49 protein-coding genes and 7 pseudogenes (2 of these 56 cut by a window edge) are annotated in these 56,920 nt (G+C 70.8%); 38 read left to right on the top strand and 18 right to left on the bottom strand.

What is annotated here, in order from left to right:
- The 3 genes in view from HUT19_RS33705 to HUT19_RS33695 are tightly spaced (at most 11 nt apart) and all read left to right on the top strand, a layout consistent with a single transcriptional unit that may run on beyond the window.
- A protein-coding gene (locus HUT19_RS33705; RefSeq protein ID WP_176184057.1) for a metal ABC transporter solute-binding protein, Zn/Mn family crosses the window boundary here: on the top strand, window positions 1–778 show its 3' portion. 158 nt of this gene lie to the left of the window's left edge; 778 of the gene's 936 nt are visible here — the last part of the coding sequence; the start codon falls outside the window, past its left edge; its stop codon occupies window positions 776–778.
- An 11-nt stretch (window positions 779–789) separates the two neighbouring features.
- Window positions 790–1,683, top strand: coding sequence for a metal ABC transporter ATP-binding protein (locus tag HUT19_RS33700; protein ID WP_176184056.1), 894 nt, complete (start codon window positions 790–792; stop codon window positions 1,681–1,683).
- A complete protein-coding gene (locus tag HUT19_RS33695) occupies window positions 1,680–2,558 on the top strand; it encodes a metal ABC transporter permease (protein ID WP_176184055.1) in 879 nt (292 codons plus the stop codon). Before HUT19_RS33700 ends, HUT19_RS33695 begins: the two co-directional genes overlap by 4 nt.
- 208 nt (window positions 2,559–2,766) lie before the next feature.
- Here the strand turns inward: HUT19_RS33695 and HUT19_RS43465 are convergent.
- From HUT19_RS43465 to HUT19_RS33685, 3 genes and pseudogenes are all read right to left on the bottom strand, one after another.
- Window positions 2,767–3,056: pseudogene (locus HUT19_RS43465) on the bottom strand (Y4yA family PLP-dependent enzyme); the annotation flags it as partial.
- A 163-nt stretch (window positions 3,057–3,219) separates the two neighbouring features.
- Window positions 3,220–3,689, bottom strand: a pseudogene (locus tag HUT19_RS33690) (GNAT family N-acetyltransferase).
- Between the two features lie 203 nt (window positions 3,690–3,892).
- Window positions 3,893–5,404, bottom strand: coding sequence for an alpha/beta hydrolase (locus HUT19_RS33685; RefSeq protein ID WP_217712308.1), 1,512 nt, complete (start codon window positions 5,402–5,404; stop codon window positions 3,893–3,895).
- Window positions 5,405–5,504: 100 nt separating this feature from the next.
- Here HUT19_RS33685 and HUT19_RS33680 point away from each other — a divergent pair, with 100 nt between their 5' ends.
- From HUT19_RS33680 to HUT19_RS33630, 11 genes and pseudogenes are all read left to right on the top strand, one after another.
- Window positions 5,505–6,761 carry an ATP-grasp domain-containing protein gene (locus tag HUT19_RS33680; protein ID WP_176184054.1) on the top strand — a complete coding sequence of 419 codons (1,257 nt, stop codon included), beginning with the start codon at window positions 5,505–5,507 and terminating at the stop codon, window positions 6,759–6,761.
- Window positions 6,758–7,648 carry a DUF364 domain-containing protein gene (locus HUT19_RS33675; protein ID WP_176184053.1) on the top strand — a complete coding sequence of 297 codons (891 nt, stop codon included), beginning with the start codon at window positions 6,758–6,760 and terminating at the stop codon, window positions 7,646–7,648. The genes HUT19_RS33680 and HUT19_RS33675 overlap by 4 nt, the downstream gene beginning before the upstream one ends.
- A complete protein-coding gene (locus tag HUT19_RS33670; RefSeq protein ID WP_176184052.1) occupies window positions 7,645–8,772 on the top strand; it encodes a PLP-dependent cysteine synthase family protein in 1,128 nt (375 codons plus the stop codon). Before HUT19_RS33675 ends, HUT19_RS33670 begins: the two co-directional genes overlap by 4 nt.
- Window positions 8,769–9,830: an enolase C-terminal domain-like protein gene (locus HUT19_RS33665; protein ID WP_176184051.1), complete on the top strand. Its 1,062-nt coding sequence runs from the start codon at window positions 8,769–8,771 to the stop codon at window positions 9,828–9,830. The genes HUT19_RS33670 and HUT19_RS33665 overlap by 4 nt, the downstream gene beginning before the upstream one ends.
- Window positions 9,814–11,133, top strand: a complete 1,320-nt coding sequence (locus HUT19_RS33660) for an MFS transporter (RefSeq protein WP_176184050.1) — start codon at window positions 9,814–9,816, stop codon at window positions 11,131–11,133. The genes HUT19_RS33665 and HUT19_RS33660 overlap by 17 nt, the downstream gene beginning before the upstream one ends.
- Window positions 11,130–11,954: a class I SAM-dependent methyltransferase gene (locus HUT19_RS33655; protein WP_176184049.1), complete on the top strand. Its 825-nt coding sequence runs from the start codon at window positions 11,130–11,132 to the stop codon at window positions 11,952–11,954. Before HUT19_RS33660 ends, HUT19_RS33655 begins: the two co-directional genes overlap by 4 nt.
- Before the next feature lie 61 nt (window positions 11,955–12,015).
- Window positions 12,016–13,632, top strand: coding sequence for an ABC transporter substrate-binding protein (locus HUT19_RS33650; RefSeq protein ID WP_176184048.1), 1,617 nt, complete (start codon window positions 12,016–12,018; stop codon window positions 13,630–13,632).
- Window positions 13,629–14,582, top strand: coding sequence for an ABC transporter permease (locus tag HUT19_RS33645; protein WP_176184047.1), 954 nt, complete (start codon window positions 13,629–13,631; stop codon window positions 14,580–14,582). The genes HUT19_RS33650 and HUT19_RS33645 overlap by 4 nt, the downstream gene beginning before the upstream one ends.
- 65 nt (window positions 14,583–14,647) lie before the next feature.
- Complete coding sequence (locus HUT19_RS33640) at window positions 14,648–15,523, top strand: ABC transporter permease (protein WP_254885919.1); 876 nt, start codon at window positions 14,648–14,650, stop codon at window positions 15,521–15,523.
- A 56-nt stretch (window positions 15,524–15,579) separates the two neighbouring features.
- Window positions 15,580–17,151, top strand: a complete 1,572-nt coding sequence (locus HUT19_RS33635; RefSeq protein WP_254886264.1) for an ABC transporter ATP-binding protein — start codon at window positions 15,580–15,582, stop codon at window positions 17,149–17,151.
- Between the two features lie 56 nt (window positions 17,152–17,207).
- Window positions 17,208–17,617, top strand: a pseudogene (locus tag HUT19_RS33630) (GTP-binding protein); the annotation flags it as partial.
- Between the two features lie 65 nt (window positions 17,618–17,682).
- Here the strand turns inward: HUT19_RS33630 and HUT19_RS43460 are convergent.
- The 5 genes and pseudogenes from HUT19_RS43460 to HUT19_RS33615 all read right to left on the bottom strand — a co-directional run.
- A pseudogene (locus HUT19_RS43460) lies at window positions 17,683–17,925 on the bottom strand (hypothetical protein); the annotation flags it as partial.
- Window positions 17,921–18,262, bottom strand: a pseudogene (locus HUT19_RS33625) (aminoglycoside phosphotransferase family protein); the annotation flags it as partial. The pseudogenes HUT19_RS33625 and HUT19_RS43460, both read right to left, overlap by 5 nt.
- A gap of 243 nt (window positions 18,263–18,505) precedes the next feature.
- Window positions 18,506–18,793, bottom strand: coding sequence for a transposase (locus HUT19_RS43455; RefSeq protein WP_254886263.1), 288 nt, complete (start codon window positions 18,791–18,793; stop codon window positions 18,506–18,508).
- A complete protein-coding gene (locus HUT19_RS43450) occupies window positions 18,744–19,091 on the bottom strand; it encodes a hypothetical protein (protein ID WP_254886303.1) in 348 nt (115 codons plus the stop codon). The genes HUT19_RS43455 and HUT19_RS43450 overlap by 50 nt, the downstream gene beginning before the upstream one ends.
- A 318-nt stretch (window positions 19,092–19,409) precedes the next feature.
- A complete protein-coding gene (locus HUT19_RS33615) occupies window positions 19,410–20,324 on the bottom strand; it encodes a LysR family transcriptional regulator (protein ID WP_176184045.1) in 915 nt (304 codons plus the stop codon).
- A gap of 172 nt (window positions 20,325–20,496) precedes the next feature.
- Between HUT19_RS33615 and HUT19_RS33610 the strand changes: the two genes are divergently transcribed.
- The 5 genes and pseudogenes from HUT19_RS33610 to HUT19_RS33590 all read left to right on the top strand — a co-directional run.
- Window positions 20,497–21,927 (top strand): M20 family metallopeptidase, encoded by a 1,431-nt coding sequence (locus HUT19_RS33610; RefSeq protein WP_217712307.1) that lies wholly within the window; start codon window positions 20,497–20,499, stop codon window positions 21,925–21,927.
- A 71-nt stretch (window positions 21,928–21,998) separates the two neighbouring features.
- On the top strand, window positions 21,999–23,321 hold the full coding sequence (locus HUT19_RS33605) for an MFS transporter (RefSeq protein WP_176184043.1): 1,323 nt from the start codon (window positions 21,999–22,001) through the stop codon (window positions 23,319–23,321).
- Between the two features lie 197 nt (window positions 23,322–23,518).
- A complete protein-coding gene (locus HUT19_RS33600; protein ID WP_176184042.1) occupies window positions 23,519–24,748 on the top strand; it encodes a CaiB/BaiF CoA-transferase family protein in 1,230 nt (409 codons plus the stop codon).
- Complete coding sequence (locus HUT19_RS33595) at window positions 24,745–25,521, top strand: enoyl-CoA hydratase/isomerase family protein (RefSeq protein WP_176184041.1); 777 nt, start codon at window positions 24,745–24,747, stop codon at window positions 25,519–25,521. The genes HUT19_RS33600 and HUT19_RS33595 overlap by 4 nt, the downstream gene beginning before the upstream one ends.
- Window positions 25,522–25,530: 9 nt before the next feature.
- Window positions 25,531–26,183: pseudogene (locus HUT19_RS33590) on the top strand (integrase core domain-containing protein); the annotation flags it as partial.
- A 110-nt stretch (window positions 26,184–26,293) separates the two neighbouring features.
- Here HUT19_RS33590 and HUT19_RS33585 read toward each other — a convergent pair.
- Window positions 26,294–26,545 (bottom strand): hypothetical protein, encoded by a 252-nt coding sequence (locus tag HUT19_RS33585; protein ID WP_176184040.1) that lies wholly within the window; start codon window positions 26,543–26,545, stop codon window positions 26,294–26,296.
- On the bottom strand, window positions 26,545–26,946 hold the full coding sequence (locus HUT19_RS33580) for a nuclear transport factor 2 family protein (protein ID WP_176184039.1): 402 nt from the start codon (window positions 26,944–26,946) through the stop codon (window positions 26,545–26,547). The genes HUT19_RS33585 and HUT19_RS33580 overlap by 1 nt, the downstream gene beginning before the upstream one ends.
- Window positions 26,947–27,740: 794 nt before the next feature.
- On the opposite strand from HUT19_RS33580, the gene HUT19_RS33575 reads away from it, so the two are divergent.
- Complete coding sequence (locus tag HUT19_RS33575) at window positions 27,741–28,703, top strand: helix-turn-helix transcriptional regulator (RefSeq protein ID WP_176187610.1); 963 nt, start codon at window positions 27,741–27,743, stop codon at window positions 28,701–28,703.
- 238 nt (window positions 28,704–28,941) lie between these two features.
- On the top strand, window positions 28,942–30,396 hold the full coding sequence (locus HUT19_RS33570) for a hypothetical protein (RefSeq protein ID WP_176184038.1): 1,455 nt from the start codon (window positions 28,942–28,944) through the stop codon (window positions 30,394–30,396).
- A 319-nt stretch (window positions 30,397–30,715) separates the two neighbouring features.
- On the opposite strand, the gene HUT19_RS33565 is transcribed toward HUT19_RS33570, so the two are convergent.
- Complete coding sequence (locus tag HUT19_RS33565) at window positions 30,716–31,588, bottom strand: helix-turn-helix transcriptional regulator (protein ID WP_176184037.1); 873 nt, start codon at window positions 31,586–31,588, stop codon at window positions 30,716–30,718.
- A 178-nt stretch (window positions 31,589–31,766) separates the two neighbouring features.
- Here HUT19_RS33565 and HUT19_RS33560 point away from each other — a divergent pair, with 178 nt between their 5' ends.
- The 3 genes from HUT19_RS33560 to HUT19_RS33550 all read left to right on the top strand — a co-directional run bounded on the left by HUT19_RS33560 (window position 31,767) and on the right by HUT19_RS33550 (window position 33,807).
- Window positions 31,767–32,549: an SDR family oxidoreductase gene (locus HUT19_RS33560; RefSeq protein WP_176184036.1), complete on the top strand. Its 783-nt coding sequence runs from the start codon at window positions 31,767–31,769 to the stop codon at window positions 32,547–32,549.
- A 98-nt stretch (window positions 32,550–32,647) separates the two neighbouring features.
- The gene (locus HUT19_RS33555) at window positions 32,648–33,553 is read left to right on the top strand and encodes an SDR family NAD(P)-dependent oxidoreductase (protein ID WP_176184035.1); all 906 of its coding nucleotides are present in this window, start codon (window positions 32,648–32,650) and stop codon (window positions 33,551–33,553) included.
- 38 nt (window positions 33,554–33,591) lie between these two features.
- Window positions 33,592–33,807: a 4-oxalocrotonate tautomerase family protein gene (locus tag HUT19_RS33550; protein ID WP_176184034.1), complete on the top strand. Its 216-nt coding sequence runs from the start codon at window positions 33,592–33,594 to the stop codon at window positions 33,805–33,807.
- Between the two features lie 590 nt (window positions 33,808–34,397).
- On the opposite strand, the gene HUT19_RS33545 is transcribed toward HUT19_RS33550, so the two are convergent.
- Together HUT19_RS33545 and HUT19_RS33540 are read right to left on the bottom strand one after the other, a co-directional pair.
- A complete protein-coding gene (locus HUT19_RS33545; protein WP_176184033.1) occupies window positions 34,398–35,468 on the bottom strand; it encodes a kelch repeat-containing protein in 1,071 nt (356 codons plus the stop codon).
- A 289-nt stretch (window positions 35,469–35,757) separates the two neighbouring features.
- On the bottom strand, window positions 35,758–36,693 hold the full coding sequence (locus tag HUT19_RS33540; protein WP_176184032.1) for an NADP-dependent oxidoreductase: 936 nt from the start codon (window positions 36,691–36,693) through the stop codon (window positions 35,758–35,760).
- Window positions 36,694–37,337: 644 nt separating this feature from the next.
- On the opposite strand from HUT19_RS33540, the gene HUT19_RS33535 reads away from it, so the two are divergent.
- From HUT19_RS33535 to ilvC, 10 genes and pseudogenes are all read left to right on the top strand, one after another.
- Window positions 37,338–38,174, top strand: a complete 837-nt coding sequence (locus HUT19_RS33535; RefSeq protein WP_176184031.1) for a hypothetical protein — start codon at window positions 37,338–37,340, stop codon at window positions 38,172–38,174.
- A gap of 118 nt (window positions 38,175–38,292) precedes the next feature.
- Complete coding sequence (locus tag HUT19_RS33530; RefSeq protein ID WP_176184030.1) at window positions 38,293–39,840, top strand: FG-GAP and VCBS repeat-containing protein; 1,548 nt, start codon at window positions 38,293–38,295, stop codon at window positions 39,838–39,840.
- A 192-nt stretch (window positions 39,841–40,032) separates the two neighbouring features.
- Window positions 40,033–40,227 (top strand): hypothetical protein, encoded by a 195-nt coding sequence (locus HUT19_RS33525; RefSeq protein ID WP_176184029.1) that lies wholly within the window; start codon window positions 40,033–40,035, stop codon window positions 40,225–40,227.
- Between the two features lie 55 nt (window positions 40,228–40,282).
- Window positions 40,283–41,140, top strand: a complete 858-nt coding sequence (locus HUT19_RS33520; RefSeq protein ID WP_176184028.1) for an oxidoreductase — start codon at window positions 40,283–40,285, stop codon at window positions 41,138–41,140.
- 154 nt (window positions 41,141–41,294) lie between these two features.
- Entirely contained in the window at window positions 41,295–41,891 is a 597-nt protein-coding gene (locus HUT19_RS33515) for a TetR/AcrR family transcriptional regulator (RefSeq protein WP_176184027.1), read from the top strand.
- Window positions 41,892–41,940: 49 nt separating this feature from the next.
- Window positions 41,941–42,160: pseudogene (locus tag HUT19_RS33510) on the top strand (transposase); the annotation flags it as partial.
- Between the two features lie 815 nt (window positions 42,161–42,975).
- Window positions 42,976–43,752: a hypothetical protein gene (locus tag HUT19_RS33505; RefSeq protein ID WP_176184026.1), complete on the top strand. Its 777-nt coding sequence runs from the start codon at window positions 42,976–42,978 to the stop codon at window positions 43,750–43,752.
- Between the two features lie 347 nt (window positions 43,753–44,099).
- Window positions 44,100–44,402, top strand: a complete 303-nt coding sequence (locus tag HUT19_RS33500; protein ID WP_176184025.1) for a hypothetical protein — start codon at window positions 44,100–44,102, stop codon at window positions 44,400–44,402.
- Between the two features lie 294 nt (window positions 44,403–44,696).
- The gene (locus HUT19_RS33495) at window positions 44,697–45,191 is read left to right on the top strand and encodes a thioesterase family protein (protein WP_176184024.1); all 495 of its coding nucleotides are present in this window, start codon (window positions 44,697–44,699) and stop codon (window positions 45,189–45,191) included.
- A 270-nt stretch (window positions 45,192–45,461) separates the two neighbouring features.
- Window positions 45,462–46,460 (top strand): ketol-acid reductoisomerase, encoded by a 999-nt coding sequence (gene ilvC, locus HUT19_RS33490; RefSeq protein WP_176184023.1) that lies wholly within the window; start codon window positions 45,462–45,464, stop codon window positions 46,458–46,460.
- A gap of 101 nt (window positions 46,461–46,561) precedes the next feature.
- Here the strand turns inward: ilvC and HUT19_RS33485 are convergent, their stop codons facing one another.
- Window positions 46,562–47,449 (bottom strand): SDR family NAD(P)-dependent oxidoreductase, encoded by an 888-nt coding sequence (locus HUT19_RS33485; RefSeq protein WP_176184022.1) that lies wholly within the window; start codon window positions 47,447–47,449, stop codon window positions 46,562–46,564.
- 4 nt (window positions 47,450–47,453) lie between these two features.
- Window positions 47,454–47,924, bottom strand: a complete 471-nt coding sequence (locus HUT19_RS33480) for a MarR family winged helix-turn-helix transcriptional regulator (protein ID WP_176184021.1) — start codon at window positions 47,922–47,924, stop codon at window positions 47,454–47,456.
- Between the two features lie 557 nt (window positions 47,925–48,481).
- Here HUT19_RS33480 and HUT19_RS33475 point away from each other — a divergent pair.
- Window positions 48,482–49,495 (top strand): sugar-binding transcriptional regulator, encoded by a 1,014-nt coding sequence (locus HUT19_RS33475; protein WP_176184020.1) that lies wholly within the window; start codon window positions 48,482–48,484, stop codon window positions 49,493–49,495.
- 158 nt (window positions 49,496–49,653) lie between these two features.
- On the opposite strand, the gene HUT19_RS33470 is transcribed toward HUT19_RS33475, so the two are convergent.
- Window positions 49,654–50,226, bottom strand: coding sequence for a TetR/AcrR family transcriptional regulator (locus tag HUT19_RS33470; RefSeq protein ID WP_176184019.1), 573 nt, complete (start codon window positions 50,224–50,226; stop codon window positions 49,654–49,656).
- A gap of 244 nt (window positions 50,227–50,470) precedes the next feature.
- Between HUT19_RS33470 and HUT19_RS33465 the strand changes: the two genes are divergently transcribed.
- The 3 genes from HUT19_RS33465 to HUT19_RS33455 all read left to right on the top strand — a co-directional run bounded on the left by HUT19_RS33465 (window position 50,471) and on the right by HUT19_RS33455 (window position 53,438).
- Window positions 50,471–51,355 (top strand): SDR family oxidoreductase, encoded by an 885-nt coding sequence (locus HUT19_RS33465; protein WP_176184018.1) that lies wholly within the window; start codon window positions 50,471–50,473, stop codon window positions 51,353–51,355.
- A 561-nt stretch (window positions 51,356–51,916) separates the two neighbouring features.
- Window positions 51,917–52,132, top strand: coding sequence for a tautomerase family protein (locus HUT19_RS33460; RefSeq protein WP_176184017.1), 216 nt, complete (start codon window positions 51,917–51,919; stop codon window positions 52,130–52,132).
- A 313-nt stretch (window positions 52,133–52,445) separates the two neighbouring features.
- On the top strand, window positions 52,446–53,438 hold the full coding sequence (locus HUT19_RS33455; protein ID WP_176184016.1) for a sugar-binding transcriptional regulator: 993 nt from the start codon (window positions 52,446–52,448) through the stop codon (window positions 53,436–53,438).
- Between the two features lie 223 nt (window positions 53,439–53,661).
- On the opposite strand, the gene HUT19_RS33450 is transcribed toward HUT19_RS33455, so the two are convergent.
- Entirely contained in the window at window positions 53,662–54,918 is a 1,257-nt protein-coding gene (locus HUT19_RS33450) for a hypothetical protein (protein ID WP_176184015.1), read from the bottom strand.
- Between the two features lie 231 nt (window positions 54,919–55,149).
- Window positions 55,150–56,920, bottom strand: partial view of a hypothetical protein gene (locus tag HUT19_RS33445; RefSeq protein WP_176184014.1) — the 3' portion only. The gene runs 1,178 nt beyond the window's last position; 1,771 of the gene's 2,949 nt are visible here — the last part of the coding sequence; the start codon falls outside the window, past its right edge; the stop codon is at window positions 55,150–55,152.

Genomic DNA, 56,920 nt, shown 5'->3' with positions numbered 1-56,920 from the left:
CGGCGACATCGCCGGCCGAATAGGCGGCGGAAAGGTCGACGTCACCTCGCTCATCAACGACCCCGACCAGGATCCGCACTCCTACGAGGCCGACACCCGGAACCAACTGGCCCTGTCCAAGGCGAAGGTCGTCATCGAGAACGGCGGTGGCTACGACGACTTCATCGACCGGATGCTCAAGGGCGGCGACAACTCCTCCGCCCAGGTGATCAACGCGGTCAAGGTCTCCGGCAAGACCGCCCCGAAGGGCGGCGAGCTCAACGAGCACGTCTGGTACGACTTCCCCAGCGTCGCCAAGGTCGCCGATCGCATAGCCGCCGCCCTCAGCAAGGCCGACCCCGACAGCGCCGCCACCTTCACGAAGAACGCCGAGGCGTTCAAGGAGAAGCTCAAGCCGCTTCAGACGAAGGAAACCGAGATCAAGAAGAAGCACGGCGGCGAGGGCATCGCCGTCACCGAGCCGGTGCCGCTGTACCTGACCGAGGCGAGCGGCCTGGTGAACAAGACGCCCGAAGAGTTCAGCGAGGCCATCGAGGAGGGCGACGACGTCTCCCCGAAGATCCTGCGGGACACCCTGGCGCTGTTCACGGACAAGCAGGTCAAGGTGCTCGCCTACAACGAGCAGACCTCCGGCGCGCAGACGAAGAAGGTCGAGGGCGCCGCCAAGGATGCCGGCATTCCGGTCGTGCCCGTGACCGAGACCCTGCCGAAGGGCAAGGACTACCTCGCCTGGATGACCGCCAACCTCGACGCGCTCGCGGGCGCGCTGGACAAGTGAGACGACCGGCCATGGCATTGCTGCCCCGGGCCCGCCAGGACCAGGCCGAACCCAGCGGCAGCGGCGGCGCCCCGCTGATCAGCCTGCGCGGCGCCACTCTGTCCTACGGCGAGCGCACGCTGTGGCGTGACCTCGAACTCGACGTACGGCCAGGCGAGTTCCTGGCCGTTCTGGGGCCGAACGGGTCGGGCAAGTCCAGCCTCGTACGGGCCCTGCTGGGCCTGCAGCCGCTGTCCGCCGGAACGCTGACCGTCCTCGGCCGGCCTCCGCGCTACGCCGGCCGTCACATCGGCTACGTCCCCCAGCAGGCGGCGCTGTCCACACACGCGATGCTGCGCGCCCGCGATCTGGTGCGCTTCGGCATCGACGGACACCGGTTCGGACCGCGGCTGCGCCCGACCGCCGCCCGCCGCCGCGTGGATGAGATCCTCGAGTCGGTCGGGGCATCGGCCTACGCGAATGTCCCCGTCGGTCTGCTGTCCGGAGGCGAGCGGCAGCGTATCCGCATCGGACAGGCCCTGGCCACTGACCCCCGGATACTGCTCTGCGACGAGCCGCTGCTCTCTCTCGACCTCCACCACCAGCGGGCCGTCACCGAACTGGTGGACGCCCGGCGCCGCTCCCACGGCACGGCGGTGGTCTTCGTCACCCACGAGATCAATCCCGTGCTCGGACTGGTGGACCGGGTGCTGTACCTGGCGCGGGGCGGCTACCGCATCGGAACCCCGGAGAAGGTCCTGACCTCCGCGTCCCTGTCCCAGCTGTACGGCACGCGGGTCGACGTCGTCCGCGTCCACGGTCGCGTCGTGGTCGTCGGAGCACCCGACGAACCCATCGCACCCGCACCGCCCCACCACCCTCGCGAAATCTCCGCAGCACACGGAACCGACGGAGTCCGCCCATGACGCTCGCCGACGGGATCTGGCACCAGATCTTCAACTTCGACAACTACGGCGAACTCCTGACCCTGGTCCGCAACTCCCTCGTCGCCGGCGCCGCACTCGGTCTGATCGGCGGCCTGGCCGGGGTCTTCGTCATCATGCGCGACCTGCCCTTCGCGGTACACGGCATCAGCGAGCTGTCCTTCGCGGGCGCGTCGGCAGCACTGCTGCTGGAGACGAACATCGTGGCGGGCTCGATCGCCGGCTCGCTCATCGCGGCCGGCACGATCGGGGTCCTGGGCGCACGCGCCCGGGACCGCAACTCGGTGATCGGCATCATCATGCCGTTCGGCCTGGGCCTGGGCGTGCTCTTCCTCGCCCTCTACAAAGGCCGAGCGGCCAACAAATTCGGCCTGCTCACCGGGCAGATCGTCGCCGTCGACACCCCTCAGATGTCCTGGCTGCTCGGCACCTCGGCCGTGGTTCTCGTCGCCCTGGCGGTCATGTGGCGGCCACTGACCTTCGCCAGCGCCGATCCGGACGTCGCACAGGCCCGCGGGGTACCGGTGCGCGCACTCTCCCTCGCCTTCATGACCGCGCTCGGACTCGCCGTCGCCTTGTCGGTGCAGATCGTCGGCGCGCTGCTGGTCCTCACCCTCGTCGTCACCCCCGCCGCGGCGGCCGCCCGCATCACCGCGTCGCCCGTGCTGCTCCCGCTGCTCAGTGTGGTCTTCGCCGTCGCCTCGATCGAGGGCGGCATCCTGCTCGCCCTCGGCAGCTCCATCCCCATCAGCCCCTACGTCACGACCATCTCGTTCGCCATCTACATCGTCTGCCGACTGGCGGGCACCTACCGCACCCGACGGTGGGGAGCCCGGAAGACCCCCCAACCCACCTGAACGACGGCGCCGCGTCCCTGGCATCGCGCGCGATGAGATGGGCCTGAACGGCTGGGGCTCGCCGCGAGGCGGGTGTCTGGGGCCGGGCGAGTTCCACTACCGTCTCACCGCGCCGGCCCGCGGACTCCAGACGCGGCCGGGCCATGTTCCGGGCGGGCCGGTCCTTGGGCGAAGGCCAGCAGGTCGCCGGGGCGCGGCAGCCGGGGGTGGCCCGCCCCGGTTCGGCGTACAGGTCGTAAGGGTGCTCCAGGAGCGGGGTGGCCGACGGGCGGCCCAGCGAGGTGCGGGCAGCGGGAGCAGCTCGTCGGGGTAGCCGGGCCCGGCGGCGGGACCGTGCGCCGGGTGGAGCGCCGCGGCCCCGCGCACCGTGCCGCCCTCGTTGCGCAGCCCGTAGCCGTGTCCCCGCCGGGCCAGGGCCGCGAGACCAGTGGTGTCCAGGTGGTATGCGACACCGGTCAGCTCCACAGCGGCACGGTGGCGTTCGACAGCGGACAGCAGTTCGCCCACCTGCACCCGCCGGCCAGGTGGTGCCGGCGGTAGACGGGGCGAAACGTTCGGCGTTCGCGGCGATCCGCCCCGGGAGCAGCACGTTGAGCGGAGAACCGAGCGTGTCGACAAGTGAGTGCGGCGTGGCCTCGGATCGCCGCCGCTACCCGGGTCGTTACATCGGGATCTCGAAGTGCACCGTGGCGACCCCCGGGCCGTGTTCGCCGGTGGTGCGGGCGTCGAAGACCTCCTTGGCCAGGCTTCGCCAGAAAGCTTCCGCGCCGTCGACGTTGACTTCGTGTGGAGGTAGACGCGGTCGTAGCCAGGGGTGTCCGCGATGAAGTCACAGGCCGCGTCGACCAGGGTGCGGGCGAGTCCGCGACGTCGGTGTTCGGGGCGGACATAGACACGGACCAGTTGTGCGGTGGTGTCCGGCGAGTAGCGTTCCGCGAGCCAGAGGGGGTGCGGCGGGTGGGCGGGGCCGCCGGACCGTACGCCCGTCGTGGCGACCACCTCGCCCTGGTGTACGGCCACGAGCAGCAGATGCCGGGGGGCGTCGAGGTAGGTGCCCTTGATGTCCACGGTGTCGCGATGCCACTGGGGTACGTATCCGTAGCCGAACTCCTGGTAGAAGGTGTCGAGCATGACGCGGCGCGCGCCGTCGACGTCGTCGGATGTCGCGGGGCGCACGGTGTACTCATGGTGCGCGGTCTGTGTCACTGAGGGTTCCTCCCTGTCCTGCGTGGGCCGGGCGCGCGGCAGCGCCGGACGGCGGACCCGGTGCCGCGCCGCCCGGATCCCGCCACACCAGTCGATTGAAAACGCTTTCAAAAACGTCCGGACGTGTCTCACGGCACCGCGGGCAGGCCAGGCCCCGCACAGCGCACATCCGCCGTTGGCGCGGCCCCGTCGACGAGGTAGGCGGCCGTGGTGTCGTCCACACAGGCGTTGCCCCGGCTGGCGAACACCCCGTGCGAGTAGTCGTCGTCGAGCGTCACCAGACGCGAGCCGGGAAGCAGACGGCGCATCCGGCGCGCGCCCTCGATGGGTGTGACGGGGTCGTGGGCGGAGGCGACCAGGAGAGCGGGCGGCGCGTCGGGGCTGCCGAGCGGGGTGCGGCGCGGGGGGTGGTGGTGCCAGTAGGCGCAGGTGGACGCCTCCATGCCGGTGAGGACCGGCTGGGGGTCGAGACGTCGGGTGCGGCGGATGTCGGCCACGATCCGCCGGGGCGTGGGGCCGGGGCCGTCGGCGCACTTGACGATGCGATTGGCGGCTTCGTAGTTGCGTGAGTCCGGGCCGGTGAAGTCCTCGTCGGGACGGAGTCCGTCGGGAGTGCCGTCGCGCAGATAGGCGCGCAGGCCGTCCGCGAGGTCCGCCCAGCGTTCGGTGCGGCCCAGGGCGCGGTACACGGCCCGGTCGAACTCCGCGGGGCCGAAGCCGTCCACGGGGCCTGCGGTGAGTCCGTCGCGTACGCGCAGGTAGGCCCTGCGCACGGCCGCCGCGCCGCCGCCCAGGCGGAAGCGGTCCGCGTGGGCGGCGGTCCAGGCGAAGAAGGTGTCACGCTGCCGCAGCAGCGCCCGGCTCTGGATCACATCGAAGTCGTACCAGCTCCAGGGACCTACGACGCTGTCCAGGACCATGCGGCCCGTGCGGTGCGGGAAGGCGGCGGCGTAGGCCGCGCCGAGGTAGGTGCCGTAGGAGACGCCGAGGAAGTTCGTCCGCCGTTCGCCGAGCGCGGCGCGTATCGCGTCCATGTCCCGTGCGGTCTGCTCCGTCGACAGGTACCGCAGTGCGTCGCCGGCGCCCGCCGCGCAGTCGTCGGCCAGGTTGCGCAGTGACGCCAGGTGGGCCCGCTCCGCCGTCGGACCGACGGGCACGGGGTCCGCGCCGGGGGTGGCGAAGAGACCGCCCATCGGGCCGCAGTCGACGGGCGCGCTCCGTCCGACGCCGCGCGGGTCGAAGCCGATGACGTCGTACGAACGGCGCACGCTCACAGGGAGTTTGGCCCGCTTGGTGACCGCGTAGGGGAGCCCGGAGCCGCCCGGCCCACCGGGGTTGACCAGCAGAATGCCGCGCCGCTCGGCAGGGGTGCCAGAGGCCCGGACGCGCGAGACAGCGATCTCGGTACGCGGCCCGCGGGGGCGGTTCCCGTCAAGCGGCACGCTCAGCCGGCCGCATTCGACGCGCTCCGGTGCGGGCGGATCGGGCACGGATTCGGGGCAGGCGCCGAAGCGGAGTGCGGATGCCGAACCGGCGGAGGGGACACGGGCGGCGGACTGGGCGGGGGCGGCGGGGGCGGCGGTCGCGGCGACGGCCGCCAGGACGCACAGCAGGGCCGTGCGGTGCGTGGGTGAGGTCACAACGATTTCTTCCTCGGTGTGCACGGAGTCAGATGACAATGAAAACGATTATCGATAGCGTGGCCGCCACGTTATCCCACACGACTGGAAAAGGGGAGCTGTGGCTCATCTGTTGGTGGTAGAGAGCTGGGTCGGATCAATGAGCAGACTGCTGCCACGGGCGATACGCGAGAGTGGGCACGAGTTCACCTTCCTCACCCGCGACCTGCACCACTACCTGCGCTCCGCCCCCGAGGGCACGGCGCACCCGCTGCTCGGGGCGCGCAACGTGCTCACTGCCGACACCAATGACACCGAGGCGCTGCTGCCGGAGGTCGAGCGGCTGCACGCGGTGCTCGGCTTCGACGGGGTGCTCACGTCCTGCGACTACTACCTGCCGACGGTCGCGCGGATCGCCTGGCACCTCGGCCTGCCCGGCCCGGCCCCCGAGGCTGTGCGGAACGCCTGTCGCAAGGACGCCACGCGGCACGTCCTCGCCGAGGCCGGGGTGCCCGGGCCCCGCTTCGCCGTGCACGAGGAAGGGGCCGACATCGCCAGGGCCGCACGGGAGATCGGCTACCCACTGGTCGTCAAGCCCGTCGACCTGTGTGCGGGCATGTACGTGCGGCGTGTGGACGACGAGGCGCAACTCGCCGCCGCATGCCGCGCGTTGGCCGACTTCCCGGTCAACGCGCGCGGCCAGCGACGCACGCCCGCGGTCCTGCTCGAAGAGCTGCTGGACGGTCCCGAGGTGAGCGTCGAGACGGTCTCGCACGGGGGCACGGTCCATGTGGTGGGCGTGACCGACAAGAGCCTCGGCGGGGCGCCCGCGTTCATCGAGACCGGGCATATGTTCCCCGCCGCGCTGACGGTCGGCGACACGGAGTCCGCCGAGCACACCGCGCTGGGTGCGCTCAAGGCGCTCGGGCTGACCGACGGCGTGGTGGCGCACACCGAGATCAAGCTGACCTCCGCCGGGCCGCGCGTGGTCGAGGTCAACCCGCGGCCGGCCGGGAACCGCATCACCGAACTCGTCCGCCACGTCACCGGCATCGACCTCGCCGCCGCCTGCGTGGACGTGGCCCTGGGGCGTGCCCCCGATCTGCGGCGCACGGACACCGGGCTGCGCAGCGCCGCCATCGGCTTCCTCGTGCCGGAGCGCACGGGCACGCTCGGCTCGCTGGACGGCGCGGGGCTCCGGGACGCTCCCGGCGTACTGGAGGTCCAGCTCGCGGAGCCCGGCAGGCAGGTGAAGGCGGCGGGCAGCAACAACGAGTACCTCGGGCATGTGATGGCCGGGGACTCGGAGGGGGCCGGAGCCCGGGGCCGGGTCGAGGCGCTGCTCGCCGAGGTGCGGTCCGGACTGGTGATCCGATGACCGCCGCCGCCTCCGACACCTCCGGCATATCCGCCGTCGACTCCGCCCCGGCCCTTTCCGCTCCCCGTGTGAGGACGTACGACGATCTCGTGACGCGTGTGCGGGCCGGCGAACTCGGGCCCGACCCGCGCACCCGGCGGATCGCCGTGGCATTCACCACCCGGCAGGCCGTACGGCACGACGGACGCGGCACCGGCTACCGCAACGAGGTGCTCAGCCTGCGGCTCGCCGGAGCCGTCGGCTCGTGCGCGGTCGAGCCCGGCTCCCTGTCCGACAGCGCCGTGGAGCAGTGTGTCGGCGCCGATGTGGCCACGCTGCTGGACCATCCGCTGCTCCCGGTGCGCGTGGCCGCACTCGACGCCTACCTGATGCATGTCACTCCGCACGTCCCGGAGCACGGGGCCCGTCCGGTCGCCCTCCCCGCCGGGACGTCGCTGGAGAAGTCCCGGGCGCGGGCGGAGGCCGTCGTCGGGCTGCTCGACTCGCCGCCGGGGGCGACGGTGCTCGTGGTCGGCGTCGTCAACTCCCTTCTCGAGGCGCTCCGTTCGCGCGGAAACGGCTATGTGCCGTGCGACCTCAAGGGCGGGGTGACGGAGTGGGACGAGCCCGTCGTCACCGACGCGCTCGCCGCGGCCGCCCGCTGCGACGCGCTGCTCGTCTCCGGAATGACCCTGGGCAACGGGACCTTCGAGCCGCTGCGGGAGCACGTGCTGCGGCACGGCAAGCGGCTGGTGCTCTTCGCGCAAACCGGCAGCGCCGTACTGCCCCGGCTCCTGGGGCACGGGGTGAGCGCGGTGTGCGCCGAACCGTATCCCTTCTTCTGGCTGGACGGCGGCCCCGGCACTGTCCACCACTACCGCGCCGACCGCCCCGGAGGTGCCCGATGACCACGACAGCCGTCCGGCCCACCGCCCGCCGGGAGTTGCTCGCCCTGCTCGGCCGTACCCCCGTGGTCCGCATCACCTGCGATCTGCCGGGGCCGCACCCCGGCTTCTGGGCCAAGCTCGAAGGACTCTCGGCGGGCGGCATGAAGGCGCGGGCCGCCGTTGCGATGTTGCTGGGCGCCCGCGAGCGCGGGGAACTGCGCCCCGGGGCACCGGTGGTGGAGTCCACCTCCGGCACCCTCGGCATCGGACTCGCCTTCGCCGGGCAGACCCTCGGCCATCCCGTCGTGCTGGTCGGCGACAGCGAACTGGAGCCGTCCATGCGGCAGTTGCTGCGCACCCACGGAGTGCGGCTGGAGCTGGTGGACCGTCCGGCGGAGAGGGGCGGCTGGCAGGCCGCCCGCCTCGCCCGGCTGCGGGAACTGCTCGCCGAACTGCCCGGCGCGTACTGGCCCGACCAGTACAACAACCCCGACAACACCGCCGGTTACGCCTCGCTCGCCGCCGAACTCGCCGCCCAGCTCGACCACCTGGACATCCTGGTGTGCAGCGTGGGCACGGGCGGCCACAGCGCGGGAATCATCGGTCCGCTGCGGCGGCACTGGCCCGCGCTACGGCTGTTCGGCGTCGACGCCGTCGGCTCCACGATCTTCGGCCAGCCCGCGCGGCCCCGGGTGATGCGCGGCCTGGGCAGCAGCATCCACCCGCGCAACGTCGCCTACGACGCCTTCGACGAGGTCCACTGGGTCGGTCCGGCGGAGGCCGTGGACAGCTGCCGTCGGCTCGCCCGGGGGAGTTTCGTCAGCGGCGGCTGGAGCACCGGTGCGGTCGCGCTGGTCGCCGCCTGGGCCGCCCGTGTCCACCCCGGAGCGGCCGTGGCCACCGTCTTCCCCGACGGCCCGCACCGCTATCTCGGCACCGTCTACGACGACGACTTCACCAACGCCCACGGCCTCGACCCGGCCACGGCAGCCACCCGTCCCGTGGAGATCCCGCACCCCGGCGCGGCCGAGGCCACCGGCTGGACGCGATGTACGAGGGTCACCGACCCCTTGCGGCCCGATCTGCTGGGGCCCGCCCCACTGGAGGCCGTCCCCGCCCACCACCACCTGGAAGACACCCTGTGAAGGCCAGTCAGCGCACCGTCCATCTGCAACTCGCCGAGCCTCTGCGTATCTCCCGCTCGACGATGGCCGCCCGCGACGCGCTATGGCTGAGCGTCGAACACGACGGGGTCAGCGGCCACGGCGAGGCGGTCACCAGCGTCTACTACGGTCTCGACGCCGCCACCCTGCGACGCCTCCTCGCGGCCGTCGGCACGGATCTCGTCCGCCATCGCGACCCCGAGAGCGCCCTGGAAGCCCTGCGGGCGGGCGAGTTGGCCGGTGCCACCACTCCCCCGGCCGTGACCGCCGCCCTGGAGGCGGCGCTCCTCGACCTCGTCGGCAAGCGCGCGGGCACTCCCGTGCACCGCCTCCTCGGCGCGCCGGAGCCTCCCGTCGCCGCCACCGCCCGCACCATCGGCATCACCTCGCCGCGCCGTGCCGCGGCCGAGGCCCGCCGCCTGGCCGCACGCGGCTTCGAGGTCCTCAAGGTCAAGGCGGGAACTCCCGATCCCGAGGACGACGTGGAACGCGTCCGTGTCATCCGCGACGCGGCACCCGGCGTCCGGCTGCTCCTCGACCCCAACGGCGCCTGGACCGTGGCGCAGGCCATGGCCCTGCTGCCACGGTTCGCCGAACTCGGCGTCGAGGCCGTCGAACAGCCCCTCGCACCCGGCTGTCCGGACGCGCTGGGGGCCCTGGCCGAGCGCTCCCCCGTACCGGTCATCGCCGACGAGGACGCCGTGGACCTGGAGGACGTACGCCATCTGGCCGGACGCGTCCAGGGCGTCAATGTCAAGCTCGCCAAGTGCGGCGGGGTGCACGCCGCCCTGCGCATCGCCGAGGCGATCGAGGGCAGCGGCACCGCGCTGATGCTCGGCTGTCTGACCGCCAGCAGCCTGGGCCTGGCGCCCGCCGTCCACCTCGCCGACCGCGCCCACTGGGCCGACCTCGACGGGCACCTGCTGCTGGCCCGCGACCCGTGGTCGGGCATCGGCGGCGCCGACGGCTTCGTCCGCGCGAACACCCTTCCCGGCCTCGGAGTCCAGCCCCGGGAGGTGAGCCGTGAAGACGTGGCATGAAACGCGTCGCTTCCCGCTCGCGATCCAGCTGCTGCTGGTCAACCAGCTCGGCGTCAATACCGGCTTCTACCTGCTCATCCCCTATCTCGCCACCCACCTCGACGAGAACCTCGGCATGTCGGCCGCCGTCGTCGGCATCGTCCTCGGCGTGCGCAACCTGAGTCAGCAGGGTCTGTTCATCATCGGCGGCTCGGCCGCCGACCGGCTCGGCGCCCGTGGCGTCATCATCGCCGGATGCGCCCTGCGCACGGTCGGATTCGGGCTGTTCGCGCTCGGCGACAGCCTCTGGGTCCTGATCGCCGCCTCCGTGCTCAGCGGGTTCGCCGGAGCGCTGTTCAACCCGGCCGTACGCGCCTACCTCGCCCAGGAGGCGGGAGAGCGCAAGGCCGAGGCGTTCGCCCTGTTCAACGTTTTCGCCACGACGGGGGCGTTGATCGGTCCACTGCTCGGCAGCGCGCTGCTCCTGGTGGACTTCCGCACCTCGGCCCTCACCGCCGCCGGAATCTTCGCGGTCCTCACCGTGGCGCAAGCCCTGGTGCTGCCCGCGCGCGAGGTGGAGCCGAGCAAGGGCACGGTGCTCGCGGACTGGCGCGAGGTGCTCGGCCACCGCGCCTTCCTGGCATTCGCCCTCGCCATGGTCGGCATGTTCACCCTGGAGAACCAGCTCTATCTGCTGCTGCCCGACGGAGCGCGCCGGGCCACCGGCTGGGACGGCGCAGCCGGGCTCGTCTTCCTCGTCGGCACCCTCGCCAATCTCGCGCTCCAGCTGCGCATCACCAGCACCCTGAAGTTGAGCGGCGCGCGGGCGCGCTGGATCGCCGCGGGGCTCGGTCTGATGGCGCTGGCGTTCCTGCCGCCCGCGCTGGTCGCGGGCGGCTCCGGCGGCCCCGACGGCACCGCCGACGCGGCACTGCGCGCCCTGCCCGTGCTGCTCGGCGCCCTGCTGCTCTACCTCGGGGTGATGGTCGCCCAGCCGTTTGTGATGGAACTCGTCCCCAGCTTCGGCCGGCCCGAACTGACGGGCACCTACTTCGGCATCTTCTACGTGGTCTCGGGCATCGCCGCCGCCCTCGGCAACACCGTCGTCGGCTGGGCCATGGACGCCGGCGAGCGGAGCGACGCCAACTGGCTGCCCTGGGTGTGCTGCGCGCTGTTCGGGCTCGCCTCCGCGGTCGGCGTGGCCTGGCTGCACCGGCTGGGCTCGCTGCCGACGACGCAGGGGCCCGCCACACCGGCCACGGCATCCGGCCACACCGGAGGCGGCGTGGCGAGGGAGACGAGGGAGACGAGGGAGACGACATGACGACCACCACGGCGGGCGCGGACGTGCACAATCTGCTCACCGACAACCCCGAGCTGTACGAGGCCAGGTTTCCCGACCCGGAGCGGCTCGCCGGCCGATGGACGGAGGACTGCCTGCGCCGGTACGATGCCGGAAGGCGTGTCCTGGATCTGGGCTGCGGCACCGGCCGCGACGCCGCACACCTCCACGGCGCGGGCCGCGAGGTGACCGGGGCCGACCTCTCCGAGGCGATGCTCGCGCACGCCCGCGGACACCACCCCGGCCCCGAGTACGTCCGCGCCGACCTGCACGCGTTCGACCTGGGCCGGGGCGTGTCCGACGCCGTGGTGTGCCTGGACAGCGCGCTGCTGTACTGCCACACCAACGCCCAGCTCGACGGCTTCCTGTCGTCCTGCCGGCGCGCCCTCGTCCCCGGCGGACTGCTCGTCGCGGAGATGCGCAACGGCGCCTACTTCCTCGGCCGTACGGACCTGCTCGACGCACCCACGGTCGCGAAGTTCACCTGGCGGGGCACCGCCTACCGGTCCACCACCACGCTCACGGTGGACCGCACGGCCCAGCTCCTGCGCCGTACCCGCGTATGGACCACGGACGACGGATCCCCGCCCGTGGAACAGCGCTCCGCGTGGCGGCTGCTCTTCCCGCAGGAGCTGCGCCACCTCCTGGCCACCCACGGCTTCGACGTCCTGGAGCTGCACGACGGACCGGGTCCGCGCACCGAGCCGCCCTGGCGCGAGGGCCACTCCCCCGGCCGTACGACCGACGCCGACCGACTGCACGTAGTGGCCCGCCTCACCGGGCCCGTCCCCTCGGCGCCCTGAGGCCGCACCCCACGCCCGCCCCGTATCCCATCCACCCTTCCCACACCCCGAGGACACCCGCATGCATGACGAACCCGCCCGCCGTCTTCCCTCCATGGGCGATCAGCCGGACGATCGCCGCTTCCCCGGTCTGCGCCGCCGCGGCTTCCTCGCCGCCGGCGCCGCATCGCTGGGCGCCTTCGCCCTCACCGGATGCGGCGGCACCGACGACACCGCGGGAACGGGCGGAAGCGCCGGCACCCCCCGGCGCGGCGGACGGCTGCGCGCCGCGTTCGCCGGCGGCGGTGCGAGCGAGACCCTCGATCCGCACCTGGCCAACCTCTTCTCCGACGCCGCCCGCGCGAAGGCCCTCTACGACAAACTCGCCGACTACGGCTCCGACCTGTCCGCCCAACCCCGCCTCGCCGAGAAGTGGGAGGCGAACAAGACCCTGGACCGGTGGCAGGTCACCCTCCGCAGGGCCACCTTCCACGACGGTCGGCCCGTCACCGCCAAGGACGTGCTCCACAGCTACCGCCGGATCGCCGATCCCAAGAAGGCGTTCCGCGCCAAGGCGTCCCTGGAACCCATCGACCTCGACGCGAGCCGCGCCACCGGCGAACGGGGCATCGAATTCGTCCTCAAGCGGCCCACCGCCGAATTCCCCAACATCCTGGCGGCGTTCGGCGCGTACATCGTGCCGGAGGACGCCACCGACTTCGACAAGAAGCCGATCGGCTCCGGTCCGTTCCGCTTCGTGTCCTTCGCCCCCGGCCGATCGGCCGTCTTCCGCCGCAACGAGGACTACTGGGACGGCGCCCCGCACCTCGACGAGCTCGAATTCGTCGTCGCCAACGAGGAGTCCGCCCGGGTCGGCGCGCTCCTCGGCGGACAGGTCGAGTACGCCCACGAACTCCACCCCACCACCGCCCGCGCCCACGAGGGCAAGGGGCAGATCACCATCGTCCGGCTCCGGGGCAGCGACATGCAGGGGTTCGCGATGAAGACCGACCGGGCCCCCTTCGACGACAAGCGGGTGCGCCAGGCGTTCTTCCTGATCGCCGACCGCAAGGAACTCCTCGACGGCGCCCTGTCGGGCGCGGGAGTGATCGGCAACGATCTGTTCGGCAAGGGCTACGAGTACTACGCCGACAGCCTCCCGCAGCGCGAGCAGGACCTCGACCGGGCCCGCGCCCTGCTGAAGGCGGCCGGCGCCGAGAAGCTGAAGGTCACCCTCGACACCTCGGCGGTGGCCGCCGGGTTCACCGAGTCCGCGAGCATCTTCCGCGACCAGGCCGCGAAGGCGGGCGTCACCATCAACGTGAAGATGGGCAGCAAGGACTCGTACTGGAGCGACATCCTGGACGGCGGCACCCTGTGCTCCTACCGCTCCGGTGCCATGCCCATCGAGGCCCACATCTCCCAGCGGCTGCTCACCGACTCCACCACGAATGCCACCAAGTGGCACCACAAGGACTTCGACGCGCTCTACCAGCGGGCCCAGTCCACCAAGGACAAGGCCGAGCGGGCGGGCGTCTACGAGCGCATGCAGCGCCGCCTGTACTCCGAAGGTGGCTTCCTGGTCTGGGGCTTCGCCGACTGGATAATCGGAACCGCGCGCAACGTCAAGGGAGTTGAGTCCAAGGCGCCCGCCAACACTCTCGACTGGGCACGCTTCGACAAGGTGTGGCTCGCGTGAGCGGACTGCGCTCCTTCGTCGCCCGGCGGCTGCTGCTCGGCGTCGCGCAGACCCTTGCCGTGATGGTGCTGGTCTTCGCGCTCACCGAGGCGCTGCCGGGCGATGCCGCGGTCGCTCTGGCCGGAGACCAGCCCGACCCCGCGCGCATCGCGGCCATCCGTGAGGCCCTCCACCTGGACCGGCCCGCCCACGAGCGGCTGGCCGACTGGGCCGTTGGCCTGCTCCACGGCGACCTCGGGACCTCGCTCACCTCCGGCCGCCCGGTCAGCGCGTACATCGCCGACGGCTTCGGGCCGACCCTGCTGCTGGCCGCGCTCACCGTGGCGCTGCTCGTCCCGGTCGGCTTCGGCCTCGGGGTGCTGGCCGCACGGTACGAAGGCCGGCTGGTCGACCGACTGGTCAGCTCGGTGACGCTCGCCGTGTACGCGGTGCCCGAGTTCGCCCTCGGAAGTCTGCTGGTGACCGTCCTCGCGCTCCGGCTGAACTGGCTGCCGCCGACCGCCGTGGGCTACGGCACCGACCGGCTCGGCCACCCGGCCGCGCTCGTGCTGCCCGTGCTCGTCCTGCTGTCCCGCCCGGTGTGCTCGCTGTCCCGGTTGGTGCGCGCCGGCATGGTCGACGCGCTCGCCTCCCCGTACGTGGCGCACGCCCGGCGCTACGGCGTCTCCGGCGCCACGATCCGTTACACCCACGCCCTGCCTGCCGCCCTCGCCCCCGCCGCCCAGCAGTTGGCCCGCACCATCGACTGGCTGCTGTGCGGCGTCGTCGTCGTGGAGGCCCTGTATGTGATCCCGGGCCTGGGGACCGTCCTGCTGAACGCCGTCGCCGAGCGGGACGTGCCCGTCGTCCAGGGCCTCGCCGTCGTCTTCGGCATCCTGACCGTCGTCCTCAACCTGGGCGCGGACCTGGTGACCCATCGGCTGACGCCCCGGGCGGGGGTGGCCGCGTGAGCCTCTCTCCCGTCGCGGGCCCCCCGCGGAGGCAGTCGCGCGCCCGGGGCGCAAGTGTCCGCCCGATGCCGCTGCCCGGCCGTGCGGCGAAGGGGCGTACGGGCCGCTTCGCGCTCGGCGTCGCCGTCGTCTCCGTACCCCTCGTGCTCGCTCTTCTCGGGCCGGTGTTCGCGGGGGCCCCGGGCCCGCGGACCGCGTCCTTCACCCTCGGGGGCGGCCACTGGCTCGGCACCGACTTCGTGGGGCGGGACGTGTGGCGGCAGGTGCTGCACGGCGGGCGTCCGGTCGTGCTGACGGCGCTCGCCGCCACCGCGCTGTCCTATCTCGTCGCCCTCCCGGTGGGCCTGGTCTGCGCGCTCACCCACCGCCGCTGGCTGGAGGAGCTGCTGATCCGGCCCCTGGACGTCCTGCTCGCCGTGCCGTCACTGCTGCTGATCCTGCTCGTCGCCTCGGTGTTCTCCCCCGGCGCCGTCGGCCTCGCCCTGCTGGTCGCGCTGGTCAACGTGCCCGACGCGGTCCGTATCGTGCGGGCCACCGCCGCCGAGGCCGCCGCCCGCCCGGCGGTCGAGGCGCTGCGCATGCAGGGCGAGACCTGGTGGCGCATTGCCGTCGGCTACGTTGGGCGTTCCATCCTGCGCACCCTGGCCGCCGACGCCGGCACCCGGCTGACCGGCGTGCTCTATCTGGTTGCCACGGCCGCGTTCCTCGGCGTCGGGGTCGCGCCGGACGCCGCCGACTGGGCGGTCATGGTCGACCGCAACCGCACCGGTCTGTTCGTCCAGCCATGGGCCGTGGTCGTCCCGGCCGTACTGATCGTCGCCCTGACGATGGGCACCAACCTCCTCTTCGACGCCGCGCTCGCGGGCAGCCGACGGCCCGCACGCGGCCGGGGCGCGAGGAGCAGGATCACCCGGAACCGGGCAGGAGAGCCACGTCCGTGAACCACGAGAAGCACACCACAGACCCCGCCGTACCCCTCGGCCCCGACGCCTGGGCCATGGGCCCCGACGCCGCGCCCGTCGCCGAGATCCGCGGCCTTCGCGTGGAGCTCGACGGCAGGGCGATCGTCGACGGCGTGAACCTCAAGGCCCTGCCGGGCAAGGTCACCGCCCTGGTGGGCGCTTCCGGCAGCGGCAAGACCACCACCGGCCTGGCCCTGCTCGGTGAGTACCCGCCCGGCGCGCGGATCGGCGGCGACGTCCGCGTAGCCGCCGACGGCCCGGTCGGCTACATCCCCCAGCACCCGGCGGCCGTCCTCAACCCCGCCCGCCGCGTCTCCGCCCTCCTGACCGACATCGCCCGCTCCCGGACACGCCACCTGCCCCGCGGCCGACGCCGGGCAGCGGCCCACGAACATGTCCTCCGCGCCCTGGCGGATGCCCAGCTCCCCGACGGCGAGGCCCTGCTGCGGCGCTACCCGCATCAGCTCTCCGGCGGCCAGCAGCAGCGCGTCGTCCTCGCCCAGGCGCTCCTGCTCGGCGCCCGCGTCATTGTCGCCGACGAACCAACCACCGGCCAGGACGCCCTGACCAAGAGCCGCATCGTCGACCAACTGACGGCCGTCGCCGAACGAGGCATCGCCGTCGTGCTGCTCAGCCACGACCTGAACGTGGTGCGCGCCCTCGCCGACGACGTCCTGGTCATGCGCGCCGGAAGGATCGTGGAATCGGGCCCCGCCGAACGACTGTGGAGCACACCCCGTCATCCGTGGACCCGCGAACTGCTCACCGCGCACGCGGAGTTCACACCCCCCAGCCCACCAGCCGGCCCCGGGGAGCCGGAGCCGGTCCTGCGGATACACGACCTCACCGCCCGCCACCGCGAGGGAGGCACCCGCGGCCGCCCGACCACGGTGCTGCGTGTCCCCGAACTCACCCTGTACCCCGGCACATGCCTGGCCGTCGTCGGCCGCTCGGGCAGTGGCAAGACCACGCTCGCCCGTTGCCTGGCCGGACTCCACCGGGACCACCAAGGGGAGATCACCCTGGACGGCGCCACCCTGCCCCGCACATTGCGCACCCGCGACCGCGCACAACTGGCGGCCGTGCAGTACATCTTCCAGGACTCGCGCGCCGCCTTCGATGAGCACCGTCCCGTCCTGCACCAGGTCGCCCGCACCGCGATACGCCTGCGCGGGACCGACAAGAACACGGCACGGCAGGAGGCCCTGACCACCCTGACCCGCCTCGGCCTACCGGAGGAACTGGGCGACAGGCGCCCCGGTCAGCTCTCCGGCGGCGAACTCCAGCGCGCCGCTCTCGCCCGCGCCCTGCTCGCCCGGCCTCGCCTCCTCATCTGCGACGAGGTCACCTCCGGCCTCGACACCATCAACCGCCGCAGCCTCCTGGAACTCCTCGCCCGGTTGCTGCGTGAACGCGACGACCTTTCGCTGGTCCTCATCACCCATGATCTGGACATCGCGGCCCTCGCCCACCGCATAGCGGTCCTCGACTCCGGAGAGCTTGTCGAGCAGGGGGCGGCCCCACGCGTACTGACCACACCGGAGCATCCCTTCACCGTCTCCCTCATGGAGACCACGGCACGCCTGGGGGTGGGAACGGGGCGGTGAACGGGTGCACGCCGCCGGGGACATGGGTGCGCGGGAATCTGGGCGAAGGGCGGTTCGACTGACAGTACGAGGACGACGAGCACACCGTCAGTGATCTCCTCATGGACCAGGTCGAGTTCGCCGACGTCATAGTCCTCAACAAGCTCGACCTGGTCGCTCCGGAGCGGGCCACCCGCCCCTTCCACCCCGCCCGACCATGGAAGTTCATCGCCACAGCCATGGACAGCGGCGCCTACGGGAACGTCCTGCGCTCCAAGGGCTTCTTCCACCTGGCTCCCCGGCCCCTGGGTGGCCGGCCTGTGGTCCCAGGCAGGCGCCGTCGCCCGCTTCGAGCCCACACGACGGCCGGAGCAAGGCCGGGGATGGCACGCGCCACGCACAGGAACCCGTTGTCATCGGCACCGGCCTGCGCCCCGCCACCCTCCACGACGCCCTGTCCGCATGTCTGCTCACCGACGACGAGCAGGCGGAAGGACCCCCGGGCCGGTCGGCCTTGGACGACCCCTTCCTCGCTGTTGGTAACCCCTGCTATCACACGTTGCGGAGTGGGTGGCATGTCGTCCTGTCGGCCGTAGGCCGCAACCAGCGGGAGCGGTCAGCGGCAGTCGCGCCGTTGGCGCATCCGCACGCGTCGCCGTCGGACGCGGCGGGTGCGTGGCCGATGGTGGGAGCGCAGCAGCCCTTGCCATGCCAGGCGTCCCGGCCTTCCTTGACGGCGACGGCGGCGATGACCAGGGCGGCGATCGGGTCTGCCCAGGACCAGCCGAGCCAGGAGCGACGGATGTTCGCAATGCGCGGCGGTCGGATCAACCGCGACCAGTCCAGGAGCCGGCACGCCGGTCCCCGCGAGCAGGGCCAGGGCGTCAGCCTCCCTGTTCAGCCAGTCCTCGGCGCGCTCCACATAGAACGGGTCGACGAAGCTCCGCAGCACCAGGTCACGGGTGCTTCCGTCGCGCGCGCCGATGGTCAGCCTCCGCACTTCGGCAGTGATCCCGCCATACAGCGCCTCGGCTCTGACGATCCGTTCCCCGACCTCCAGGTGACGGCTCACCCAAGCCAGGGTCAACGGTCGGACAGCCGCCGCCTCATCATGGTTGGTCACCCGTGCCATCCCATCATCCGGACGCCGGCACCGGCAAAAGCGTTTCGCTGGAGACCATGGCAACGCTGCTTTGCTGCTCTCGCGCCGCAGGCACCGTTCAGGCACTCGCATCGAGCCGTGGCCACAGCGTGGAAAGTCCCGATGGGGGCGGCAGCGCAGCCGGGATCGGTAGCCGGGTATGTAGCAGATCAGGGCGGCGATGGAGATGCGTCCGCCGGAGCGGCCGCCTGATGACCAGGTCTTGTGAAGCTGTCAATATTCCATTGAGGCTGCCGAGCTGGGCCTTTCCTGTGGATGGTGAGGCAGCCGGGGAGACGTGGTGTGGTACTCGTCGAGCAGTCCGCCAAGTACTCGGCGACGCCTGACCGCGGCAGCGGGCAGGGGGATGACGTTCGGGGCATCGTCGGGGGCTCGTAGGCCAAGGCTGCGGTGGGCCCGTCCCGTGTTGTAGTGCTCTGCGTACTGGTCGAGGACCGTACGCAGGTGTCGTTCACCAGTGATCAGGAGTCCGTCGGTGCACTCGCCGCGGGCTGTACGTATCCATCGTGGGGGGAACGGGTTGGACCGGGGACTGTGCGGCCGAGCCGGGATGAACGGCTGTGCCGTTGCCGGCGGAGACGGCGTCGAACGCGGCGGTGAACTTGCTGTCCCCGTCCCGGATGAGGAACCGGAAGCACCCAGCCCTCTCCTCGAGGTCCATGAGCAGGTTGCGAGCCAGTCGGGCGACCCATGCGCCGGTCGGGTAGGTGGTGACGCCCAGGACGTGAACGCGCCGGGTCTTGATCTCCATGACGAAGAAGACATAGAGACGTCTGAGGAAGACGGTCTCCACGTGCATCAAATCGCAAGCGAGCAGCGTGTGGGCCTGTGCACGGAGGAAGGTACGCCACTGTCTGCTGGGAGGCGCGCTGTGGTGCGGGTGGCGGGTCGGATCGGCACAGAACGCGCCGGACCGTGGCGGCGGCGACCCGATGGCCGAGCCGTCGAAGTTCACCCTGGATTCTGACGTAACCCCAGGTCGGGTTCTCTCGCGCCAGGCGCTGGATGAGCGCGACGGCCTCTTCCACCAGCGGTGGTCGGCCGGGTCCGACTGCCGTCCGGTGCCACTTCCGGCGCACCAGACGGCCGTGCCAGGCCAGACCGTCCGGTTTTCCGCTTAGCCGTGCGGTGGCGACGGATGCAGCAGCGACACCAGCAGCCCGGTGAACTGTGTCGCTGCCCAGGGGAGCCGTCGACCCAGCATGGTCTGCACCTGCGCCTCGCGCCGGCGGAAGACCGGATGGTCGAGCCGTACGTAGACGACGCCTTCGGCCGAGGGGTCCGGGTGCATGTCGCCCAGGTCGCCGACGAGTGCGATGCCGCCGCCGGAGCGGACGAACTCATACTTTGAGACCACCGCGTCGCAGACCAGCGCCGGACGGACGGTCAGACCCTCCATCTGTACGCCGGTGTCGAACAGGTCGCGCTGGGTGGTTCCGGTCGGGGGAAGAGCGAGGGGGTACGTGCACAGCTCGGCCAGGCCGACCCGCTCACGGTCGGCGAGTTCGTGTCCGGGTGGGACGATGGCGGCCATCGGTACCACGACCGCGCACTCCACCCGTACGTCGTTCCGTGCGCCCATCGCGTAGGTGACAGCAATGTCAGCGATCCCGTCGGCCACCCGGCGGGTCGCCTCCTGTGGGGGTACGGGGTCGAGGCGGAAGATCACGTCCGGGTGGTCGAGCCGGAAGGCCGCCATCGCCTGCGGGACAAGGCGGCGGGCGAAACCTTGCGAGCAGGCCACGGTGACGTTGCGGACGTCGGCGCCGTTGCCGGTGCGCAGGTCGGTGACGAGCGCGGAGGACTCGGCCTCGCTGCGCCGGACATGGGCCAGCAGGCGCGATCCGGCGTCGGTCAGGGTCATTCCGCGCGGGTGGCGGACGAACAGGGGGACTTTGACCCCGGACTCGAGCTTGGCGATCTGCCTGCTGATCGCCGAGGGGGCGACCTGCAGTTTCGTGGCAGCCTCGCTCACCGCCCCCGTCCGGGCGACTTCGAGGAAGTACACCAGGCTCACCGGCATGAGCTGCATCGGGTCTCCTTGGGACGGGGGCGCAGCCTGAGGCGTACGCCGGTTTGCCGATATGTGAATGCTGGGACAGCATAAACGGCAATGGTCAGGCCCGGGGATACGCCCGTACGCTGCTGAGTCAACACGCACGTTCCGTGCCCCGTTACCTGCGCCACTTCCAGGAGCAATCCCTGTGATCCCTGAAAAATTGGTCCAGCGGGCCCAGGAGTACGTCCACTCCGGTGCCTTCTTCGCCGACTTGAGCGCCATGGTGGCCCATCGGACGGAGAGTTCCCGGCCCCACGGTCGCATTGCTGTTAGGGCATACCTTGATGAGGTTCTCGTTCCCGCGCTGACCGACCTTGGATGTTCGGTAGCCGAGTACGCCAACCCGGACTCCTCCGGACCCCCGTTCCTCGTGGGCACCCGCCTCGAGTCCCCCGAGCTGCCGACGCTGCTGTGCTACGGCCACGCGGACGTGGTGGACGGCCACGCGGGCCGGTGGAGCGAGGGCCGCGATCCGTGGACCCTGACCGCCAACGGTGACCGGTGGTACGGCCGTGGGGCGGCCGACAACAAGGGGCAGCACCTGGTCAACCTGGCGGCGCTGCGGCTGCTGTTGGCCGAGCAGGGGTCGCTCGGCTTCAATCTGAGGTTCCTGTTCGAGTCCGGTGAGGAGATCGGCTCGCCGGGGCTGGCCACCTTCGCCGAAGCCCACCGTGAACAGCTGCGGGCCGATGTTCTGATCGCCTCGGACGGGCCGCGTCTGGACGCGAGGACGCCGACGCTGTTTCTAGGGGCGCGCGGCGGCGTCAGGCTCCTGCTGGATGTCGACCTGCGCACCGACGCGTACCACTCCGGCAACTGGGGCGGCATCCTCCGCAACCCCGCCACCACCCTGGCCGGTGCCATCGCGGCCCTGGTCGACGGCCACGGCCGCATCCAGGTCCCCGCACTGCTGCCGCCTGAGCTCCCGGACCCGGTGCGCGAGGCGCTGGCCGGAGTCGCGGTCGCGGGTGGTCCCGGCGACCCCGCTCCCGACGAAGGGTGGGGGGAGCCCGGCCTGAGTGCCGCCGAGCGGCTCTACGGCCGGAACACCCTTGAGGTCCTGTCGCTCGGCTCAGCCGACATCGACCACCCGGTCAACGCGATCCCCGGCCGGGCCCGTGCCGTCCTGCAGCTGCGGTACGTCGCGGGAACCGACGTGAGCCGGATACCGGAGGTCGTCGCCGAGCACCTCACCGCCCACGGCTACCCGATGGTCGACGTGACCGTCCACGGCAGCTTCCCCGCCAGCCGTACGCCGCTCGACGACCCATGGGTGAGCTGGGCCAAGACGACGCTGGAGCAGGTCACCGACAAAGCCGTCGCCGTCCTGCCCAACATCGGCGGCTCGCTGCCCAACCACGTCTTCACCGACATCCTCGGCCTGCCCACCCTGTGGCTGCCGCACTCATACCCCGGCTGTCTCCAGCACGCACCCGACGAGCACCTGCTCGGCACGATCGCACGCGAGGGCATGGTGCTGGCCACGGCGCTCTTCCACGCCCTCGGCCACCCCTCCGCCGGCCGGCCCTTCCCCGCCCCCGCCGAAGCCGAGCACTCGCTCTGCGCCCGCCCCTAGCCCAATCTCCGCTCCCCGTCCCCCGCCCGGCCTGGACGATGCTCGCCGAGCGCCTGCCTGAAGGACCCGCGATGACCGGAATCTCACCTCAACCCACACAGCAGCCAAAGACGTCCGCGGCCGCACCCCAGAGACCAGCGTCCGCCAAGCGCGCCATTGCGGCGGCGACGATCGGCAACGCGCTTGAGTTCTTCGACCTCGCCCTGTACGCCCTGATGGCGACCTACATCGGCGCGACCTTCTTCCCCAACGACGACGCCGGCGTCCAAATCGTCCAAACCTTCGCCGTGTTCGGCATGACCTATCTGATCCGCCCGATCGGTGGTCTGCTGCTCGGCGCGTACGCCGACCGGCGAGGGCGCAAGAAGGCGCTGATGGTCTCGATCCGGCTGATGGTCATCGGCACCCTGCTGATGGCGTTCATGCCCGGCTACGCGACGCTCGGGTTCTTCGCGCCGCTGGGCATCGTGGTCGCGCGGCTGATCCAGGGCTTCGCGGCCGGTGGCGAATTCGGCGCCGCCACCTCGTTCCTGGTGGAGCAGAACGACAAGCGCAAGGGCTTCTTCGGCAGCTTCCAGTTCGCCAGCCAGGGGCTCGCCACGCTGCTGGCCGCCGCATTCGCCACGGGCCTGAGCACCACGCTGTCCGACGCCCAGATGACAGCCTGGGGCTGGCGGGTGCCCTTCGTCTTCGGCATCCTGGTCGGCCCGGTCGGCTACCTCATACGCCGCTACGTCGAGGAGTCGCCCGCGATGGCGCAGGTGCCGGCGGCACAGGAGGGCGGGGAGACGTCCTCGCCGATCCGCTCCGTCTTCCGCCACCACTGGGGCGGTCTGCTGATCGCCGGCGGAACGCTGATGGTCTCCACCGCACTCAACTACGCCCTTCAGTACATGCCCACCTTCGCGATCAAGGAGCTTGGCCTCGACGACTCACTGTCCTTCACCGCCCTGCTCATCACCGGCGTCATCCTCACCTTCGGGACCCCGGTCGTGGGTCTGCTCGCCGACCGCTTCGGCCGGTTGAGGATCATGGTCCCCGCCGCGGCGCTGATCGGCCTGAGCGCCGTCCCGCTGTTCATCTGGCTCACAAGGGCGCCATCCTTCCTGGCCCTCGCGCTGTGCATGACGGTCCTCGGACTGCTGAAGGCGGCGTACTTCGGTGCACTGCCGTCGGTGATGTCCGACGCCTTCCCGGTGGAAGCCCGCGCGACCGGGCTGGCGTTCAGCTACAACACGACCGTCGCCCTCTTCGGTGGCTTCACCCCCACGATCGCCGCGGCGCTGGTCACGGCGACCGGCCAGCAGATCGCGCCGAGCTACTACCTGCTGGCCGTCTCCATCCTGAGCATCACCGCGCTGGCGGGCGGGTACCGGATCCGCGGCATCCGCTGAGACTCGCACCCGGCTGTCCGGTAGGCCCACCCCCGCGATCCTCGTGCGGCGGGCACACCTCTCCACCACCCGAGGGATCACCACCGTGATCACCACGACGGGCCCTGAGCACAAGCCCCTGCTCGCCGTACCGACGGCACCACTCCGGACTGGCCCTTTCCACTCTTCCCTCCGTTCCTTCTTGGGAGACCGCCCCTATGGATGCTTCAACAACACAGCCTTCGCCCTGGCTGGAGCACGATGGCGCCCTGTCCGGGCTCTGTGTGCTCGATCTGTCGAGGATCTTGTCCGGACCGTTCAGCACCATGACCCTGGCCGATCTCGGTGCAGATGTGATCAAGGTCGAGGATCACCGGGGCGGGGACGACACGCGAGCATGGGGCCCTCCGTACCAGGAGGATCAGACCGCGTACTTCCTCAGTGTCAACCGCAACAAGCGCAGCCTCGCGGTCGACCTCAAGGACCCGGAGTGCCGGGAGCTGGTGCAGCGCCTCGCCTACGGCGCCGACGTGGTCGTGGAGAACTTCCGGCCGGGCACTGCGGCCCGGCTCGGCCTCGGCTACGAGGAGATCGCTGCCGCCAACCCTGGTGTCGTCTACGCCTCGATCAGCGGTTACGGCCAGACCGGCCCGTTTCGGGAGGAGCCCGGTTATGACGCGATCGCCCAGGCGCTGTCCGGGATGATGAGCGTGACCGGCGAGACGGACGGGCCGCCCGTACGGTTCGGCGTTTCCGGCGCGGACCTGGCCGCCGGGATGTGGACCACGATTGGCATACTCGCGGCGCTGCATGAGCGGAAGCGCACCGGCCACGGGCAGTGGGTGGATGTCTCACTGCTGGACGGCCAGATCGCCTGGCTCACCTACATCTCCTCCGGCTACTTCGCCACCGGCCGGGTCCCGGACCGCTACGGCTCGGCCCACCCGACGATCGTCCCGTACCAGGCATTCCCCACTGCCGAGGGACACATCATGATCGCGGTCGGCAACGACAGACTGTGGCGCCGCTTCACCGCCGCGGTCGGCCTCGGCTCCCTGACGGACGACCCGCGCTTCGCCACCAACTCCGAGCGCGTACGCCACCGCGACGACCTCCTGCCCCTCATCGAGAAGATGCTGGCCGAGCGCACGGCCGCGGAGTGGAGCCAGGTGCTGTCGAAAGCGGGCGTGCCTGTCGGCCGCATCAACACGGTGGACCAGGCGCTCACACACCCTCAGGTCGTCGCCCGAGGAATGATCACCGAGATCGAGCACGCCACCGCAGGCACCGTCCACACCGTCGCCTCACCCGTCAAACTCTCCGCCGGCTCGCACCAAGTCCGCACCGCCCCGCCCCTGCACGGCGAGCACACCGACGACATCCTGACCGCGATGGGTGTTGACGATGTCCGGATCGCCGGCATACGCGCCCGGGGGGCGGCCCGATGACTGCCGAACTCCAGCACGCCACTCCGCAGGACCACACCACCCCGTTGGTCCACACACGCGCCGATGGACCGGTCGCCGTGGTCACCATCGGCAGCGGGACCAAGCGCAACGCCCTGACCGGGCCGGGCTGGACCCAGGTGGAGCATCGCATCCGCGAACTCGGCGGCACCGACGCCATGCGGGCCATCGTCATCCGTGGACGAGCCGGGACGTTCTGCGCCGGGTCGGACATGACCGAGTGGACGGACGCCGAACCGGATGCGATCGAGGACTCCTTCGCCCGCATGGAAGCGGCCTTCCGCGCGGTCGAGGAGTGCCCGGTGCCGGTCGTGGCCGAGATCCACGGGGTCGCCGCCGGGGCCGGCTGCCAGCTCGCGCTCGCCTGCGACCTGCGGTTCATGGCTGACTCGGCGCGCATCGGCATGCCCATCGCCCGCCTGGGCATCATGGCCAGCCCCTCCTTCGCGGCCCGCATGGCCGCCTTGGCCGGACCGTCGCTCACCCGCGAACTGCTCTACACCGGCCGGCTGCTCGACGGGCCCGCCGCAGTAGCGGCGCACCTTGCCGACCGACACCTGCCCGGCCACGTGCTGCCCACACACACCGAGCGCACCGTGACCCACATCGCCGAACATCCACCGGCTGCGGTGCGCGCCGCGAAACGTGCCGTGTCCGCGGCCCTCGCACCAGTGAGGGAAGCGACCCGCTACACCCACCAGGCGGCGGTCTCCCTGGACGACTTCCGCCTCGGGATCGCGACGTTCCTGGGCTGATCCCGGGCGCCACGCACCATCCGCTCGATCCGCACCCTGGTCCTGCGCTTGGCCCGGGAGAACGCCTCCTGGGGGTATCGCCGGATCCACGGCGAACTCGCAGTCCTTGCAATCAAGATCGCTGAAGTCCGCACGCTGACCGGGGCGCGCCTGTACGTCTTCGCCGTCATTGAGCACACCACCAGGCACATCCGGATCCTCGGCGCCACCGCACACCCCACCGCGGAGTGGATCGTGCAGCCCGGTCGCAACCTCCTGAAGGACCTTGAGGACGCAGGCAGCAAGACCAAGTTCTCGATCCGCGACCGCAATTCGACGTTCACAGCCGCCTTCGACACCCTGATGACCGATGCCGGCATGAAGGTGTCACCACCGGCATTCGAGTACCGCGGATGAACTCGCTCATGGAGCGCTGGATACAGACCTGCCGCGCGGACATGCTGAACCGGACCTTGATCAGGAACCAGAGCCACCTCCTGCACGCCCTGCGCGAGTACGAGGGCTTCTACAACGAACACCGCCCGCACAGGGCACTCGGGCAAGCCCGCACCTGCCGCCCACTACCCGCACCCATCACCCAACAAGCCCAACTCACCCACATGGAAATCGACCGACGAGATCGACTCGGCGGAACCCTCCACCAGTACCAGCACGGCGCATGAGCTGTGTGGATGTTTTATCAGCACCCGCACTTGTACGGGTCTGTATCCGCAGGAACACCCGCGAGGGATGTGACGGTTACCTCGCGGATGTATGTCTCTGCGGCGCGGAATCAGGTCAGAACCCATCCCGGGGAGACGGCACCTCCGATGAGGGCGACCCCGATGGCGACGCCGCGTGCCCGCTGTGGCTTCTCGGCGTCAAGCCGGCCACGGGTCGCGAGCATCATGATCGAGTGACCGGCCATTCCCCCGGCGACGATGCCGAAGATCAGCAGTTGGACGATATTGGTCCAGGTCATCTCCCACCAGCCGAGGCGGATCGCCGCGGCGACCGCTGTGGACAGCGCCGTGAAGCCCAGCATCACGACATCATCGCGGCGACCATGGTGTGCGTGTCCGCGATCGTCTCGAACGAGACGGGCACGCCGTCCTCCAAACGCCACACGTGCGCGAAACGCGCCCTCATCTCCTTGCCGGTCGCGTGGCCCCGGGCCTCGTAGTGCCCCAGCGCAATCACGTGGTCCCCGGCAGAGACGATCTTGTCCGGTATGACGGCGAGGTCCTCCCACACATCCCCGTATGTGGAGAAGATACCGCCTACCGCCTCGTGCCCGGTGTAGGTCCCGCCGTACGGCAATCCTGGCGCAACCACCCAGGACACGTCGTGGCTCAGCGTCTTGATGACCCCCTCCACGTCCCCGCGCTCCAGATCCGCGTACAGCCCTGCCACCAGGGACTGGTTCTTCGACTCCTGCTGACTCATGACAGCTACCTTTCTTCCGGTTTCGCCACACCATGCTCGCCACGGCCGCGCCCTACCCACATCGGCCGATCGACCTATGCCCTGCGGCAGTCAGGGCCCTCGATGACCCTGCTCCCAGTACTCCGGTCAAAGGCCGTCCTGGGTTCGCGTCGCCCTGTTTCGGGCCCGCGCCGTGAAGACTCACAGCCACCAGGATGGTCGCCTGCTGCGCACGCCCAATCCTGAGTTCGCCCAGCTTCGGGGTTCAGAGACGTCGCGGTACACCAAGGCGATCGCCGGCCGGCGTGCACCCCCGGCTGGACTGCGCACCACTCGCCGACGTTTCGTCAGTCGCGGCGCGACCGGCCAACTCGCCACCCGGCCCGCCGTTGTCTCCCAGCCGGCGCCGACGGCCCCCGGCCCCTGGTCCGGGCGGGGGAGGTGGCTGCTCAGGCCCCGACGCACCGGGACGGAACCGTTCGCCGCGTCGCACTACGAAGACCCCCGAGCACTACGTCGCCGGGCTCCACTGACGCGGTGCGGTCATCTGGCTGCGCATTCTCCGCCCCGCACCGGGATCAGAATCCGAACTGGGACACTCCCTGGCTCTGGGGCATCGGGAGGGCCGGAGGTCACAGCCAGTGGAATAGGTCATTCACCCGATGACTCGATGCGCCCGCACCACCGACGATGACGACGGGCTGCTCACCGTCCGCGAGGCGTCCCCCGCGGGCCGTATACCTGCCCGACCCTGCCCAGAAGACGAGTCACTGACGCAGGGAAACCGCACACTCATCAAGATCGCGATGGGAAACGTGAAACCTGCCGAACTCGCCGCATTCCTGAAGTCCCGGCGCGACCGGATCCGCCCGGCCGACATCGGCCTGGTCACAACCACCAGACGCCGCGTGCCCGGCCTGCGCCGTGAAGAGGTCGCTCAGCTGGCTTCCCTGTCGGCGGACTACTACATCGAACTGGAACGCGGAAGCGGCGCCCAGCCCTCCACTCAGGTCGTGGCCGCCCTCGCCCGAGCTCTGCGCCTGAACGGCGACGAACGGGACCATTTGTTCCGCCTCGCGGCCCGACCCGTCCCGCCGAGCGTGCACGGTTCTACCGCACAGGCTCAGTCCGCCCTGCTGTGCCTGCTGGAGCGGCTCGCCACCACCCCGGCCCAGATCGTCACCGACCTGTATGAGCCGATCACGCAGAACGACCTGGCCATCGCACTGCTCGGCCAGCACTCGGCAGGACATGGTTTCACGTCCAGCTTGCTCTACCGCTGGTTCACCGACCCCGAGGGCCGATTGCTCTATCCGGAGGAAGACCACCAGCACCACTCGCGGGGATACGTGGCCGATCTCCAGGCGGTCGCCGCCCGCCGCGGCCGTGATGCACAGGTGGCCCGGATGATCGGCGAACTGCGGCAGCGCAGCCAGGAATTCGCCGCTCTGTGGGACACCCGCGACGTGGCGTTGCGCCGGGCGGACCATCAACGGCTCGTCCATCCCACGCTGGGCATCATCGCAGTGGAGTACCACAGCCTGTTCAGCGAGGACGGAGGTCATCGCCTGCAGTGGTTCACTGCTCCACCCGGCACCCAAAGCGCCACCCACCTCGAACTGCTCTCCGCGGTCAGCACCTCGTGTTCCAGGAGCGAACCTCCCACAACGCAGAAGGCTTTGGCGTGTGAGGGGGCGTTAGCCCTCGTTCATTACCCCGCGTCTTTCGCCCCATGTGAGATGTGTGCTCCTGCGGCCACGTGCGGGCATGGGGGCTGAACCGCGCCAGGCTGCCGGCCGGCGAGGCGCATCGCTGCTCGCTCCTGGGCCCCAGTCCATCCGGGTGTAACCGGGCGGCCGATGTACGGCGTCTGAGCCACACGGACGCCAATGCCCGACCTGAGCTCCGAAACCCCGTCCCTCCGGCGGACCCGATCCGGACTGATCGACAACTTGGCGACGTACCGTGCTCTCCCGGCTCCGGGCGGGTCCGTCACGAAACATGAGGGTGCATCACATGAGGTCTCCCACCGTCTCACCGGCTCTTGCCGTCTGTGCGGCCTTTCTCGTCCTCGCCTCGCTCAGCGGATGCGACAGCGGCAAGACCGACTCCCAGCCGTCCCTCTCAGGCGGCGCAACCCCGGCCGCTGGGGCTCCCGGCGCGCCCGAAGACCCCGACTCTCCGACAGACCCTGACGACCTCAACGGCGACGGGCACCGCGACCTGGTGGTGCCCGTACCCCTCTCCGTCGGTGACGACCCGGACACCCCCGCCGACGAGCGGGTCGCTGTGGTCTACGGCTCGGCGGGCGGACTCCACCCCTCGACGCGCAAGGTCCACGGGCGCCGCGACCTGGGCCTGCCCCCTCCAGAAGAGGGGTCGGCCGGGCGCGACAGCGTCACCGCGGACCAGGTGGTCACCGCCGATCTGAACGGCGACGGCTTCCCGGACTTCATCACCACCGTCGAAGGCAAGGTCATCGAAGACCGGGAGGTCTACGCTCCCCGCACCGTCTCCTACGTGACCTGGGGCGGACCCGGCGGACCCGCCGCGGGGGCGGGCGCGACCCCTCTTCGGCTGCCGCACAGTGCGTCGAAGCTGGGCCTGGCTTCCGTGGTGCGCGGCGACTTCGACGGGGACGGCCACCACGACCTCGCAGGCCTCGCACAGAACCGGTCATCCGTGGTGGTGCTGTACGGACCAGTCACCCGGTCCGGCGCGGCGGCACGGACCGACACCCGCCTGCCCTGGTCGGACGGCCGGCTCATCGCCGACGACATCGCCCCCTCCGGCACCGCACGCCCGACCTCGCTGCTGCTCCACGCCAGCAGCGACGGCGAGCAGTCCGGTAACACCCTCTACCCGGCCCGCCACGGCACCGGACTCTCGGCGAAGGGCACCAAGCTGCGCCGGGGAAATGCCCACGCCTTCGGCGACTTCGACGGCGACAAGCTGCGGGACGTGGCCGTCGGGGACGACGGCGGCCGCAACGACGAACCCGGCAACGAGACCGAGGCCCCGGACGTCGACGGATCACTCGCCGTCTACCCCGGCAAGGGCGGCGCGCCGGTCACCTACCGGCTGCCCGCAGTGCCCAAGGAGGCAGGCAACGACTACGGGCCCGGCGGTTTCGTGGCCGCCGACCCCGACGGGGACGGCCGCGACGGCATCCTGGTCGCCACGTACGACGGCGCCACGCTCCTCGACGGCGACCAGCGCACCGCCGTCCTGCGCCAGGGGCCGGCGAAGGTGGACGGCAAGAAGACTCCCGAGAAGCGGCGCCACGCCCGGCCCGCGGGAGCCGCCGACTTCGACGGCGACGGGAAGGACGAACTCATCCTGCGCTGGGGGCCCGGCACCCTGTTCGGCCTGTACGGTGAGCACCCCACGCACTGGTGGATCACCGACGGCACCACCTCCCGGGACAAGGCGGCCTTCACCACGAAGGGGTTCACTCCCCGCGCCTCTTAGGGTTCTGGCTGGTTGGGGGTGCCGCGGAGCCATGTGCGGCCAGCCCTTGACATCGGGTTCCGCGGACGAACGAAGATCGGGCAGTGGCCGCCGCCAGAGCAGCGGCCCCGTTCCGCCGACTGGCCTCCCGCCATGGCCGCCGGCCGCAGTCTGGTCCACATGGGCGCCGGCACCCAGTCCACCGCCGTTCCCGGAACGGCATCGAGGACCACAACTGTGGCTGACGTTCCGGTCACCAACCGCACCAGCACGCTCACACGGGCCCCGCGCGCCGTGTCAGCAGCGCGGGCCCGCTGGTGGACCGCCGCCGATTGATTGTTCAGGCCCGCTCCCCCGCGGAAGGCGTGCCCGCTTGCCGCATGCCCTGCGTGCCGATGACCGAGAGCAGTTCCAGCTGGGCGGCCCCCTCGGTGCCGGGCGGGGCGGCGAACCACAGCAGGCGCTGGCGTCCGTCCTCGCTGAACAGGGTGTGGCAGTCCAGCTCGATGACGCCCAGCGCGGGGTGGACGAGGCGCTTGTGGTCCAGCCGCCGCAGGGCGACGTCACGGGTGTCCCACAGGGTCGCGAACTCCTGGCTGTGCCGTCGCAGCGTTGCCACGATCTGAGCGACCTCCTTGTCGCGGCCTCGCCGCGCGGCGACCGCGTGGAGGTCGGCGACGAAGACCCGGGAGTGGTGCGGGTGCTCCTCCTCGGGGTAGAGGGCGCGGCTCTGGGGGTCGGTGAACCAGCGGTAGAGGAAGCCCGCCGTCGGCCCGCGTCCCGTCGGGTGCCGGCCGACCAGGGCGATGGCCAGCTCGTTCTGGGCGAGAGTCTCGTGCAGGTCGCTGATGATCTGGGCGGGGGTGGTGGAGAGCCGGTTCAGCAGGCCGAGCAGGGCGGGCTGGACGTGCGCGGTCGGGGCATGCGCCGCCGGGGGAACGGGCCGTCCGGCGAGGTGGAAGAGGTGGTCGCGTTCGTCGCCGTTCAGTCGCAGTGCCCGGGCGAGTGCGGCCGCGACCTCGGCCGAGGGCTGGGCACCGCGTCCGCGTTCCAGCTCGGTGTAGTAGTCCGCCGACAGGCCGGCCAGGTGTGCGACCTCCTCGCGCCGCAGGCCGGGGACCCGGCGCCGGGGGCCGGCGGGCAGACCGGCGTCGGACGGCCGGATCCGGTCGCGGCGGGACTTCAGGAACGCGGCGAGTTCGGGAAGGTTCACACCCCCATCCTCACCCCTGCGCGGGTCTGAGGCCAGGGACGACAACCCCCGGGTGGACACAGCCCTGGCTGGAGGCGGAAGACCGGCGGATCGTGGAGAACACCGCGGCGACAACGCCCACACCCCGCCCCCACCCGCACCGGGTCCTCCCCGATCCGAACCCTTCGCAGGAGTCTCCATGTCCCTCCCCAACCCCACGGAGAGCCACACCACCTCCACCCGCCAAACCGACCAGACCCGTGTCGCCATCGTGACCGGTGGTTCCCGTGGGATCGGCCGGGAGGCGGTCAGCCGGCTGGCCGCTGACGGGTTCGCGGTCGTCGTCGGGTTCGCCGGCAACCGAGAGCTGGCCGACGCCGCCGTCAAGGCCGTCACCTCGGCCGGCGGCGAGGCGGTCGCCGTCCAGGCCGACGTCGCCGACGAGCAGGCCGTGGCCGAACTGTTCGCCACCGCCGAGTCCCGGTACGGAGGCGTCGACGTGGTGGTCCACGCCGCCGGCAGAGCGGCTACGGCACCCATCGCCGAGCTGGACCTGGCGGTGCTGGACGCGGTGCACCGCACCAACATCCGCGGCACCTTCGTCGTCGCCCAGCAGGCCGCCCGCAAGGTCCGCGACGGCGGGGCGATCGTGACCTTCTCCACCTCCGTGGTGGGCCTGGCCTTCCCCGGCTACGGCGCCTACAGCGCCAGCAAGGGCGCGGTCGAAGCGCTCACCCTCATCCTCGCCCGCGAGATGCGGGGCCGGGACATCACCGTCAACGCGGTCGCCCCCGGCCCCACGGCCACCGACCTGTTCCTCGAGGGCAAGGACGAGGAGACCATCGCCCGCCTGGCCGCCCAGCCCCCACTGGAACGGCTCGGCACCCCCGCCGACATCGCCGAGGTCGTCGCCTTCCTCGCCTCCCCGGCCGGCCACTGGGTCAACGGCCAGGTCATCCGCGCCAACGGCGGCATCATCTGACCGCCCGCCGGTCCCACGGCCCTGCCCCGCGGGGCCCCGCACCGGGCCGCCCCTTCCGTTCCCCTTTCGCAACGAGCCTTTGTCACAAGGACCCCACCATGCCCTCCCAGACCAGCACCATCCTGGTGACCGGGGCCTCCAGCGGCTTCGGGGCGCTGACCGTACGCGCCCTGGCCCGCGCCGGCCATACCGTCCACGCCGGGATCCGGCAGACCGCCACGCGCAACGCGCCCGCGGTCGCCGACCTCACCGCCTACGCCGCCGAGCACAAGGCCGACCTGCACCCGGTCGAGCTGGATGTCACCTCGCAGGAATCGGCCGACGCCGCCATCGCCCACATCCTGGCCACCAGCGGCCGGCTGGATGTGATCGTCCACAACGCCGGTCACATGGCCACCGGCCCGGCCGAGGCCTTCACCCCCGAGCAGCTCTCCGACCTGTACGACATCAATGTCCTGGGCACCCAGCGCGTCAACCGCGCCGCGCTGCCGCACCTGCGCGCCCAGGGCGCCGGGCTGCTGGTGTGGATCGGCAGCACCAGCACCCGCGGCGGCTGCCCGCCCTTCGTGGGCCCCTACTTCGCCGCCAAGGCCGCCATGGACGCCCTGGCCGTCAGCTACGCCGCCGAAGTCCTGCGCTTCGGCATCGACACCGCCATCGTCGTCCCCGGCGCCTTCACCTCCGGCACCAACCACTTCCTCCACGCGGGCGTCCCTGCCGACACCGGCCGCGCCGCCGCCTACGACGAGCGCTACGGCACCCTGCTGGCCGGCCTCAACGAACGGCTCTCCGCGCTGATCCCCCCGGACGCCGACGCGGCGGCCGTCGCCGACGCCGTGGCGGACCTGGTGGCCATGCCCGCCGGCACCCGCCCGCTGCGTACCCACATAGACCCCAGCCGTGACGGCAGTGAAGTGGTCTCCGCGGTCGCCGACCGCGTCCGCGCCGACTTCTTCCGCCGCGTCGGGCTGGACGACCTGCTCACCGCAGGCAGCTCCCTGTAACGAACAATCTGTCACCAAGCACAGGAAAGAGAAACCTCATGCCTTTCGCCAACTTCAAGGTCCCCGCCGGCACCCTCGACGAGGAGCAGAAGGAGCAGATCGTCACCCGGACCACCGACCTGTACGTCGAGATCTACGGCGAGCGTGCCCGCGCCAACACCATGGTGCTGGTCGAGGAGGTCGCCGACGGCGGCTGGGGCATCGGGGGCAATGTCCTGACCCTCGCCATGCTCCAGCAGGGCGAAGAAGGCTAACGCCCGCGCCGGCACGGCGGCGAACGCCGTGCGACACCACCTCGCTCCCCGGTCGGCACCCGCCGACCGGGGAGCGAGGTGTTCCCGGCGCGATGACGGTCGGCCCCTGGCTTGTGCCGCTCTGTGGCCGATCCGGGGGCCGCCGCCCGTTCCGCACGAGGAGCGACGCGGGTGGATCGCACCGCATGGCATGAAACATTCGCCCGCAGCGCGAGAGGCCCAAGAGATCGCCCGCGAGGTTCCGGCCTACCGAGCTGCCGCCCCCGCTGCCCTCAGCACCTTCACGGACGTTCTGCACGCTGTCTGGGAGAACAGGGAAGGGAGAGGACGGACCCGCTACCGCACCGGGCCGCGCTGACGGCCGCCGCCCGGTCCTGGGCCGCGCATCGCACTCCCATCAGGGCCTGGGATCAGGGGCTTGTCAGCTGCTGGCCGAGGGTCAGGACGGGGAGTCATGGTCCGGTCAGCTACGACGCGGCGGTCTCAGTGCTGCCACAGCGGCATTGAGCCAAGCGTGGCCGTTCGCGGAAGGAGACAGCACGAACGGGTGGCAGCCTTCGGCCGCCACCCGTTCGCGGATCGTCGCGGGCTTACCGCCCGGCGGGCCGATAGGCGTCATTGACGTCCACCGGACGGCCACCGCCCGCGGTGCCACCACCGGGGATGTAGATCGTGCCGCCCACGGCGACGGCGGCCGTGCCGTGGCGCGGCACCGGCATCGGGGCAAGCCGCTGCCACCGATCGTGGCGGGTGTCGTACGCCTCGGTCTGGTCGAAGACGGCGTCCGGGCCGCTGCCGTCGTGCTTGCCCTCGCCGCCGAAGGTATAGATCTTCGTGCCCACGATCGCGGTGGCGATGCCGCCGCGGGCGGTCGGCATCGGTGCTCGCTGGGACCAGCGGCGGGAACGTAGATCGTATGCGTAGACGGTGTCCCGCACGTTGACCTGCCCCCGGTCCCGGCCGCCGATCACGTAGAACGTCGCGCCCACGACGGCTCCGCCGACGTGGTCGCGGGCCTGCGGCAGGCTCGGCAGGGTCCGCCACCGGCCGGTCACGACGTCGTACGAGGACACCGTGTCCACAGTGTCCTGGAGGCCGCCGGGACTCGGCGTCAGGGTGCGCATACCGCCCGCGAGGTAAATCCTGCTCCCGTGCACGCCCATCGCGGCGCTGCCCCGCTCGATGCCCGCGGGCATCGACGGCAGCCGCCTCCACCGGTCCGCATGCGGGTCGTAGACGAAGCTGTCGCCCAGGGCCTGCCAGGAGGCGCCGCCGGACAGCCCGCCGAGGACGTAGATCCTGCCGCCGACCGCCGCCACGTTGGGGTGGTTCATCGCGACGGGCAACGGTGCGGCGTCGGACCAGGTGCCACGTCGCGTGTCATAGACCTCCATCCGGCCGGTGGTGGTGAAACCGCCGGACGAATCGGGGACGATGCCACCGATGACGTAGACCTTGTCACCCACCGCGGCGACGCTGTGCTCCTGCCGGGGCCCGCTCGCGATCGGCGCCAGCGGCCGCCACCCCTTGCCGTAGGACGGTTCGGCCGCCGCGGGAGCCTCCGCCGGAGGGTGCGTGGTGGGGTCCGGGTGCGCGTACGCCTGCGCGGTCGGGGCCGCCACCAGGACTGCGCCGAGGAGCAGGGCTGACCACTGCCTCATAACAACTCCTTGCTTTCATTGGTTTCTTTACGGTGTCCGGCCGGCCACCGAGGCAGGGGCCGGCCGCGGGGGACGTCAAGCGCCGGCCCGGGTCGCGTTCCGGTGCGGCCGGGTACGACCGGCACGCCGTCGAGGTGAAAATCCACACAGGGCCGCGGTTGGTCGATCCGGCGCCGAGACGAACAGGTGTGAGCGCGGCATGCGCGCTGTGGTACGCGGGCCGGAGCGGCGGACGCGCGGGGCGAACCTGCCGCGGCGCGGTGGCGTGGGGCGCTGGTGCCCACGGCGGTCAGAACGTGAGCACCAGCTTGCCGCGCAGACCGCCCGCTTCGAGGCGGCGGTGCGCCTGCGCACTGTGCTCGATGGGCAGGACGTCGGCGATCCGGGTGGTGAGTTCTCCGGCCACGACGCGGCGGATGAGGTCGGTCAGCTGGGCGGCGTCCGGCTTGGCGTGTACACCGGTGACCGTGATGCCGCGTTCGGGAGCCGGGGCGGCAGCCTCGACGGCGGAGAGGAAACCGCCGCCGGCGCGCACGGCACCGAGCAGCGGTGCGCCGATGAGGGCGGCGTCGAACGCCCGGTCCACGCCGTTCGGCGCGACCTTCCGGACGGCTTCGACGAGTCGATGCGGGTCTTCGCGGGACAGCACGTACTGCACGCCGAGGGCGGTGACGTACGCCTCGTCGCCGGCGGACGCCACCGCCACGACCTTGGCGCCGTCGGCCGCGGCAAGCTGGGCGGCGAAGCTGCCCACAGCACCGCTCGCGCCGGTGACCAGGACGGTCTCGCCAGGGGCACAGCCGAGCAGATCCAGCGACTGGCGGGCGGTCAGCGAGTTGAGCGGGACCGTGGCCGCAGTGGCCCAGTCCACGGACTGCGGCAGCGGCGCCAGCCAGCGCGGGTCGGCGTGGACGATCTCGGCGTTCGTGCCCTTTCCCGTGCCCTCGACGAGCCACGGGTACAGGCCGATGACGCGTTGCCCGGCCGTGAAGGCGTCGGTGTCGTCCAGCACGGTGCCCGCGATGTCGAAGCCGAGCGTGAAGGGGAACGGCAGATGGGGGGTGCGGTGGGCCATGGTGCCCCGGCGCACCCAGGAGTCGACCGGGTTGACGATGGTGGCATGGATGCGCACGCGCACCGCGCCGGGCCGGGGCTCGGGGTCCGGACGGTCGACCAGGCGCAGCACGTCGGGGGTGCCGAAGGCGGTGACTTCCACAGCACGCACAGGCGGTTCCTTGAGGTTCGGGCCCACCTCGACGGCGGGCGATGGATCAGCGGGATGAATGTCCGGCAGCCGGGGCAGACGCCGTAGGGGTCCTTCAGAGACCAGAGGTGCGATGTGACCGTGGCGGAATCCGGCTCGCGTCGTGGCGGGGAACGGCGTCCGGGCCGGTGGTGGCGCGCATGCAGCGGCCCGGTGCGCGGTGTGATGGCACGTCCGGGTACGCCAACCGCCGTGGCGGTACGGGCGCGGCGTGGCGTTCCCCACCGGAGCCGGTGGCCGCGGCCCCAGATCACCGGTTCAGTATTCGCGCCCCCCGCGGGGATAACCAGGGGACGCCAACCCTGGGTTGGGGGGCCGGGTTTGTAACAGGGCCGGACTGGTCTCGGTGCCGGTACCGCTCCTCCGCCGGTCGTGCGTTTCCCCGCGTGTCCGGGCGCTGCGGCGGTGTCTCACGGGTGCGAGTGACCTAACAGCATTTCCTCGTACGTGCGTTGCATTGTCCGGAAACGGTAACAGCGCCGTCGCGGGTCAAAGACCCCTCTGTTCCCCGGCCTCTCGCCCCTCGCATGGTGATCACGCATCCACTCACCACGGGTCACGGCCCATCGGCCGCCGCCCTCCTTCCATGAAACGGGGACAGCACTATGTCTTTCACCCTTCGCACTCGGTCCTACCTGGCCGCCGCCGCGTTCCTGGCCGGCACCGCCCTGCTGACCGCCTGCCAGGACACCGCCAAGGGCGCGGACGGCTCGGCGAGCACCAGCGCTCCCGCGGCGTCCTCGACGCGCGGCGACTCCGCCGTGTCGGACAAGACGGCGCCGAAGGGCAAGGGCGTCAGCGGGACCTTCTCCGGCGGCACGGTGGAGTACCTGGCACCCGGCAAGTACATCGTCAACGCCCAGGGCAAGGAGCAGCAGTTCTGGGTCGCCGATGACACCAAGGTCTTCGGTGCGGGCACCATCTGCGGCCCCTACAACAGCGCCGCCGACACCCCCTGCACGGTCGACGACCTGGAGAAGATCCTCAAGGACGGATCGATCGCCGCGGACGTGGTCATGAAGAACGGCGTCGCCGACACCGTCACCGAGCGCCCGGCACCCGACGAGGGCGCCCCCGCCGAAGACAGCGGCAACGAGTCCGATTCCTCCGACCAGGCGCAGGACAAGCCGAAGACGGAGATCGACGGCATCAACAAGGGCAAGGGTGTCAACGGCACCTGGCTCGGCAACGTGAAGTACCTCGCACCCAGCAAGTACACCGTCTCGGACATGAAGGGATCCGAGCAGGCGTTCTTCGTCGCCGAGGACACCGACATCTGGGGCTACGGCAGCATCTGCGGGGACGACAACACCGAAGAAGGCGGCCAGGGCGGCACCCAGTGCACCGAGGATGAGCTCGAGGCGGCCACCAAGAGCTCCGGCGTCAGCGCCCAGGTCGTGATCGAGAACGGCATCGCCACCACCATCACCGAAGACCACTGACCACACACCGGACCGTCCCGGGGGCGAGGATGACGCCCGCGCCAGACGCGGGCGTCACAGGCCCCCGTGCCCCCGGGCGATGCGACAAGGGAGGCTTCTGTGCGTACGCCGACGCGCCATGATCCGTAAGCGGACCACCTGGATCGGCGTCACGGTCGTGGCGGTGGCCGCCGCCACGCTGACGGCGTGTTCCGGTCCAGGTGACGGCGGGAGTATGGCAGCGCCGCGGAAGTGTCACAGCGCCGGGACCCCGGCTGCCCCGCGGCACGGGGACCCGGCGGCCGGGAGCGGGACACCGACCCGCTCGTCGGGTACGCCGCCGCAGGCCGACTTCGACGGTGACGGACATGCCGATCTGGCCATGTCCGGAAGCGGGGATGTGGGCGACACCTATGTGGCCGGGAACATCGCCGTGGCGTACGGCTCCGGTGACGGGACCGGTGCCGGCCGCTGCCAGCTGCTGACCCAGGCGGACCCCGCCGTGCCGGGAGAAGCGCATCAGGAGGCGGAGTTCGGGATCGAGAGCGTGGCGCGTGATTTCGACGAGGACGGCTACACCGACCTCGCGGCCACCGTCTTCGAGGACGACACCTCTCACGTGATCATGCTGTGGGGGTCCCGGCACGGGCTGGCGAGTGCCAGCCGTATGCGGGGCGCGGACGGCAGTCACGTACCCGGCGGCGTCACCGACATCGGCGGGGAGCAGCTCGCGGCCGGTGACTTCACCGGGGACGGTCATGTGGACCTGGTCACCGGTCTGGGGTCGAGGAAGGGCCTGCTGTTGGGCCCGTTCAGCCGTAAGGGGGCCGCGGCGGACATCGGGAAGGTCCCCGCTCCCGACCTTCCCGATGACCCGAACGGCGATCTGGTGTTCAGGGACCTGGTGGCCGGCGACCTCAACGGCGACGGCACCGACGATCTGGTGACCTTCTACACCGACAGGAACGACGTCTCCAGCCGGTCCGGGCGGACCGGGAGCAGCGACTACCTGGCCGGCGGCCCGGACGGCTTCACCGAGCCGGACGGCAAACGCCTCCCCGGTGCCGGGACGGGTGCCGTCGGCGACGTCGATCACGACGGATACGCCGATCTGATCCTCAGCCCCCGCAGCGATCACGCGAGGCGGACCGCGCTGGAGGTGGTCTACGGCAGCAAGACCGGGCCCGGGCCCCGTACCACCACCGTCGACCGCGACATCTCAGGCGTCCCCGGCAGGGAACTGGCCGGCGGCGAGGCGGTGTTCACCGCCATGGACTCCAGCGACGTCGACGGCGACGGTTACGCCGACCTGGTGGCCGGAGCGCCGGGGCTGCGCGTGCGCGGTGCGGACCAGGCAGGCGCGGTGCTCTTCCTCAAGGGCGGGCCGCGGGGCCTGACGGGCACTGGGGCCCGGCTTCTCGACCAGAGCGCTGTGGGGGCGGTCCCCGCCGAAGGCGACGCCTTCGGTGAGGCGGTACGGCTGACCGACATGAACGGCGATCACCGGGCGGATCTGGTGGTTGGCGCTTCGGGCGAGGGTGAGGGCGAGCGGGACTTCACCGGCTCCGTCTGGGTGCTGCCCGGTGCCCGGGAAGGCTTGGCCCGGCAGGGCGCGCGGCATATCAGGCCCGACGACCTGCCCGGTCTCAACGGCGATCCCCTGCTGGGCCAGCGTTTCGCCAGGTAGCCGCTGAGGGGCGGTACCTCCCGCCACGCGCGCGGACCACATCGCGGGACGCCGCCGCCGACCCCGGACGTCCTTGGCCATGGCGGCTGCCAGGGCGGCGGACAGCGACGGGCACTCCAGGTCGGCCAGGCGGCAGGCGCCGAGGGAGGCACCGACCCGCGCGGCCCCGCCCGCCACGGCACCGGCCAGGCGATGGTGGCGCAGGGCGCCGACGCGGCCAAGGGCACCGTCGACTGGCACACCTCGCACCAGGCGGCGGTGACGCCGCCGCCACGGACTGGCGGCGTCCTGCCGCGGCTGCCGCCCCTCTTTCGCCGCCGCAGCCTTGTGCGCGCGGCCCTGCGGCTAAAAATCTGCACTGTGGCGAAAGAAATCGACGTCGTGTAGGTTTTGAGCAAGCCGGATCGTACAGGCGGCGTGGCTGCCGCGGCCAAGGAATGTGGTGAATATGAAGAATTTCCTGATCACCGGTGTGAGCAGCGGGCTCGGCCAGGCGTTCGCCAAGGGGGCCCTCAAGTCGGGACACACGGTGGTCGGCACCGTGCGCCGGGAAGCTGACGTGGAGGCGTTCGAGGCACTGGCACCCGGGCGAGCCCATGCGCGCCAGCTGGACGTCACCGACGACGAAGCCGTATCCGCCGTGGTCAGCGAGGTCGAGTCGGTGATCGGTCCGATCGACGTGGCCATCGCCAACGCCGGCTACGGCCTGGAGGGCATCTTCGAGGAGACACCGCTATCGGCGGTCCGGGCGCAGTTCGAGACCAACGTGTTCGGGGCCGCGGCGACACTGCAAGCCGTCCTTCCCCACATGCGCAAGAGGCGCGGCGGCCACCTGATGGCAGTGACCTCCATGGGCGGCCTGATGGCCGTGCCCGGCATGTCGGCCTACTGCGGCAGCAAGTTCGCCCTGGAAGGCATGCTCGAGAGCATCCGCAAGGAGGTCGCCGCGTTCGGCATCCACGTCACAGCCATCGAGCCCGGCTCGTTCCGCACGGACTGGGCCGGCCGGTCGATGACCCGCGCGGAACGCACCATCGACGACTACGACGAGCTGTTCACTCCGATCCGCGAGGCACGGATCGCGGCCAGTGGTAATCAGCTCGGCAACCCGGAGAAGGCCGCTGAAGCACTGCTGCACATCCTCGACGTCCCGGAACCCCCTGCCCACCTCGTGCTGGGCTCCGACGCCCTGCGTCTGATCGCGGCGGCCCGACAGGCGGTGGACGACGACATCCGCACCTGGGAGAAGCTGTCGCGGACGACCGACTTCCCCGACGGAGCTCAGCTCACCAGCAACTGACCTCCGGCGGGCTCACCACATGGCTGATCATCGGGCCGGGACGCGGCTGCGGAAGGTCGTGGCATGCGCGTGAACCCGTTGCCGTACGCCACTCCCTGAGCCCCTTCTCCGGTGGAAGTACAGTGCTCAGGAGAGCCGATCAGGGGAGACCACCGTGGGAAGGCGCAGTGACGCCCCAAGGAAGGGAGACCTGCGCGAGCAGGCACTCCTGGACGCCGCCGAAGCGCTGCTCGAGCACACAAGCCTCGAGGAGCTCACGGTCGAAGCGATCGCCAAAGGCGCCGGGATCTCACGCGGCTCCCTCTACTTCTACTTCGGCAACAAGCACGAAGTCCTCGCCGCACTCGTCGAGCGCACCATGCGCACCATTCGAGCCGAGGCCGACAGCACGGCACAGGATGCGACCTCCCCACCCGTCGACGTCATGGAGCGGGCCGTCCACAGGGTGGAGCAGGTCTGGCGCGAGCACGGCACCGTCATGCGGGCGGCTGTCGACTACTCCGCGCTGCACCCGGTGATCGGATCCGCCTGGAACGACACGGTCGATGTCTTCGCCCGGACCATGTCCCAGGTGCTGAAGCGGGCAGGGATCCCTGAGGAGAAGGGTCCCGGCGGAGCCGCCGCGCTGGCGCGGGCGCTGTGCTGGATGACCGAACGGAACTTCTACCGCGCCGCCTGCTCACCTGAGGACGACCTCGCCCGGGCGACCGCAACCACCGTTGACATCTGGCGTCGTGTCATGGAGAGCTGATAGCCCGCCACCTCTGCGCCGGCCCTGGCCGCGTCTGATGATTGATCTCATGGTGGATCGGGGTGAGTTGACGGATGTGGCGTGGGGGCGGATAGCTCCGCCGCCGCCGGGTGTTGATGGCCGGGGGCGTCCCTGGCGTCATCACCGTGCAGCTGGTGAACGGCGTGCCGTGGCGGTTGCGGACCGGGGCGCCCTGGCCTGACCTGCCCGCGCGCTATGGCCCGTGGCAGACCGTCCACGAACGCTTCACCCGCTGGGAGAGGAACGGTGGCGGCGACGTGGATGCCGCTGTCCGCGGTGGTGCGCCCGGCGCGGCCGAAAAGGCGGTGGTCAGCCGACGGTCTCGTCGCCCGGGCCGTAGGGTGCGGGTTCACATCCCGCCCTCGCGTGGCAAAGCGTCCGCCACCATTCCACCGACGCGGTGGCAGCCCACCTCCGAAGGGTGCCGAGTACGGTGCCCGTCGGCCGTCTTGCTGATAGGCCGGTTGACCGATGCGGCCTGGCCGGTTCTCGGCGATTGTCAATGCCGCAACGGCTGATGCACGGTCCGGGGAAGCTCACGGAGCTGGCGCGTCGGTGCCGGCCCTCTGGCTGCGACCGGGCCTGTCACCGGCCCGGACTTCGACAGCTGCGCGGTGAGACGAAGGCCGCTGGCCGCTCGCGGAATGAAGGGTGAGTCAATGCACACCACAGGCTTGTCGGGGGGCGTGAGCCGGCAGTCCACCTCGGCTGATGATCGGTTGCTCGACCTCACACCTGCCGCACCCGGCCGAGGTCGCAGCCCCCGGTGCCGCCGTCCGCGACGCGGGTATGCGCCGGATCGGCTTGCTGAGCGCCCGCCTTCATGGAGCGGGACTTCTTCCGGGCCGGTCTCCGTACAGGGCCTGAAGTCCTCATTCTGTCTGCGGCGGAGCGCGGCACGGTCCATCGGGCCGGCCAGGAAGAAAGGGCCCGCGGGATCATCCATGACGCATCCGGCGCGTCCTGTCAGGCGGTCATCCGTGGCATCGCCGTGGCGGGAGCGGAGGGAATCCTGCTCGGCTGAGGGGAGATCGAGCTGCTTGTACGTCCCGAGGACAGCCCCATGCCCGATGTGAGTGCGTTGGTTCGCCGCCTGTCTCATCGGCAGCACCAGTATCACTGCCTCTCTCCGGAATGCCCCTCGTCCGCGGCGGGTGTGGTCGGCACGGCGGGTGTGATGGTCACGCTGCACCGGTCTGCGACCGGTCCGTTGCTGCGTGCTCTGCGAAGCTCGCAGATGCCGCCTCCGATGCTGTATCCGTGGGGTTCGCGGCATGTCTACGAAAGCCTTCTGGAGACACCGAGGCCCGCGATCCTGGACGTTCCCCGGTCGCGCTCCCCGGACTGTTTGGAAGAGCGCATCCGGGTGCTCGGCCGACTGGCGCCGGTGATTGCTCTGGTGCCCGCGGGCGTCGACGCTTCCCGCCTGCTCGACGCGGGCGCGGCCAATGTCCTGCGGCGAGACATGCCCGTCCGTGAGCTGGCCGCCCGGCTGCTGGCGGACCAGCGGTGGTTCGCCGCTGTCGGGGCGCCGGCGCCGCGGCGGCAGAGTGTTTTGCCGCCGTCCGCACACTCGGGGCGTGGTACCGGATGGCTCCTGCTGAACCTGTTGCTGAGCAGTGAGCGTCCCTGGTTCTGGCATGAATTGTGCCTGTTGCTGGGTACGGGAGATCAGCCACTGGACAGGCGGGCGTTGCGGGCCCGCGTGGAGCGGCTGAGATGGTACGCGGCCCGTTATGGAGTGAGCGTACGGGTGGACGTCCGCTGGGGACTGACCTCGTTCACGGCCGAGCCGAGCATCCCCAGCGCGCCCTGCTTGCTTCGCACGGACAGATCGTGATGCGAGCGTATGCCGAGGCGGTGGTGGGCCTGTCAGCCATCGCACAGGACACGGCGCTGGTGGCCGACCGCGTGCGCGGGACCACGAGGGCCATGATCGGAGCCGTCGGCTTGGGGCAGTGCCTGGTACGGGTCGCGCGCATCGCCCTCCCATGCGCCAGTGTCGGCCACCTCGCAGTCCAGCCAAGGCCCGAGGTGCCCAGGCGATCGGCACGACAACACAGGCAAGAACGACGTGCTGCGCCGCCTGGGCATGGACGGTTCGGTCGCCGTCCCGCCCCCACCCACACCCGCCCTGGCCAGGGCGGTCGCGGTGGTCCCCCCGCACCAGCACAGAAGGAGACTGTCATGGCCAAGCCCTACTTCGAGGTCAACGTCCCGATAAGGAACACCGCCCGCCCCGGCCTGCACGGCCTGCACGTGTTCACCGGCCAGGCCGACAACAGCCACCGGGCCTTGCGGCTCGCGCGCGAGGCGTACGACGCCGCGCTTGCTGCCCAGGCGGCCGGTCTCGAACTCCCCGGCCAGCGGCCGGACGGCTGGGGAGCGCGCGGCGTGCGCTCCGGCTGGGAGCCCGACTGGTCGGCCGCGGAGGTGGGCCGCTGGAACGACCCGTACAACGGGAGCCACGTCAGAGACTCCAAGCTGTAGTCCGCGCCGGGGAACCCCTCCGCTCGGCCGCTTGTCGGACGCATGGCCTCGACCATGCCACCGGACGGCCGCTCAATCGGGAACCGAAAGTTCGACGATTTCTCCCCCGGCCGGATAGGTCGATCGGCCGATGCCGTCGTGGCGGCCGTTCGTGATACTTGGTGGCGACATTGCCGTGCGGTGATGGCCGCTGCGATCTCAGCGGTCGCCCCCGGCGCCCGCGCTCAAGCATGCATCATGCCCCGTGTCCTGGCCTGCGGGCCCGGGGCGGCAGGAGCGGTTCGAAGGAGACCAATGGTTAACGCGTCGGAGGTGGCCGTGGCGGAGTGCGTCGAACCGGCCGAAGTCCACTTGGACGACCTCGACTTCATGGGCAATCTGCACAACTGCCGGTACCCGTTGCTGGTCGAACGTGCCCTGGTACGGATCTGGGCGCGGGCGGGGTATTCGTTCGTCGATGGTGTGCCGACACATCCGGACGTGGTGCACGTCGTGCTGGAGCAGACGTTCCGGTATCGCAGCCCGATTCGCGGCGTCGGCCGCGTCAACGTGTGCTTCCGGATGCAGCGCCTCGGCAGGAGCAGCATGGTCTACGCCTTCCGCGTGGTCTCCGAGGACGGACAGACGGTCCACGCCGAGGGCACCCGCGCCGAGGTCAACGTGGACATGGCCTCGCTCGGCTCCGCGCCCTGGGCCGAAGAGACCCGCGACCTGGCCACCAAGCTGTTCGGCCCGCTCCCTGAGGAGTCCGCAGAGTCCAGGCCTCTTGCCGGTCAACGCCAGCCGTAAATCCGAGAAGCCGTCGACGTACCGGTCAAGGGCCGGTCGGGCCGAAGAGCATGCCCGACCGGCTGGCCTCGCGCCGGTCGACCGGTGGGACGCGGAGTCCTGACCACGACCGAGCGAAGACATTCTCCCCGCCTCCGATGCGCCGTAGCGGACGTCGGCCTGGTGGCGCTGACCGGGACCGGAATCGCGGCAACGAGTCTGACGGACACCCCTGCCCGCCGCACCGTCATACGGTGGGGCGCACCACCCCAATCAAGGAGAAACCCCGAAGTGGCCGAGCTTTTCTACGACGACGACGCCGACCTGTCCATCATCCAGGGCCGTAAGGTCGCGATTCTCGGCTATGGCAGCCAGGGCCACGCCCACGCGCTGTCGCTGCGCGACTCGGGTGCCGACGTGCGCGTCGGCCTCCCCGAGGGCTCCACATCGCGGACGAAGGCCGAGGAGCAGGGCCTGCGCGTGACCACCCCGACCGAGGCCGCCGCCGAGGCCGACGTGATCATGGTCCTGGTGCCGGACCCGGTCCAGGCGAAGGTCTACGAGCAGTCCATCAAGGACAACCTCAAGGACGGCGACGCGCTGTTCTTCGGCCATGGCCTCAACATCCGCTTCGGCTTCATCAAGCCCCCGGCCAACGTGGATGTCTGCATGGTGGCGCCCAAGGGCCCTGGCCACCTCGTCCGCCGGCAGTACGAGGAGGGCCGCGGCGTACCGTGCCTCGTGGCCGTCGAGCAGGACGCCACGGACAACGCCTTCGCGCTGGCCCTGTCCTACGCCAAGGGCATCGGTGGCACCCGCGCGGGGGTCATCAAGACCACGTTCACCGAGGAGACCGAGACCGACCTCTTCGGCGAGCAGGCCGTGCTCGCCGGCGGCGCCTCCGCGCTGGTCAAGGCGGGCTTCGAGACGCTGGTCGAGGCCGGCTACCAGCCGGAGATCGCGTACTTCGAGTGCCTCCACGAGCTCAAGCTGATCGTGGACCTCATGTACGAGGGCGGGCTGGAGAAGATGCGCTGGTCGATCTCGGAGACCGCCGAGTGGGGCGACTACGTCACCGGGCCACGCATCATCACCGCCCGAACCAAGGCCGAGATGAAGAAGGTCCTCTCCGAGATCCAGGACGGCAGCTTCGCCCGTACGTGGATGGAGGAGTACCACGCCGGCCTGCCGAAGTACAACGAGTACAAGAAGGCCGATGCCGACCACAAGCTGGAGACTACGGGCAAGGAGCTGCGCAAGCTCATGAGCTGGGTGAACGAGGGGGCGTAAGCCTCTGGTGGACGAGGGGCCGCGGCCACGCGAGCGCGCGAAGTGGCGGCCGCGGCCCGTTGTCCGCTCCGGCCGGCCACCAGCGGGCGCTGCTGAGCGGCTCACCGGCCCGTTGTGAGGACCTCGATGCCCAGGAGGGATGCCGTCCGTTCGTAGACGGTGCGCGCGAGGGCTGTGTCCTGGGCCAGTCGAGAGGGCGTCGCCGGTTGGGACTTGGTGAAGAAGCCTCCGCTGGGTTGCGGGGCGGGCGAGGCGGTGGCGAGCCACAGCGTGGTCCGCACGCCCTGGTCCGGCGTGATGGAGAAGGGCCGGAACAGCGGGGCGGTCAGCCGCATCAGTCCACCGGCGTTGGCGTTGATGCTGGTGTTCTTGACCATGCCGGGGTTGGCGTTGTAGATCCGCAGGCCGTCGGGTAGGCGGCGGGCGAGTTCCCTGGTTGCCAGGAGCCCGAGCAGCTTGCTCGTGGCGTACACGTGGATCTGGGAGTAGAACCGGTCGCGCCATGAGGTGCCGGAGACGTCGGGATCGGTCGTGTCGAGCCTGCCGCGCTTCTCCACGAAGGTGGAGAGGTTGATGATCCGGGCGTCGGCGGTGAATGCGCCTGCCGCGAGGAGGGCGTGCGTCAGCAGAAAGGGTGCGTGGTGGTTCAGGGCGTACGTGCGCTCGACGCCGTCCGGGGTTTGCCCGTAGCGGGGGAATGCCGCTCCCGCGTTGTTGACCAGCACATCGACGCGTACGCCGTCGTCCGCGAGCTTCGCGGCCAGGTCGCGCACGTGTGCCCACTGCGACAGGTCGGCCGTGTACGCCCGGGGTGGGACGGCATCGGTGCCGGCGGGCGCCAGGTCGCGCAGACCGCTCGCCGCGGCGGCGGTGCGTGCCGCGTCCCGGCCGACGAGGATCACGTTCGTTCCGGCCTGGACGAGGTGGCGTGCCGCCACCAGGCCCAGACCGCCTGCGCCACCGGTGATGACGATGGTTCTGGGGCTCATGAGTTCATCGTTCCTTCTCTTCCTGGTCGTCCCGGCCGCTGGTTGCGGGCCCGGCCGGGGTGTCGCCCGCCGCCTCGCGGAACAACGCACGCAGGCGCAGCCGGCTGTCGTGGTCGAGGCGGGCGAACGGCGACCGTTCGGCGGTGTGCCGGATGACGCGGTCGCGCAGCTCGCACCCTTGAGGCGTGAGCTGGAGGATCTTCGCGCGGCGGTCGGTGGGGTGGGGTACCCGGCGGACCAGCCCGTGCTTCTCCAAGCGGTCGATCATGGACGTGGCGGTCGACGCGTCGCAGTTCAGTCGGTCGGCCAGGCGGCGCGCGGTCATCTCCGGCTCGCCGCTGAGCCGCCACAGCGCGTCGGCCTGCGCGTCGGTCAGCTCCAGTTCGCGGAGCAGAATCTTAAGCTCAGCCTGAACCTGGTCACGCAGGGCGAACAGGTAGCCGATCAGATCCTGGTCCAAGCGGGCGTCATCCACAGACCCGAACCATACATGGAAACTCCCATTATTGGAAGTTCCATGCATGCGGAGGACAGACCAAGCGCAGCCACGGCACGTTCAGTCGCACTGCGGGCCCGGCCCCGTTCCCCTCCCCGGGCGGTAAGCCTTCTCCCCGGCACCCACACCCTCCGCGCCAAGCACGGAGAGCGGTTCACTGGGCCGCACCCTCCGTGCCGGGCGGGGCGGCGAACCACAGCGGGCGTGCCGCCCGTCCTCACTGAACAGGCTGTGGCATGCGGACTGACGACCGCACCAGCCGTTTGACCGGGCGCGGTCCAGCACCCATCACTCCCCGCGGCCGGCACCCGTCGGCCGGGGAGCGGGCTCCTGAACCCTCGCCTCACCCCCTCGCCTCACTGCCCTCAATAGGCCACTTGGCCGATGACGCCACAGCGGTTCTCCGGAGAACATCGGTCCCCAGTCCGCCCGTTCGTCACGATCGGGACTTCCTGAGCATCAGTCGGGATTCGTTGCCACCGCGGCTGCTTCGATGCATGTCGCTGCTTGCAAGAGCACCAAACAGGGGAATCGATATGGGCGCAGAAAGCACACCGCCACCTTCGCAGGAAACCGACGTCTTTCTGGCGGCAGCCATCGCCAGGCGGTTTTATCTCGAGAACCGGTCGAAGAGCGAGATCGCCGACGAGTTCATGATCAGCCGATTCAAGGTCGCCCGCATACTCGCAGAGGCAGTGGACCAGGGAATCGTACAGATCGAAGTCACCGTTCCGGTCAGACGATCCGTCGAACTCTCTCTCGCCCTCAGAGAGCGCTTCGATCTCTCACGAGTGATCGTGATCGACGTCTGCCAGGATGTGGCGAATGCGCGCGCATCGCAGCCCGATGAGGTGATTCCATGGCTCGGGGTGGCAGCCGCACAGTTGATCTCCGACATCGTCGATGACGACGACATCCTTGGACTGGCGTGGGGCCGCTCGGTGGAAGCCATCGGCAAAAACATCACCAAGTTGGCTCGATGTCAGGTGGTCCAGCTCACCGGCTCTCACCCGGACCATTGGGACAACTACGAATTCGTCTCGGCCGTCCATCGTGCGGCAGCGGTCGGCGGTGGCTCCGCGTTCCCCCTTCACGCTCCGCTCATCGTTCCCCACGAGTTGACGGCCACCATCCTTGGCAAACAGCCCGGAATCGCTGCGACGCTCGCCCAGTTCCCACACGTCAGCAAGGCGATCGTCGAAATCGGTGCTTGGGCACCCACGCTGTCCACGATGTACGACGCCCTGACGGAACACGAGCGTGAGAGGTACCGGGAGCTCGGCGTATGCGCCGAAATCTGTGGTCACCTCTTCGACCGCAATGGCCTTGTGGTGCCGACCGGGCTGAGCGACCGCGTGATCTCCGTGGAGATCGAGGAGCTACGGAAAGTTCCAGAAGTGATCGGCATTGCCGGGGACCCCCGTAAGGCGGACGCCATACGCGCCATCCTCAAGTCCGGCCTGCTCGACGGCATTGTCACGGATGGTCTGGTTGCCCGACGTCTTCTCGATTCCGGGTCCTCCGGCGACACCGGCCCGTCAGCCGTGTGAGCTGGCTGAGCCATCTCTTCGCGTGGGCAGGCGCTGTACGCGTTGCCGGGCTGCCGGTGCGCGACTTCCGCGCACCGGCTCGCCGCGTAAGCCGTTGCGCAGGCAGACGGCCCCAATGAACCGGCGGTCAGACAGTCACGTGACCGAGTCGCCAAGCTCTAGTCGAGCGCGGCCATAGCGGCGCGGAGCTCGTCGAATGTGTGGCGTGTGAGTTCGGTGAGCGTCTGTCGGCCGGCCGGATCGGCCCACTGGTCGAAGGCGTGATAGAAGGCGCGGATGCAGAATTCGGCGGCGAGACTCGCGGCCGGTTCCGATACGCCGCGCTTGTGGAGTGCGTTCGTCACAGCTTCGGCGAGTTTGGCGCGCTTCGAAGCGGAGCGCTCTTGCAGTTCGCTGTGGCCGGCGATGACCGGGCGGAGCTTGGCGCTGAACTCACGGCGGTCGTCCGTGAAGGTGGCCGTGAGGGCATCGAGGGCCGCGCGGACCGTTTCGAGCGGTGTGGCCGGGCTGGGCGCCTCGGTGATCGCGTCGGCGAGGAGCCGGGCGTGCGTGTCCTGGCCGGCGAAGAGCACTTCCCGCTTGTCGGGGAAGTGCCGGAAGAAGGTGGTCTTGGTCAGACCGGCTCGATCGGCGATCTCGTTGACAGTGGTGGCGTCGTAGCCCTGTTCGGTGAACAGGTCGAGTGCGGCGCGCACCAGCCGTTCCCGTGCGTTGGGTTCCCATCGAGCCATGCCGGACAGCATAAGTGATGTTACTTGGTCCCGTCACATCGGCTATGGTGATGGAACCAAGTCACATCACTTCGTTCCGCCCAAGGGCGTGTTTCGAAAGGAGCGCCGTCCGCCCGGAGGGCGGGCCCCGCGGCGTCAGTGGGCACCTCCCAGCGGTAGCTGGGGGAGCCTGCCAGGCGTCGCGGGGCAGGCGGGACTTTCGAAACACGCCCGAGCGCGGCGCCCCATCATTGGAGAGCTACTGATGCGTGTCCTCGTCACCGGTGCCAGCGGCCACATCGCATCGGCCGTGGTGCCCGAACTGATCCAGGCCGGACACGAGGTCGTCGGACTGGCCCGGTCCGACGCCTCGGCCGCCACCGTCCAGGCCCTGGGCGCCGAGGTGCGCCGCGGCGACCTCGACGACCTGGACGGTCTGCGCGCGGCCGCGGCCGACGCGGACGCGGTCATCCACCTGGCGTTCAACCATGACGCCATCGCCGCCGGGAAGTTCGCCGACGCGGTGGCTGCCGACCTGGCCGTGGTGCAGACACTCGGCGACGCGCTGGCCGGCACGGGCAAGGCCCTCATCGGCATCGGCCTGACGCGCACCGGCCACGCGAAGCGCGACGCGGCCATCGACGCCAACCCCCGCTCCGCCGTCGCGCGCGCGATCGCCACCTTCACCGAACGCGATGTGCGGGCCGTGCTCGTCGCGATCCCACCGGTCACGCACAGCACGCGGGACAAGACCGGATTCATCCCCACACTGATCAAGATCGCCCGCGACACGGGCGTGTCCGGCTACATCGGCGACGGCGCCAACCGCTGGCCCGCCGCTCACGTCCTGGACGTCGGCCACCTCTACCGACTGGCGCTGGAGAAGGCCCCGGCCGGCTCGCAGCTGTACGCCGCGACCGAAGAGGGCATCACGGTGCGCGAGATCGCCGAGACCATCGGCCGCCATTTCAACGTCCCGGCCGTGAGCATCCCGGCCGAGCAGGCCGCGGACCACTTCAAGGTCTTCCCGTTCATCACGCTCGACATCACGATGCCCAACGCGGACACCAGGCAGTTGCTGGACTGGGAGCCGGTCCACCCCGGCCTGATCGCCGACCTCGAGGACGGCCACTACTTCACCACCGACTGACGCCGACCCGCCCCACCAGCCCAGCCGACGGCTCGTCCTGGGCTGGTGGAGGGCTCCACGGCCCCGCCACGTGATCGGCCGGACAGCTCCTGGCGGCGATAGCGAACTGCGGCTGAGTACAAGTCCACCGACACAGGCCGGCCGGCTGTGCGACCTCCTCGCGCCGCAGGCCGGGCACCCGGCGCCGGGGCCGGGGCCCGATGGGCAGACCGATGCCTGGCCAGCCGGATCCGGTCGCGCCGGGACTTCGGTCATGCGGCGAGCGCGGGAAGATCCACCGGCACCCTCGTCATTCGCCGCACGGGCTGAACCAGGGGATGACAACCCCCGGGTCAGCACAACCGTGGCTGGAGGCGGCTCCACAGGCGATCATGGACATCACACCGGACCGGCGACAGCGCCACGTCCCGGCCCTTCCCCACCGCTCACCGCGCCTGCGGAGGACATCTGCCGAGCGCGGGGCCGCGGCCGGGTCAGCCGGCCACCCACCAGGGCTGGACAACCCGCACGCCGTGGGCAGCCCTCTACAACCTGTTCCGATCCATAGGAAAGAGAACGACCATGCCTTTCGCCAACTTCAAGGTTCCCGCCGGCACCCTGGACGAGAAGCAGAAGGAGCAGATCGTCACCCGTACCACCGAGCTGTACGTCGAGATCTACGGCGAGCGTGCCCGCGCCAACACCATGGTGCTGGTCGAGGAGGTCGCCGACGGTGGCTGGGGCATCGGCGGCAACGTTCTGACCCTCGCCATGCTCCAGCAGAGCGCGGACGGCTGACGACCGCGCCGGCACCGCTGCGTACGCTGCCCGCCTACCGCGCCTCCGGACGGCACTCGCCGACCGGAGGCCGCGGCCATCTCGGCCGGCTTGACCGTGGCGCCGCCCAGTCCGGGAGTGGGGCCCAGCTGCCCGCCGCACGACCGTCACCGGACGGCCCGCCGATGTCCGCGTGAGCGACCCTCAGGAGCTTCACGAGCGCTCCTCCGAGGCCGATGGCGCCCGCGGCCTCTCTGGCCGTAACAGCAGACATCCGTACGGCGGCAACCACGCATGACGCCGCCCGCCAGAGCATGTGAGCAGGGGGATCGATATGGGCGCGGTAAGTACGCCCCCATCATCGCCGGCAACCGACGTCTTTCTGGCTGCCTCCATTGCCAGACGGTTCTATCTTGAGCACCGGTCGAAGAGCGAGATCGCCGACGAGTTCAAGATCAGCCGGTTCAAGGTGGCTCGCATACTCGCGGGAGCGCTTGCCCAGGGCATTGTGCGGATCGACATCACCGTTCCGGTCACGATAGACGTCGATCTCTCCCTGGCCCTCACAGAGCGCTTCAAGCTCTCCCACGTGACCGTGATCGCCGAGTGTCAGGGTGCGCGTGAGATGCGCCCCGATGAGGTGATCCCATGGCTGGGAGCGGCAGCCGCACGGTTGATCTCCGACATCGTCGATGAGGACGACGTCCTTGGACTGGCTTGGGGCCGCTCGGTGGAAGCCCTCGGTAGAGCCATCACGACGTTGGCCCCGTGTCAGGTGGTCCAGCTCACCGGCTCCCACCCGGACGAGTGGGACAGCGACGCATCGGTCGCCGCGGTCCTTCGTGCGGCGGCGGCCGGCGGCGGCACCGCGTTCCCCCTGTACGTCCCCCTCCTCGTGCCCAACGGATTGACGGCCACGATCCTGGGCAAACAACCCGGAATCGCTGCCACACTCGCCCAGTTCCCACACGTCAGCAAGGCTGTTGTCGAAATCGGGGCTTGGGCACCCACGCTGTCCACGGTTTACGACGCCCTGACGGAACGTGAGCGCGAGACGTACCGGGAACTCGGCGTACGGGCCGAGATGTGCGGTCACCTCTTTGACCGCGATGGTGCCGTGGTGGCAACCGAGCTGAGTGACCGCGTGATCTCGATAGAGGTCGAGGAGCTGCGGAAAGTCCCAGAGGTGATCGCCGTTGCGGGGAATACCCGGAAGGCCGATGCCATCCGCGCCGTTCTGAAGTCCGGACTTCTCACCGGCATTATTACGGACAGTTCGGTTGCCCGGCGCTTGCTCAGCCCCGACTCCAGCCCGTCGACTCCGTAGAGAATCTGCTCGGGCTGTCGTCTATCGGCTGTGCCGTACTCCGGTCTCCCTACGGTTCGTCGTGACGCGCCGACCAAAGTGACGGCGCGTCATGGCCATTGCCCGGTACGCGGAGCAACGTGTCACTTTGCCGAGGCCTCAGGGGCAGGGCGTCGGCCGCGGCCGGCACGCAGATACCGCGTGCCGGCCGCAACCGCTGACAGGCCCTGTGATCAGGAGCGGTTCAGCACCGGGAGAATCCCCATTTCTGCTTGTCCGCGTCGCCTGCATCGCCTCTTGCGCGCATGGACACCGTCTTGTCGTTCCACCCGGTCACCAGGGCCCCGCCGCTTGCTTGCAGGACGACCTCGCAGTCCCCGGCGGAAGGAGTACGCCAGACCTGGCCCGCGTCATTCGGGGTGCACGAGGACACGTACAGGTTGCCGCCGTCGTTGTCGAGGCACCGGTTCGCGCTCTTGAGTTTGAGCAGCGCCGTTCCGTCGGGCATCACGTACCGCGTCCAGACGCTGCTGCCGCCGCACGATCCCTGGCCGACCTCGCGGCCGTTCACGGTGGTCAGGCACAGGCCGGTCTGCGCGTTGGTCACGCTGCGCTCCTTGGTCTCCCAGTGCCCGGAAGCGGCGACCTTGGCGGACGGCTTCGCCTGCTTGCTGATCGCGGCCGACGAGGCTTGCGGCTTGGCGGCCTCTTGCTCGCCGTTGCCGCCCTTGGTGTTCCCCTCCGGCGCCTTGGCCGCCTTCTCGTGCGGGCCATTGCCGTGGAAGGGGCGGTCTGGCTTCAGCGAGTCCCGCTTCTCACCCGGCGAGTCCCCCTTCTTACCCGGCGAGTCCCGCTCTTCCTCCGGCGTGGACGGTGCGTACTTGCCCGAGGGGGGCTGTTCCTGCCCGGCATCCCCGAGCACGGTATCGTCCCGGGAGTTGGCAACGTTCTGCTGCCCCTTGTGGTCCTTGTCGTCCCCGCCGATCAGGAGAATGGGGACACCGAGCAGCACGACGCCCGCCAGCGCGGCGGCCGCCAGCATCGGCTTGTTGGGGCGGCCCGGAGGCGTGTCCCCGGCTGTTCCGGGTCGGGCGGGCTCCGATCGCGCGGCCGTGGCCGACTCCGGTACACCCAGGCCGGCCTCACCACGCGTTTCCGCGGCGGCGGCCTCGGCGTCCGGCGCGGCAGCGGCCTCGGCATCCGGCGCGGCAGCGTCCGGGACCGCCCGCGGCAGCTGCCCCGCCTCGGAATTCCTGCGCCCGGCGAGAATCCCGCGCTTCAACCGCGCGGGCACCGCCCTCTGGGGCGGCTCGACCGTTGCCGGCTCGGCGTACGTGGCATTCGGCTCAACCACCGCGGCTGCCGTGGCCTGCCCCGAGGACTGCCGGTGCAAGTCGGGCAGTACCGCGGCGGGATCGCCGGAGGTGGCCGGCAACGTGATCGCCCGGCGCACCCCGGCCTCTCGGTCGGCAGTGCTGCCGGATGTCTCCTCAGCGGTCATGTGATCCTCTCCTGTGGTTGCTCGAGGCCCATGGGACCGTGCGGCAGTCCGGCGGATGGGCGGGGTTGGTGACAGCCGACGGGTCGGTGGTCCCGTCTGCCGTGGAGGGCTCGTAACGTTCTGCCGCAGGGCCAGGGGGGTCCTGGCATGCCGTTCTCCTTTGTCGTTGTGTGCCGCCCGCTGTCCGCGCGTTCTGCGGTGGACACTCGCGGGCCGTCGCAGGCGAGGCGGTCAGCCTCCGGATCCCAACGGGCCGGTGCACCGCTCCGGCCAGTCGCCTCCCTGCTCGGTGGTGAACCGCTGGCCGAGCGCTGCTTCGAGCCGGCCCAGAGCCGCCCGGTCCAACTGGCCCAGTTCCTCCACGCCATCGGGGGAGGACGCCTGGGGGGTGGCCGGCCCGGGAAGCTCACGCAGCAGGATCACGGGTGAACCGTGCACGGTCTGCGAACCGAGCACCCGGAACGCCGTTCCCGGTGCGAAGACGACCTCCTCCGGTGCGTTCTTCGCCCCGGCCGGGCGGTCCAGCAGCTGCCGTACCTTGCGCCCGGTGACCGACCAGATCGCGTAGCGCACGGGAGCACCGCCCGGACGTGCGGAGGACAGGGCCAGCGAGCTGACCGGCCCGGGTTCGAGCAGCAGGGCCCCGGCCCGCGGCTCGGCTTCCGCGGGTTGTGCGGCGTCTCCTCCGCGGAGGGCCATGCCCCGGTAGGACGGCAGCCGCCGCAGGGCCGAGGCGATACACGCCGCGTAGGGCAGCAGGCGCCCCTCGCCGAGGTGCAGGTCGCGGACGAGTGCGCGAGGGAGCAGCGGGCCTTCCTCGGTGGTGAGGTAGGCGATCAGGGCGACCAGGTCCGCCCTGGCCGCTTCGAGCTCCTGCCCGCGCAGCGCGGGCATCCGGGTGAGGATCCGCGAGACGGTGGCACCGTGGATTTCCCAGACGTCCGACGCCAGTTCGCGGAAGGCCGCACGCTCGGCGTCGCTGCTGACGTGGCCGGGCACGAGCGGCACGGGCACGCCGGAGAGGGGCGGTGGGGGTGGCGGCGAGGCGGAGGCTGTCGCGGCCGGCTCCCGGACAGGGGGCTGCTGTGCCGCCGCGGTTCTCTTCCCGCTGCTGCCTGGTGCGTCGCGGTCGTCGCGGTCCGCGCTACCGCGGTTTGCGTCACCGCGGTTTGCGTTACCGCGGTTTGCCTTACTGCCGTTTGCGTCACCGCGGTCGGCGCTACCCCGGTTCGCGCCCTCGTCGACTCCGGCGGCGGACAGGCCGCTGGTCGGCGGGTCACCGCCCGGGGCGGAAGCGGACCGGAGGGGAGAGGAGTCGTCGCCGGAGGAGGGTGGTCGGCCGGACCCTGCTGTCAGGACACCAGTGATCTTCTGGCTGTCGGTGCCGGGGCCCTCTGCCCGCTCGGGGTCCTCCGCCCGCGATGTGCCCGCGCCGTGCGCGGGAGCCGCCGGGGTGCGGACGGGCTCCTGCCGCCCGGCCCCGGGTGACGTCGTTCCTGCCGCCCCCGCGGTCCTGCCCGGGGTCCGGCCGCCGGCACCCTCGGCCGCCGCGGCCGTACCGGCGGCGGTCGCCAGCCCACCGCCGCCGCGGCCCGCACCGGCGATGGCTGGGGCGCCGGGCCGCTCGGAGCCCCCGGTGCCGACCGGTGCGCCGGACGGTTCCGGACCGCGCGTCGGTGAAAGGTCCCTCGTCGCTTCGGATTCGCGCTGTCGGTGCCCGGGCTGGTGGCGGGGTACCGCTCCGGTGGTGGAGGACGCGGTCGGCACCGTCGCGGGGGCGCGGTCGCCCGCCGGTGGGGCGACGGCCGCGGGCACGGGCTGTTCGGCGTCCGGCTGTTCGGCGTCCGGGTGCGGGCGCCCCACGGCTTCTGCCGCCACTGGGTCCGGCCGCGAACGGGAACTCGCTGACAAGGGGCCGCCGGTGAGGTACCGAAGGGCCGACACCCCTTGCGCGGAGGAGAGGCGGCGCAGTTCCGTCTCCCCGGTGGAGAGCGTGCCACGC

Source organism: Streptomyces sp. NA02950 (assembly GCF_013364155.1).
Lineage (GTDB): Bacteria > Actinomycetota > Actinomycetes > Streptomycetales > Streptomycetaceae > Streptomyces.
The sequence above is the reverse complement of the archived record's forward strand: the minus strand, read 5'-3'. Positions and strand labels throughout refer to the sequence as shown.

Bases quoted from the DNA above. Each gene is read 5' to 3' on its own strand.
- HUT19_RS33475 (WP_176184020.1), top strand. From the start codon at position 48,482: ATGGGCGCAGAAAGCACACCGCCACCTTCGCAGGAAACCGACGTCTTT.
- HUT19_RS33580 (WP_176184039.1), bottom strand. From the start codon at position 26,946: ATGAGTCAGCAGGAGTCGAAGAACCAGTCCCTGGTGGCAGGGCTGTAC.
- HUT19_RS33535 (WP_176184031.1), top strand. From the start codon at position 37,338: ATGTCTTTCACCCTTCGCACTCGGTCCTACCTGGCCGCCGCCGCGTTC.
- HUT19_RS33615 (WP_176184045.1), bottom strand. From the start codon at position 20,324: ATGCAGCTCATGCCGGTGAGCCTGGTGTACTTCCTCGAAGTCGCCCGG.
- HUT19_RS33655 (WP_176184049.1), top strand. From the start codon at position 11,130: ATGACGACCACCACGGCGGGCGCGGACGTGCACAATCTGCTCACCGAC.
- HUT19_RS33525 (WP_176184029.1), top strand. From the start codon at position 40,033: ATGGTGGCGCAGGGCGCCGACGCGGCCAAGGGCACCGTCGACTGGCAC.
- HUT19_RS33695 (WP_176184055.1), top strand. From the start codon at position 1,680: ATGACGCTCGCCGACGGGATCTGGCACCAGATCTTCAACTTCGACAAC.
- HUT19_RS33605 (WP_176184043.1), top strand. From the start codon at position 21,999: ATGACCGGAATCTCACCTCAACCCACACAGCAGCCAAAGACGTCCGCG.
- HUT19_RS33455 (WP_176184016.1), top strand. From the start codon at position 52,446: ATGGGCGCGGTAAGTACGCCCCCATCATCGCCGGCAACCGACGTCTTT.
- HUT19_RS33460 (WP_176184017.1), top strand. From the start codon at position 51,917: ATGCCTTTCGCCAACTTCAAGGTTCCCGCCGGCACCCTGGACGAGAAG.
- HUT19_RS33545 (WP_176184033.1), bottom strand. From the start codon at position 35,468: ATGAGGCAGTGGTCAGCCCTGCTCCTCGGCGCAGTCCTGGTGGCGGCC.
- HUT19_RS33675 (WP_176184053.1), top strand. From the start codon at position 6,758: ATGACCGCCGCCGCCTCCGACACCTCCGGCATATCCGCCGTCGACTCC.
- HUT19_RS33550 (WP_176184034.1), top strand. From the start codon at position 33,592: ATGCCTTTCGCCAACTTCAAGGTCCCCGCCGGCACCCTCGACGAGGAG.
- HUT19_RS33560 (WP_176184036.1), top strand. From the start codon at position 31,767: ATGTCCCTCCCCAACCCCACGGAGAGCCACACCACCTCCACCCGCCAA.
- HUT19_RS33635 (WP_254886264.1), top strand. From the start codon at position 15,580: ATGGGCCCCGACGCCGCGCCCGTCGCCGAGATCCGCGGCCTTCGCGTG.
- HUT19_RS33505 (WP_176184026.1), top strand. From the start codon at position 42,976: ATGCCCGATGTGAGTGCGTTGGTTCGCCGCCTGTCTCATCGGCAGCAC.
- HUT19_RS33465 (WP_176184018.1), top strand. From the start codon at position 50,471: ATGCGTGTCCTCGTCACCGGTGCCAGCGGCCACATCGCATCGGCCGTG.
- HUT19_RS33585 (WP_176184040.1), bottom strand. From the start codon at position 26,545: ATGCTGGGCTTCACGGCGCTGTCCACAGCGGTCGCCGCGGCGATCCGC.
- HUT19_RS33495 (WP_176184024.1), top strand. From the start codon at position 44,697: ATGGTTAACGCGTCGGAGGTGGCCGTGGCGGAGTGCGTCGAACCGGCC.
- HUT19_RS33670 (WP_176184052.1), top strand. From the start codon at position 7,645: ATGACCACGACAGCCGTCCGGCCCACCGCCCGCCGGGAGTTGCTCGCC.
- HUT19_RS33700 (WP_176184056.1), top strand. From the start codon at position 790: ATGGCATTGCTGCCCCGGGCCCGCCAGGACCAGGCCGAACCCAGCGGC.
- HUT19_RS33570 (WP_176184038.1), top strand. From the start codon at position 28,942: ATGAGGTCTCCCACCGTCTCACCGGCTCTTGCCGTCTGTGCGGCCTTT.
- HUT19_RS33450 (WP_176184015.1), bottom strand. From the start codon at position 54,918: ATGACCGCTGAGGAGACATCCGGCAGCACTGCCGACCGAGAGGCCGGG.
- HUT19_RS33485 (WP_176184022.1), bottom strand. From the start codon at position 47,449: ATGAGCCCCAGAACCATCGTCATCACCGGTGGCGCAGGCGGTCTGGGC.
- HUT19_RS43450 (WP_254886303.1), bottom strand. From the start codon at position 19,091: ATGCACGTGGAGACCGTCTTCCTCAGACGTCTCTATGTCTTCTTCGTC.
- HUT19_RS33555 (WP_176184035.1), top strand. From the start codon at position 32,648: ATGCCCTCCCAGACCAGCACCATCCTGGTGACCGGGGCCTCCAGCGGC.
- HUT19_RS33500 (WP_176184025.1), top strand. From the start codon at position 44,100: ATGGCCAAGCCCTACTTCGAGGTCAACGTCCCGATAAGGAACACCGCC.
- HUT19_RS33470 (WP_176184019.1), bottom strand. From the start codon at position 50,226: ATGGCTCGATGGGAACCCAACGCACGGGAACGGCTGGTGCGCGCCGCA.
- HUT19_RS33640 (WP_254885919.1), top strand. From the start codon at position 14,648: ATGCCGCTGCCCGGCCGTGCGGCGAAGGGGCGTACGGGCCGCTTCGCG.
- HUT19_RS33530 (WP_176184030.1), top strand. From the start codon at position 38,293: ATGATCCGTAAGCGGACCACCTGGATCGGCGTCACGGTCGTGGCGGTG.
- HUT19_RS33600 (WP_176184042.1), top strand. From the start codon at position 23,519: ATGGATGCTTCAACAACACAGCCTTCGCCCTGGCTGGAGCACGATGGC.
- HUT19_RS33595 (WP_176184041.1), top strand. From the start codon at position 24,745: ATGACTGCCGAACTCCAGCACGCCACTCCGCAGGACCACACCACCCCG.
- HUT19_RS33650 (WP_176184048.1), top strand. From the start codon at position 12,016: ATGCATGACGAACCCGCCCGCCGTCTTCCCTCCATGGGCGATCAGCCG.